General features: G+C 70.2%; 53 protein-coding genes and 4 tRNA genes (2 of these 57 running past the window's edge). 11 read left to right on the forward strand and 46 right to left on the reverse strand.

Translation table 11 applies throughout. The features are described 5' to 3' along the window. Together KV100_RS06660 and rpoB are read right to left on the reverse strand one after the other, a co-directional pair. Positions 1 to 1,067: the start of a DNA-directed RNA polymerase subunit beta' gene (locus KV100_RS06660; protein ID WP_220342075.1), read on the reverse strand. The gene continues 2,812 nt to the left of window position 1, outside the view; 1,067 of the gene's 3,879 nt are visible here — the first part of the coding sequence; the start codon lies at positions 1,065 to 1,067; the stop codon falls past the left edge of the window. Positions 1,068 to 1,152: 85 nt separating this feature from the next. Next, positions 1,153 to 4,623 (reverse strand): DNA-directed RNA polymerase subunit beta, encoded by a 3,471-nt coding sequence (gene rpoB / locus KV100_RS06665; RefSeq protein ID WP_255559059.1) that lies wholly within the window; start codon positions 4,621 to 4,623, stop codon positions 1,153 to 1,155. Positions 4,624 to 4,955: 332 nt separating this feature from the next. Here rpoB and KV100_RS06670 point away from each other — a divergent pair, with 332 nt between their 5' ends. Beyond that, positions 4,956 to 5,669, forward strand: coding sequence for a class E sortase (locus KV100_RS06670; RefSeq protein ID WP_220342077.1), 714 nt, complete (start codon positions 4,956 to 4,958; stop codon positions 5,667 to 5,669). 47 nt (positions 5,670 to 5,716) lie between these two features. Here KV100_RS06670 and KV100_RS06675 read toward each other — a convergent pair whose 3' ends face one another. The 20 genes from KV100_RS06675 to KV100_RS06770 form a co-directional block, all read right to left on the reverse strand. Then, positions 5,717 to 6,394 (reverse strand): hypothetical protein, encoded by a 678-nt coding sequence (locus KV100_RS06675; RefSeq protein WP_220342078.1) that lies wholly within the window; start codon positions 6,392 to 6,394, stop codon positions 5,717 to 5,719. After that, entirely contained in the window at positions 6,391 to 6,975 is a 585-nt protein-coding gene (locus KV100_RS06680) for a hypothetical protein (RefSeq protein WP_220342079.1), read from the reverse strand. Before KV100_RS06680 ends, KV100_RS06675 begins: the two co-directional genes overlap by 4 nt. Continuing rightward, positions 6,942 to 8,210, reverse strand: coding sequence for an MCE family protein (locus KV100_RS06685; protein ID WP_220342080.1), 1,269 nt, complete (start codon positions 8,208 to 8,210; stop codon positions 6,942 to 6,944). The genes KV100_RS06680 and KV100_RS06685 overlap by 34 nt, the downstream gene beginning before the upstream one ends. Then, entirely contained in the window at positions 8,207 to 9,313 is a 1,107-nt protein-coding gene (locus KV100_RS06690) for an MCE family protein (protein WP_220342081.1), read from the reverse strand. The genes KV100_RS06685 and KV100_RS06690 overlap by 4 nt, the downstream gene beginning before the upstream one ends. Next, the gene (locus KV100_RS06695) at positions 9,313 to 10,551 is read right to left on the reverse strand and encodes an MCE family protein (protein WP_220342082.1); all 1,239 of its coding nucleotides are present in this window, start codon (positions 10,549 to 10,551) and stop codon (positions 9,313 to 9,315) included. The genes KV100_RS06690 and KV100_RS06695 overlap by 1 nt, the downstream gene beginning before the upstream one ends. Beyond that, complete coding sequence (locus tag KV100_RS06700) at positions 10,548 to 11,531, reverse strand: MCE family protein (RefSeq protein WP_220342083.1); 984 nt, start codon at positions 11,529 to 11,531, stop codon at positions 10,548 to 10,550. The genes KV100_RS06695 and KV100_RS06700 overlap by 4 nt, the downstream gene beginning before the upstream one ends. Beyond that, the gene (locus KV100_RS06705) at positions 11,519 to 12,631 is read right to left on the reverse strand and encodes an MCE family protein (RefSeq protein ID WP_220342084.1); all 1,113 of its coding nucleotides are present in this window, start codon (positions 12,629 to 12,631) and stop codon (positions 11,519 to 11,521) included. Before KV100_RS06705 ends, KV100_RS06700 begins: the two co-directional genes overlap by 13 nt. Further along, complete coding sequence (locus tag KV100_RS06710) at positions 12,628 to 13,944, reverse strand: MCE family protein (protein WP_220342085.1); 1,317 nt, start codon at positions 13,942 to 13,944, stop codon at positions 12,628 to 12,630. The genes KV100_RS06705 and KV100_RS06710 overlap by 4 nt, the downstream gene beginning before the upstream one ends. Further along, positions 13,944 to 14,771, reverse strand: coding sequence for an ABC transporter permease (locus tag KV100_RS06715; protein WP_220342086.1), 828 nt, complete (start codon positions 14,769 to 14,771; stop codon positions 13,944 to 13,946). The genes KV100_RS06710 and KV100_RS06715 overlap by 1 nt, the downstream gene beginning before the upstream one ends. Position 14,772: 1 nt before the next feature. Then, positions 14,773 to 15,552 (reverse strand): ABC transporter permease, encoded by a 780-nt coding sequence (locus KV100_RS06720; RefSeq protein WP_308291365.1) that lies wholly within the window; start codon positions 15,550 to 15,552, stop codon positions 14,773 to 14,775. Next, positions 15,549 to 16,538: an ABC transporter ATP-binding protein gene (locus tag KV100_RS06725; protein ID WP_220342087.1), complete on the reverse strand. Its 990-nt coding sequence runs from the start codon at positions 16,536 to 16,538 to the stop codon at positions 15,549 to 15,551. The genes KV100_RS06720 and KV100_RS06725 overlap by 4 nt, the downstream gene beginning before the upstream one ends. A 66-nt stretch (positions 16,539 to 16,604) precedes the next feature. Beyond that, positions 16,605 to 17,633, reverse strand: coding sequence for a DUF6801 domain-containing protein (locus KV100_RS06730; protein WP_220342088.1), 1,029 nt, complete (start codon positions 17,631 to 17,633; stop codon positions 16,605 to 16,607). 300 nt (positions 17,634 to 17,933) lie between these two features. Further along, the gene (gene rplL, locus KV100_RS06735; protein ID WP_220342089.1) at positions 17,934 to 18,323 is read right to left on the reverse strand and encodes a 50S ribosomal protein L7/L12; all 390 of its coding nucleotides are present in this window, start codon (positions 18,321 to 18,323) and stop codon (positions 17,934 to 17,936) included. A 55-nt stretch (positions 18,324 to 18,378) separates the two neighbouring features. Then, complete coding sequence (gene rplJ, locus KV100_RS06740) at positions 18,379 to 18,963, reverse strand: 50S ribosomal protein L10 (protein ID WP_220342090.1); 585 nt, start codon at positions 18,961 to 18,963, stop codon at positions 18,379 to 18,381. 272 nt (positions 18,964 to 19,235) lie between these two features. Beyond that, entirely contained in the window at positions 19,236 to 20,042 is an 807-nt protein-coding gene (locus tag KV100_RS06745; protein WP_220342091.1) for a DUF6612 family protein, read from the reverse strand. Between the two features lie 135 nt (positions 20,043 to 20,177). After that, positions 20,178 to 20,891 carry a 50S ribosomal protein L1 gene (gene rplA / locus KV100_RS06750; RefSeq protein WP_220342092.1) on the reverse strand — a complete coding sequence of 238 codons (714 nt, stop codon included), beginning with the start codon at positions 20,889 to 20,891 and terminating at the stop codon, positions 20,178 to 20,180. A gap of 79 nt (positions 20,892 to 20,970) precedes the next feature. Next, entirely contained in the window at positions 20,971 to 21,399 is a 429-nt protein-coding gene (gene rplK, locus KV100_RS06755) for a 50S ribosomal protein L11 (protein ID WP_220342093.1), read from the reverse strand. An 89-nt stretch (positions 21,400 to 21,488) separates the two neighbouring features. After that, complete coding sequence (nusG, locus tag KV100_RS20085) at positions 21,489 to 22,283, reverse strand: transcription termination/antitermination protein NusG (protein WP_374106975.1); 795 nt, start codon at positions 22,281 to 22,283, stop codon at positions 21,489 to 21,491. Positions 22,284 to 22,683: 400 nt separating this feature from the next. Next, positions 22,684 to 22,911 (reverse strand): preprotein translocase subunit SecE, encoded by a 228-nt coding sequence (secE, locus tag KV100_RS06765; RefSeq protein WP_220342094.1) that lies wholly within the window; start codon positions 22,909 to 22,911, stop codon positions 22,684 to 22,686. A 68-nt stretch (positions 22,912 to 22,979) separates the two neighbouring features. Next, positions 22,980 to 23,052, reverse strand: a tRNA-Trp gene (locus KV100_RS06770). Between the two features lie 180 nt (positions 23,053 to 23,232). On the opposite strand from KV100_RS06770, the gene KV100_RS06775 reads away from it, so the two are divergent. Further along, positions 23,233 to 24,261 carry an adenosine deaminase gene (locus KV100_RS06775; protein ID WP_308291367.1) on the forward strand — a complete coding sequence of 343 codons (1,029 nt, stop codon included), beginning with the start codon at positions 23,233 to 23,235 and terminating at the stop codon, positions 24,259 to 24,261. Positions 24,262 to 24,292: 31 nt separating this feature from the next. Here the strand turns inward: KV100_RS06775 and KV100_RS06780 are convergent, their stop codons facing one another. The 4 genes from KV100_RS06780 to KV100_RS06795 form a co-directional block, all read right to left on the reverse strand. Continuing rightward, the gene (locus KV100_RS06780) at positions 24,293 to 25,324 is read right to left on the reverse strand and encodes a UDP-N-acetylmuramate dehydrogenase (protein ID WP_220342096.1); all 1,032 of its coding nucleotides are present in this window, start codon (positions 25,322 to 25,324) and stop codon (positions 24,293 to 24,295) included. 88 nt (positions 25,325 to 25,412) lie between these two features. After that, entirely contained in the window at positions 25,413 to 25,583 is a 171-nt protein-coding gene (gene rpmG / locus KV100_RS06785) for a 50S ribosomal protein L33 (RefSeq protein ID WP_139088538.1), read from the reverse strand. A 45-nt stretch (positions 25,584 to 25,628) separates the two neighbouring features. Continuing rightward, positions 25,629 to 25,702: transfer RNA gene (locus KV100_RS06790), tRNA-Met, on the reverse strand. A 54-nt stretch (positions 25,703 to 25,756) separates the two neighbouring features. Beyond that, positions 25,757 to 25,829, reverse strand: a tRNA-Thr gene (locus KV100_RS06795). A gap of 134 nt (positions 25,830 to 25,963) precedes the next feature. On the opposite strand from KV100_RS06795, the gene KV100_RS06800 reads away from it, so the two are divergent. After that, positions 25,964 to 27,145, forward strand: coding sequence for a serine hydrolase (locus KV100_RS06800; RefSeq protein WP_220342097.1), 1,182 nt, complete (start codon positions 25,964 to 25,966; stop codon positions 27,143 to 27,145). Positions 27,146 to 27,155: 10 nt separating this feature from the next. Here KV100_RS06800 and KV100_RS06805 read toward each other — a convergent pair whose 3' ends face one another. Then, positions 27,156 to 27,905 (reverse strand): SDR family NAD(P)-dependent oxidoreductase, encoded by a 750-nt coding sequence (locus KV100_RS06805; protein WP_220342098.1) that lies wholly within the window; start codon positions 27,903 to 27,905, stop codon positions 27,156 to 27,158. 103 nt (positions 27,906 to 28,008) lie between these two features. Here KV100_RS06805 and KV100_RS06810 point away from each other — a divergent pair, with 103 nt between their 5' ends. Further along, positions 28,009 to 28,854 (forward strand): LysR family transcriptional regulator, encoded by an 846-nt coding sequence (locus KV100_RS06810; protein ID WP_220342099.1) that lies wholly within the window; start codon positions 28,009 to 28,011, stop codon positions 28,852 to 28,854. An 86-nt stretch (positions 28,855 to 28,940) separates the two neighbouring features. Here KV100_RS06810 and KV100_RS06815 read toward each other — a convergent pair. Next, a tRNA-Tyr gene (locus tag KV100_RS06815) sits at positions 28,941 to 29,022 on the reverse strand. 97 nt (positions 29,023 to 29,119) lie between these two features. Here KV100_RS06815 and KV100_RS06820 point away from each other — a divergent pair. Then, positions 29,120 to 29,614, forward strand: a complete 495-nt coding sequence (locus KV100_RS06820) for a YajQ family cyclic di-GMP-binding protein (RefSeq protein WP_220342100.1) — start codon at positions 29,120 to 29,122, stop codon at positions 29,612 to 29,614. On the opposite strand, the gene KV100_RS06825 is transcribed toward KV100_RS06820, so the two are convergent. From KV100_RS06825 to KV100_RS06880, 12 genes are all read right to left on the reverse strand, one after another. Beyond that, positions 29,601 to 30,749, reverse strand: a complete 1,149-nt coding sequence (locus KV100_RS06825; protein WP_308291368.1) for a DUF6596 domain-containing protein — start codon at positions 30,747 to 30,749, stop codon at positions 29,601 to 29,603. The two genes, KV100_RS06820 and KV100_RS06825, sit on opposite strands and share 14 nt — an antisense overlap. Positions 30,750 to 30,778: 29 nt before the next feature. Continuing rightward, a complete protein-coding gene (locus tag KV100_RS06830) occupies positions 30,779 to 31,189 on the reverse strand; it encodes a YciI family protein (protein WP_220342101.1) in 411 nt (136 codons plus the stop codon). Positions 31,190 to 31,289: 100 nt separating this feature from the next. After that, positions 31,290 to 32,723 carry an NADH-quinone oxidoreductase subunit N gene (locus KV100_RS06835; RefSeq protein ID WP_220342102.1) on the reverse strand — a complete coding sequence of 478 codons (1,434 nt, stop codon included), beginning with the start codon at positions 32,721 to 32,723 and terminating at the stop codon, positions 31,290 to 31,292. Continuing rightward, positions 32,720 to 34,234: a NuoM family protein gene (locus KV100_RS06840; RefSeq protein WP_220342103.1), complete on the reverse strand. Its 1,515-nt coding sequence runs from the start codon at positions 34,232 to 34,234 to the stop codon at positions 32,720 to 32,722. The genes KV100_RS06835 and KV100_RS06840 overlap by 4 nt, the downstream gene beginning before the upstream one ends. Then, positions 34,231 to 36,009 (reverse strand): proton-conducting transporter membrane subunit, encoded by a 1,779-nt coding sequence (locus tag KV100_RS06845; RefSeq protein WP_220342104.1) that lies wholly within the window; start codon positions 36,007 to 36,009, stop codon positions 34,231 to 34,233. Before KV100_RS06845 ends, KV100_RS06840 begins: the two co-directional genes overlap by 4 nt. Next, positions 36,006 to 36,338, reverse strand: a complete 333-nt coding sequence (gene nuoK, locus KV100_RS06850) for an NADH-quinone oxidoreductase subunit NuoK (RefSeq protein WP_220342105.1) — start codon at positions 36,336 to 36,338, stop codon at positions 36,006 to 36,008. The genes KV100_RS06845 and nuoK overlap by 4 nt, the downstream gene beginning before the upstream one ends. Continuing rightward, positions 36,338 to 36,841, reverse strand: coding sequence for an NADH-quinone oxidoreductase subunit J (locus KV100_RS06855; protein WP_220342106.1), 504 nt, complete (start codon positions 36,839 to 36,841; stop codon positions 36,338 to 36,340). Before KV100_RS06855 ends, nuoK begins: the two co-directional genes overlap by 1 nt. Further along, positions 36,838 to 37,419 (reverse strand): NADH-quinone oxidoreductase subunit I, encoded by a 582-nt coding sequence (locus KV100_RS20340; RefSeq protein ID WP_220342107.1) that lies wholly within the window; start codon positions 37,417 to 37,419, stop codon positions 36,838 to 36,840. Before KV100_RS20340 ends, KV100_RS06855 begins: the two co-directional genes overlap by 4 nt. Further along, positions 37,416 to 38,369: an NADH-quinone oxidoreductase subunit NuoH gene (gene nuoH, locus KV100_RS06865; protein ID WP_220342108.1), complete on the reverse strand. Its 954-nt coding sequence runs from the start codon at positions 38,367 to 38,369 to the stop codon at positions 37,416 to 37,418. Before nuoH ends, KV100_RS20340 begins: the two co-directional genes overlap by 4 nt. Further along, on the reverse strand, positions 38,362 to 39,123 hold the full coding sequence (locus KV100_RS06870) for an NADH-quinone oxidoreductase subunit C (protein ID WP_220342109.1): 762 nt from the start codon (positions 39,121 to 39,123) through the stop codon (positions 38,362 to 38,364). The genes nuoH and KV100_RS06870 overlap by 8 nt, the downstream gene beginning before the upstream one ends. Positions 39,124 to 39,129: 6 nt before the next feature. Beyond that, on the reverse strand, positions 39,130 to 39,765 hold the full coding sequence (locus KV100_RS06875; protein WP_374197338.1) for an NADH-quinone oxidoreductase subunit B: 636 nt from the start codon (positions 39,763 to 39,765) through the stop codon (positions 39,130 to 39,132). Next, complete coding sequence (locus KV100_RS06880) at positions 39,756 to 40,130, reverse strand: NADH-quinone oxidoreductase subunit A (RefSeq protein WP_220342110.1); 375 nt, start codon at positions 40,128 to 40,130, stop codon at positions 39,756 to 39,758. Before KV100_RS06880 ends, KV100_RS06875 begins: the two co-directional genes overlap by 10 nt. Before the next feature lie 123 nt (positions 40,131 to 40,253). Between KV100_RS06880 and KV100_RS06885 the strand changes: the two genes are divergently transcribed. Both KV100_RS06885 and KV100_RS06890 read left to right on the forward strand, forming a co-directional pair. Next, positions 40,254 to 42,251: a S8 family serine peptidase gene (locus KV100_RS06885; protein ID WP_220342111.1), complete on the forward strand. Its 1,998-nt coding sequence runs from the start codon at positions 40,254 to 40,256 to the stop codon at positions 42,249 to 42,251. A gap of 66 nt (positions 42,252 to 42,317) precedes the next feature. After that, positions 42,318 to 42,821: a hypothetical protein gene (locus KV100_RS06890; RefSeq protein WP_220342112.1), complete on the forward strand. Its 504-nt coding sequence runs from the start codon at positions 42,318 to 42,320 to the stop codon at positions 42,819 to 42,821. Positions 42,822 to 42,847: 26 nt separating this feature from the next. On the opposite strand, the gene KV100_RS06895 is transcribed toward KV100_RS06890, so the two are convergent. Continuing rightward, complete coding sequence (locus KV100_RS06895; RefSeq protein ID WP_220342113.1) at positions 42,848 to 43,468, reverse strand: HAD family phosphatase; 621 nt, start codon at positions 43,466 to 43,468, stop codon at positions 42,848 to 42,850. A 142-nt stretch (positions 43,469 to 43,610) separates the two neighbouring features. Between KV100_RS06895 and KV100_RS06900 the strand changes: the two genes are divergently transcribed. The 4 genes from KV100_RS06900 (at position 43,611) to rarD (ending at position 49,305) form a co-directional block, all read left to right on the forward strand. Then, positions 43,611 to 45,194 carry a M20/M25/M40 family metallo-hydrolase gene (locus KV100_RS06900; RefSeq protein ID WP_220342114.1) on the forward strand — a complete coding sequence of 528 codons (1,584 nt, stop codon included), beginning with the start codon at positions 43,611 to 43,613 and terminating at the stop codon, positions 45,192 to 45,194. A gap of 221 nt (positions 45,195 to 45,415) precedes the next feature. After that, positions 45,416 to 47,299, forward strand: a complete 1,884-nt coding sequence (locus tag KV100_RS06905) for a 2-oxoacid:acceptor oxidoreductase subunit alpha (protein ID WP_255559057.1) — start codon at positions 45,416 to 45,418, stop codon at positions 47,297 to 47,299. Then, positions 47,296 to 48,375 (forward strand): 2-oxoacid:ferredoxin oxidoreductase subunit beta, encoded by a 1,080-nt coding sequence (locus KV100_RS06910; protein ID WP_220342115.1) that lies wholly within the window; start codon positions 47,296 to 47,298, stop codon positions 48,373 to 48,375. Before KV100_RS06905 ends, KV100_RS06910 begins: the two co-directional genes overlap by 4 nt. Positions 48,376 to 48,384: 9 nt before the next feature. Beyond that, positions 48,385 to 49,305 (forward strand): EamA family transporter RarD, encoded by a 921-nt coding sequence (rarD, locus tag KV100_RS06915; RefSeq protein WP_220342116.1) that lies wholly within the window; start codon positions 48,385 to 48,387, stop codon positions 49,303 to 49,305. 22 nt (positions 49,306 to 49,327) lie between these two features. Here rarD and KV100_RS06920 read toward each other — a convergent pair whose 3' ends face one another. The 5 genes from KV100_RS06920 to nuoL all read right to left on the reverse strand — a co-directional run. Next, positions 49,328 to 52,039, reverse strand: a complete 2,712-nt coding sequence (locus KV100_RS06920; RefSeq protein WP_220342117.1) for a SpoIIE family protein phosphatase — start codon at positions 52,037 to 52,039, stop codon at positions 49,328 to 49,330. Between the two features lie 62 nt (positions 52,040 to 52,101). Next, on the reverse strand, positions 52,102 to 53,100 hold the full coding sequence (locus KV100_RS06925; RefSeq protein ID WP_308291369.1) for a polyprenyl synthetase family protein: 999 nt from the start codon (positions 53,098 to 53,100) through the stop codon (positions 52,102 to 52,104). 29 nt (positions 53,101 to 53,129) lie between these two features. Next, a complete protein-coding gene (gene nuoN / locus KV100_RS06930) occupies positions 53,130 to 54,734 on the reverse strand; it encodes an NADH-quinone oxidoreductase subunit NuoN (RefSeq protein ID WP_220342540.1) in 1,605 nt (534 codons plus the stop codon). 11 nt (positions 54,735 to 54,745) lie between these two features. After that, complete coding sequence (locus tag KV100_RS06935; RefSeq protein ID WP_220342118.1) at positions 54,746 to 56,284, reverse strand: NADH-quinone oxidoreductase subunit M; 1,539 nt, start codon at positions 56,282 to 56,284, stop codon at positions 54,746 to 54,748. A gap of 5 nt (positions 56,285 to 56,289) precedes the next feature. After that, positions 56,290 to 56,973, reverse strand: the end of a protein-coding gene (gene nuoL / locus KV100_RS06940) for an NADH-quinone oxidoreductase subunit L (protein WP_220342119.1). The gene runs 1,272 nt beyond the window's last position; the window shows 684 of its 1,956 coding nt (coding positions 1,273-1,956); the start codon falls outside the window, past its right edge — the gene reads right to left on this strand; it ends in the stop codon at positions 56,290 to 56,292.

Raw genomic sequence — 56,973 nt, forward strand, 5'->3', positions numbered from 1 at the left:
CGCTTGAGCCGGTTGTTGCGGTTGATGACGCGACGGTAGAGGTCGTTCAGGTCGCTGGTGGCGAAGCGGCCACCGTCGAGCTGGACCATCGGCCGCAGCTCCGGCGGGATCACCGGGACCGCGTCGAGGACCATGCCGGCGGGCCGGTTGTCTCCCGACATGAAGGCCGAGACGACCTTGAGGCGCTTGAGGGCTCGCGTCTTGCGCTGGCCCTTGCCGGTCGCGATGGTCTCCTTGAGGCTCACAGCCTCCGCCGCGAGGTCGAAGTCCTGGAGGCGCTTCTGGATCGCCTGCGCGCCCATGTAGCCCTCGAAGTACTTGCCGAAGCGGTAGGTCATCTCGCGGTAGAGCAGCTCGTCGCCCTCGAGGTCCTGGACCTTGAGGCTCTTGAAGCGGCTCCAGACCTCGTCCAGACGGTCGATCTCGCGCTGGGCGCGGTCACGGATCTGCTTGACCTCGCGCTCGGCGGCGTCCTTGACCTTGCGCTTGGCGTCGGCCTTGGCGCCCTCGGCCTCCAGCGCACCGAGGTCCTCCTCGAACTTCGCCATGCGCTGCTCGATGTTGTTGTCGCGACGCGACTCGAGGTTCTTGCGCTCGACGTCGATCTTGGCCTCGAGCGAGGGCAGGTCGCGGTGACGCGCGTCCTCGTCGACGTGCGTGATCATGTACGCGGCGAAGTAGATGACCTTCTCGAGGTCCTTCGGCGCGAGGTCGAGGAGGTAGCCCAGCCGGCTGGGAACTCCCTTGAAGTACCAGATGTGGGTGACGGGAGCGGCGAGCTCGATGTGTCCCATGCGCTCACGACGCACCTTGGAGCGGGTCACCTCGACGCCGCAGCGCTCGCAGATGATGCCCTTGAAGCGGACACGCTTGTACTTGCCGCAATAGCACTCCCAGTCCCGCGTGGGACCGAAGATCTTCTCGCAGAAGAGACCGTCGCGCTCGGGCTTGAGCGTGCGGTAGTTGATCGTCTCGGGCTTCTTCACCTCACCGTGGGACCACCCACGGATCTCGTCGGCGGTGGCAAGGCCGATCTTGAGCTGATCGAAGAAGTTCACGTCGAGCACGTTGTCTTCTTTCCTTCGTGATGAAAAATCTGTGGACGAGGCCGGAGGCGGGGCGCGGACTCAGAGAGTGCCGCGCCCCGGCGACTCAGACCTCCTCGACGCTGGCGGGCTCGCGGCGCGAGAGGTCGATCCCGAGCTCTTCAGCAGCCCGGAACACGTCCTCCTCAGCGTCACGCATCTCCACCGCGGTGCCGTCGGACGAGAGGACCTCGACGTTCAGGCACAACGACTGCATCTCCTTGACGAGAACCTTGAACGACTCCGGGATGCCTGGCTCGGGGACGTTCTCGCCCTTGACGATCGCCTCGTAGACCTTCACACGTCCGAGGATGTCGTCCGACTTGATGGTCAGGAGCTCCTGCAGGGCGTAGGCCGCGCCGTACGCCTCGAGGGCCCACACCTCCATCTCGCCGAACCGCTGTCCACCGAACTGCGCCTTACCGCCGAGCGGCTGCTGCGTGATCATCGAGTACGGACCCGTCGACCGTGCGTGGATCTTGTCGTCGACGAGGTGGTGCAGCTTCAGGATGTACATGTAGCCGACCGAGATCGGTGCCGGGAACGGCTCACCCGTACGTCCGTCGAACAGCATCGCCTTGCCGTCACGGCCGACCATCCGCTCGCCGTCACGGTTCGGGAGGGTCGAGGCCAGGAGTCCCTGGATCTCGTCCTCGCGCGCACCGTCGAACACCGGGGTGGCGACGTTGGAGTCCATCGGCGAACGGTCTGCGCCGATGGAGCGCAGGCGCTCGGCCCACTCGCCCTTGCTCTCACCGATGTCCCAGCCGGTCTTCGCGACCCACCCGAGGTGGGTCTCGAGAACCTGACCGACGTTCATCCGGCCTGGCACGCCGAGCGGGTTGAGGATGATGTCGACGGCGGTGCCGTCGGGCAAGAACGGCATGTCCTCGACCGGGAGGATCTTGGAGATGACGCCCTTGTTGCCGTGGCGGCCGGCGAGCTTGTCACCATCGGAGATCTTGCGCTTCTGCGCCACGTAGACGCGGACCAGCTGGTTCACGCCCGGGGGCAGCTCGTCGCCCTCCTCACGGTCGAAGACGCGGACGCCGATGACCGTGCCGGACTCGCCGTGCGGCACCTTGAGGGAGGTGTCGCGGACCTCGCGCGCCTTCTCGCCGAAGATCGCACGGAGCAGACGCTCCTCCGGGGTGAGCTCGGTCTCGCCCTTGGGCGTGACCTTGCCGACGAGGATGTCGCCGTTGGAGACCTCCGCGCCGATCCGGATGATGCCGCGCTCGTCGAGGTCGGCGAGCATCTCGTCGCTGACGTTCGGGATGTCGCGGGTGATCTCCTCCGGGCCCAGCTTGGTGTCACGCGCGTCGACCTCGTGCTCCTCGATGTGGATCGAGGTCAGCACGTCGTCCTGGACGACACGCTGCGAGAGGATGATCGCGTCCTCGTAGTTGTGGCCCTGCCACGGCATGAACGCCACGAGGAGGTTGGAGCCGAGCGCCATCTCGCCCTCGTCGGTGCAGGGACCGTCGGCGATCGGCGAGCCCTTCTCGAGGCGGTCGCCCTCCTTGACCAGCGGACGCTGGTTGATGCAGGTGCCCTGGTTGGAGCGGGTGAACTTCGACAGCCGGTAGGTCTTGTAGATGCCGTCGTCCTGCATGACCTCGACGAAGTCCGCGCTGACCTCGGTCACGACGCCCGGGGCCTTGGCCACCGTCACGTCACCGGCGTCGACGGCGGCACGGAACTCCATGCCGGTGCCGACGAGCGGCGCGTCGTTGCGGATCAGCGGGACCGACTGGCGCTGCATGTTGGAGCCCATGAGCGCGCGGTTGGCGTCGTCGTGCTCGAGGAACGGGATGAGCGCCGTCGCGACCGACACCATCTGGCGCGGCGAGACGTCCATGTAGTCGACCTCGTCGGCCGGGACGAGCTCGGCCTCGCCACCACGCTGGCGGACGAGCACGCGATCCTCGGCGAAGGTGCCGTCCTCGTTCAGGCGCGAGTTGGCCTGGGCGATGACGTAGCGGTCCTCGTCGCTCGCGGTGAGGTACTCGATCTCCTCGGTGACGCGGATGCCGTCGACCTTGCGGTACGGGGTCTCGACGAACCCGAACGAGTTGATGCGACCGTACGACGCCAGCGAACCGATCAGACCGATGTTGGGACCCTCGGGGGTCTCGATCGGGCACATGCGGCCGTAGTGCGACGGGTGGACGTCACGGACCTCGTAGCCGGCGCGCTCACGAGACAGACCACCCGGGCCGAGGGCCGAGAGACGACGCTTGTGCGTCAGGCCCGCGAGCGGGTTGTTCTGGTCCATGAACTGGCTCAGCTGCGACGTGCCGAAGAACTCCTTCAGCGCCGCCACGACGGGGCGGATGTTGATCAGGGTCTGGGGCGTGATGGCCTCGACGTCCTGAGTCGTCATCCGCTCGCGGACGACCCGCTCCATGCGGGCGAGACCCGTACGGAGCTGGTTCTGGATGAGCTCGCCGACGCTGCGCAGGCGGCGGTTGCCGAAGTGGTCGATGTCGTCGGCCTCGACGAAGGTCGGGCCGGCCGGCATCTCGAGCTCGGTCTCGCCGGCGTGCAGCGCGACGATGTACTTGATCACCGAGACGATGTCCTCGATGGTCAGCGTCTGCTGGTCGAAGGCCTCGTCGGTGCCGAGCTTCTTGTTGATCTTGTAGCGACCGACCTTGGCGAGGTCGTAGCGCTTGGGGTTGAAGTAGTAGTTGTCCAGCAGCTGCTGGGCGGCCTCGGTCGTCGGCGGCTCGCCCGGACGCAGCTTGCGGTAGATGTCGAGCAGCGCGTCGCTCTGGCCGGACGTGTTGTCCTTCTCCAGGGTGGCGCGGATCGAGTCGTACTGGCCGAACTGCTCGAGGATCTCGGCCTCGGACATGCCGAGGGCCTTGAGCAGGACCGTCACGCTCTGCTTGCGCTTGCGGTCGAGGCGGACGCCGACCTGGTCGCGCTTGTCGATCTCGAACTCGAGCCAGGCGCCGCGCGACGGGATCACCTTGGCGGTGTAGATGTCCTTGTCGGACGTCTTGTCGGGCGTGCGCTCGAAGTAGACGCCCGGCGAGCGGACGAGCTGGGACACGACGACCCGCTCGGTGCCGTTGATGATGAAGGTGCCCTTGTCCGTCATCAGGGGGAAGTCACCCATGAAGACGGTCTGGCTCTTGATCTCGCCGGTCTCGTTGTTCATGAACTCGGCGGTGACGAAGAGAGGCGCGGCGTACGTGACGTCACGGTCCTTGCAGTCCTCGACCGAGTTCTTGGGCGGCTCGAAGCGGTGGTCGCGGAACGACAGCGACATCGTCTCGGAGAAGTCCTCGATCGGAGAGATCTCCTCGAAGATCTCCTCCAGACCGGACTTCCGGGAGACGTCGTTGCGACCGGCGGCAAGCTGCTCCTCGACCGAGGCCTTCCAGCCCTCGTCCCCGATCAGCCAGGAGAAGCTGGACGTCTGGAGCGACAGCAGCTCCGGCACCTCGAGGGGCTCAGAGATCTTGGCGAAGGAGACACGACGGGGGTTGGTTTTGGCGGAGGTGGCGGCAGTGCGCGAGGAAGCCAAGAGGGGTCCTTCCAAAGGCTCGCAGTTCCCGGTTGCGGCACCGTCCGGACCCATGCCGAACGGCCCCCGTCAAGGGGCTGTGGGCAGGAGGTAGGAGGCGCAAAGAAACAGTCTAGACGCCACAGTGGGCAGATTTCAACCCAGGGTGTCAAGCCTTTGCCGTCGATGATGAACGCATCCGGCGCTCAGGTCAAGCAGCGCGAGCATTTCGGTGTGGACGCGTCGCGCTCCGGCAACGCTCCCGCGGCGCCCTCGACCGATCGCTCGACCAGTGTGTCACCCTGGATGTGATCTGTGTTACCACGGGTCCGAGACGCCAGGAGGAGCCCGCCGTGCCCGCCGACCTCGCACCGCCGCGCCGCGAGCGCCCGGAGCTGAAGCCGACCCCCCACCTGCGCCCCGCCCGGCTGCTCGCGGGGTTCTTGACGCTCGTCCTCGTGGTCGGCGGCGGATGGTTCGCCTGGAAGTACGTCGGGACCAACATCGTCGCCAAGCAGCGCCAGGGCGAGATGGCCGTCGCGCTCGCCGACGACTGGTCGGGCAACCGCCGGGGCGACGCGACGACGGACGCCGTCCGGATCGGCGAGGCGATGGCCGTGATGCGGATCCCGCGGTTCGGCTCCGACTTCGAGGTCCCCGTGGTCGAGGGAGTCGACGACTCCGCCCTGACCTCCGGGGTCGGCCACTTCCCCGACACGCAGCGTCCGGGGCAGCTGGGCAACTTCGCCGTCGCCGGCCACCGCATCACGAACGGGCAGCCCTTCAAGGACTTCCCCGACCTCCGGGCGGGTGACAAGGTCGTCGTCGAGACCCGGACGCACGTCTACACCTACGTCCTGGAGGGGTCCGGCACCGACACGATCGTGGACTTCAGCGACATCTGGGTGGTGCAGCCCGTGCCCGAGAAGGCCCGGCGCACCAAGAGCCAGCGGTCCCGCGCGAAGCCGACCCGAGCGATCCTCACGCTGACCACGTGCTCGGAGATCTTCCACACCGACAACCGGTCGGTCGCCTTCGGCCGGTTGGTCGACTCCCGCCACGTCTGAGTCCCGACGCACCGAGGTCACCGCACCGAGGTCGCCTGGGCAAGGGCCTACGTCGTCGTCATCTCCGCGACCAGCCAGTCGCCGTCGACCTTCTGCATCCTCACCACGACCGACAGCGCGGCGGGCGATCCGGGCTTCCCGTCGAGCGTGCGGGACTGGTCGACGAACGCGAGCACGCGGACGCGCGAGTCCGAGCACTCCTGACCGCACTCGAGCGGGGCGATCGCACGCACCGTCGCCGTCACGTCGATCTTGCGCTGCTTGGCCGCCGAGGCGACCTGCGGTGCCAGCTGCTCGTACTCCTTGGCGAAGTCCGAGGTCATCCGCTCGGTGGCGGCCTCGAGGTCCTCGGTCACCGTCGCGTGCCGATAGCTGAGCGTCGACTCGAGCGCGGACGACGCCGCCGAGGTGGCCTTCTCGGCGGCGTCCACCCGTGCCTCGGCGTCGCCCTCGGTCTGGCGGACCGCCAGCGTCGCCACGACCGCGAAGGCCACCGCCGCGACGGCGAGCACGGCCAGGGTGGCGAGGACGATCCGGGCACGTCGTGACAGCGGGGCCCATGGGGTCCGCGGCGCGCGTGGACGGGCCTCGGGAGCCGCCTCGACGGCGTCGCTACCACCCTCCTCGACGGACGGCTCGGGGCCCTCCACCGGCTCGTCGTGCTCGTCACCGGGCGTGGCGGGACGTCGCCGCTCCCCCGCGATCCGAGGCCGTCGGTTGCTCATGACCCGCTCCCCTGCGTCGGCGTCGGTGTCGGTGCGGCACCCGGGGCCGGCGTCGCGGCCGTCTCCACCGTCACGTTGGTGAAGCTGTCGACCAACCAGCGGTCTCCCTCACGGACCAGCGCGACACGCCAGCGGAGCCGAGGCTGACCCACCTGGACGTCCTTGGGCTCGGTCTCCACCGTGATCGCGGCGAGCACCTCGGCGCTGTCGTCGTCGATGCTCTCGATCGCCACCTGCTCGACGTTGCCCTTCGACACGATCCCCGTGTCGGCGAACTGTCCGAGCAGGTCCTTGGTCGACGCCTCGAACTGCACGGCGAGATCGTCGGTCAGCAGCGGCTTCACGCGAGCGACGTACGGGTCGAGGTCCTTGACGTCGTAGGAGTTGACGCTGGTCGCGAACTTCTCCGTCGCCGCCCGGACGTCCTGGCGGGCGGCCGCGTCGGCGTACGCCGGGATCTGCGGACCCCGCACGAGCGCGACGACGCCGACCACCACCCCGGCGACGACCACCGCCGCGAGCGCCACAGCGAGCAGGCGGGTGCGGGTCAGCGTGCGACCGCCGGTCCGAGCAGCATCCACTTCCAGGACTCCTTCCCGAGGTCCGGGGCGTCAGGGATCGTCGTCGTGCCGCCGACGTCCACCTGACCCGTCGCCACATCGTACGTACCGAGAACCTCGCTCTCGTCACGTGTCACCCCCGCGGGGCTCGTGCCCCCCTTGGCGGCGGCCGCGGACCGCGGCTGCGGCTCGGCGCACGCGAACGCACGCTGCCACGCCGCCGGGGTGCGGTCGAACGGCGTCCGCTGGCGCGACCGGGGCAGGTAGCCGGTCTCGCACGGGGCGTTCTCCGGCTGCAGCGAGAGGCTCATGCGCGCGGCGTACTGGCCGGTGCGCGAGTCCTTGGCGATGATCGAGAAGGCGCTCTCGACGCCGTACGGGGCGATGACGAGGACCCCACGGATCCCGTCGAGGCGTCCGCGCACCACGGTGTTGAGCCGGATCGCGTCACTGAGCAGCGACGCGATGTCGTCGGCGTTCTCGCTGAGGACGGTCCGGAGCGTGGCCGCGGTCGGGGCGCCCGTGTCGAGAACGGTGCGCAGGTCCTGGTCCGAGGTCCGCATGGCGGTCGAGAGGTCGCGCAGGTTCGTGGCGAACGCGCGGATGTCGTCCTGGCCGTCGACCTGGGTCTGGAGCACCGTGGTCGACTCGCGGATCAGGTCGGCGGTCATCGCGTACTTCTGGTCGGCCTTGGTGATGAACGAGCTCGTCGCGTCGATGGTGGTGCGGATGTCCTTGCCCGACCCCTCGAAGGCCGCCCCCAGCTCGGTGATGACGGTGCTGAGGTCGTCGGCGTCGACGGACGACAGCAGCCCGCTCACGTCGGTGATCAAGGTGCGGGTGTCGACCGGGACGCGGGTGCGCTCACGGGCGACCACGTCGTCCTCGCCGAGGAACGGCCCGGCGGCCCCCTCGGGCTGGAAGTCGAGGTACTGCTCGCCGACGGCGGACTTGTTGGCGACGACGACCGCGGTGTCAGCGGGGATCCGAGGCGCGTCCTCGTCGATCCGCACCTCCACGTCGACACCGTCAGCGGTCAGCCACATCTCCTTGACCCGGCCGACGCTCACGCCGCGGTACGTCACGTCGGCACCGGTGAAGATGCCGCCCGACTCGGCCATCTGGACGGTGACGGAATAGCCGCTGCCGCCGATCAGCCGGTCGAGCCGGGCATAGGTCGCCCCGACGTAGGCGATGCCCACGAGCGTGATCACGAGGAAGAGCACGAGCTGCACGCGTACGCGACGGGTGATCACGGCGCCACCACCGTCCGCGCCATCACGCCTGCGACGTCGTCACTGCGCAGGGCCGCCTTGAGCGACGCCCGCTCGGCCTCGGTCATGAGGCCGATGGTCTTGGTGAAGTCGGTGGTGAAGTCGAGGGACACGTTGGTGTAGTCGCCCATCTGGTACGCCGCCGCCTGCTCGGGGTTGTCTCCCAGCAGGCTGTCGGGGAACGGGAACGTCGGCAGCACCTCGAGCGAGCTGATCAGCGCGTCCCCTGCGGAGGCGAGGTTGTCCAGCACCGGGTTGAGCGCCTTCAGGTCTGCGACGACGGACTGCTTGGACTTGACGATGACCTCGGTGCCGACGCCGCTCAGCGTGTTGAGCGCTCCCAGCATGCGCACCAGGTTGGCCCGCTGCGCGTTCACGGTCTGGAGCGCTGCCGGCAGGTCGTCGAGGGCGTCGTCGATCGCGGACTGCTGAGTCCTGGTCGCCTTCGCGAGCGCGTCGATCTGCTCGATGGCGACGACGATCTCCTTCTTGGAGGCCTCGGCCGTGCCGACGAACTCGTCGAGGCGACGCAGGAGCGTGCGCATGTTGGCCTCTCTCCCGGTCGTGGCCGCGTTGAGCTCGCGGGCGATGACCTGGATCTTGTCCACCGCCCCGCCGTTGAGGACGAGCGAGAGTGCGCCGAGGACCTGCTCGACCTCGGGGGTGTGGCCCGAGCGCACCAGCGGGATGCGGTCACCCTCGGACAACCGGCCCTGCGCGCCCGAGGGAGGCGGGGCGAGCGACACGAACTTCTCGCCCAGGATGCTGGTCTGGCGGATCGCGGCGAGGGCATTGTCGGGGAGCTCGACGTCGCCGTTGACCTTCATCGTGACGACGGCCTGCCACCCGTCGAGCGCCACGTCGGTCACCCGGCCGACGGAGACGTCGTTGACCTTCACCGCGCTCTGCGGCACGAGGTCGAGGACGTCCTCGAACTCCACGACGACGGTGTACGGGTCGTCACCCAGGTCGGCGCCACCGGGGAGGGGAAGGTCTCCGACGCTGCCGCGTCCGCATCCTGCCGTCAGCACCAGAGCAGCCGCGAGCACCACCGCCGCCCTCGCGCGTCCGAACGTCTCACGCATCACGCCACCCCCATCAGAGCCACGAGACCGGCGTCGTCCGAGGCGTCCGCCCCACCGGCGTCGCCGGGTGCCGGCGGCTCGGCGGCCGGGGACGCGGCTCCGTCGGAGCTCGTACGCCTCGCCTGGTCGGCGAGCCACCACACCAGCTGATCAGAGAGGGCGTAGCACGTCGTCCTGTACTTCGGGTTCTGGTTGGAGGCCAGACCGCAGTAAGCCCCGACGTACACCGCTTCGGTGAGCGTGCGGTACCTGCCGTCGTCCTTGCGCAGGATGGTGGCGCGGGTGTCGAGGGTGCCCGTGGTCGGGTTGTAGGCCGTCGCCAGGTTGGACAGCGCCCTGGGCCCGCGGTCCAGGAGTGCGGCAAGGTTCTTGCGCTGGTCGGCGAGCGACTCGGTGACGTCGGCGAGCCCGTCGACGTTCTTGCGGAGGCTCGCACGGTTCTCGGCCACGTACGACTGGACCGTGCCAAGGGCCGCCGCCAGCTCTCGCAGGGCCGCCTGGAGGTCGTCGCGCTCCCCCGCCAGCACCGTCGACACGTCGGCGAGACTCGAGTTGAACGACCGCACCGAGGCGTCGTTCTGCTCGAGCGCCGAGACGAAGCGCTCGATCTTCTCCATCGACGAGAAGAGCTCGTCCTTGGACCCGTCGGCCGTCGTCGTCACCTTGGCGAGTGCGGCGATGCTGCGGCGGATCTCTTCGCCCCGGCCGTCGAGGTTGTCAGCCGACGTCTCCAGGAGCGTGCTCAGGGCTCCGTCGGCGTTCGCTCCCTGCGGACCGAGCGCCTTCGCCACCCGGTCGAGCGCCTCGTAGCTCTCGTCGAGCTCGGTCGGAGTGGCCGAGCGCTCCTGGTCGAGGTGAGCGCCGTCGGCGAGCTTGGGGCCGCCGGCGTACGCCGGCGTGAGCTGGACGAAGCGGTCCCCGACCACCGAGGGCGACACGATCACCGCGGTGACGTCGGCGGGCACCGCGTAGTCGGCGTCCCACGAGATCTTGACCCGGACGGTCGACCCGCGCGGCGTGATGGACTCGACCGTCCCGACGTCGACCCCGAGGATGCGCACGGTCGACCCCTCGTAGAGGGAGACGGTCCGGTCGAAGTCGACGGTCGCCGTCTGCTTCTCCGACCGTGGCAGCAGGATCACGACCAGGGCCGCGACGAGTGCGAGGACGAGCACCGCCGCGACGCCCTCGACGACGCGACGGGAGACCCGGGGGGCGCGCGTGACGTCGGCGCTCACAGTCCGTCCTCCAGTCCGAGGATGCTCAGCAGGTTGTAGAGGAACCCGTCGAGCCACGGTCCGTTGCCTCCGTTGCTCGCCACCATGGAGTAGAACGCCGGCAGCTGCTCGAGGGCCGACTCGATGTTCTTCTCGTTGGCCTTCAGGACCTTCACCACGCCGGCGAGACGGTCGAGCGCCGGCTTGAGGTCGGCCTTCGTGTCCGCGACGAGCTTCTGGATCTCGTCGGACATGCGGGTGACGCCGACCAGGACGTCGTGGATGGCCTGCCGGCGCTGGGTGAGCGCCTCGAACAGCACTCCCCCGTCCTCGAACAGCGACACGACCTCGGAGTTGCGGTCGGCGAGCACACCGGAGATGCCGTCGATGTTCTTGAGCAACGTCTTGATCTCGGCGTCCCGAGCGGCGAGGTTCTCCGACAGCGCGGTGACACCCCGGACCGCCTTCTGGAACTCCTCCGGCGTCTTCGACGTGACCTCTCCGAGGGTGCGCATCGCGTACGCCAGCTGGTCGGTGTCGATCTGCTGGGTCGTCTCGCTGAGGTCGGAGAACGCCTGGACGATGTCGTACGGAGGGGTCGTCCGCGAGGCGGGGATGACGCTCCCCGGCTCGAGGGTGCCGCCCCCTGCGGGCTCGAGGCTGACGTACATCGTCCCGAGCAGCGTCTTGATCCGGACCGATGCGCCTGTCGCCTTCCCGAGGCGGTCGCGCTCGTCCTTGATCCGGAACGACACGCGCACCTTGTCGCCCTCCAGCTCGAGGTCGTCGACCTCCCCGACCAGCACACCAGCCATCCGGACGTCGTCACCCTTCTTCAGGCCGCCGACCTCGGTGAACTCGGCGGCGTACGTCGGCCCGCTGCCGACCAGCGGCAGCTTGCTCGCCTGGCTGGCCACCACCAGGAACAGGGCGATCACGAGCACGCTCACCGCACCGACGACGGCGGCGTTGCGCTCGCGGAACGGCTTCATCGCACGCATCGGCTCACCCCTGGTCCCGTCACGGTCACGCGCCTGGTGGTCTTGAACGGGCGGGCGTTCTCCCACCCCGGCACCCCGCTCAACGACGGCAGCTTGCCGTCGATGCCGACGTCGCAGACGTAGAAGTTGAAGAACGAGCCGTACTGGCCGGTCCTGCCGATCCGGTCGATCTTGATCGGAAGGATCTGGAGGGCGCTGTCGAGGGCCTGGCGTGCACGCTTGGTGCCGATCTGTGCGGTGAGGTCCCGCAGGTGCGAGATGTCGGCGGTGAGGTCGGGCCTCACCGCGGTGAGGAGCCCGGCCGTCTCGTTGGTCAGCGACGCGATGTCGTCGAGCGAGCCGGTGAGGACCCCCCGGTCGTCCTTCAGCCCGGTGATGAGCTGCTGCAGGGTCGAGATCGTGCTGGACAGCTCGGCGTCGCGGGCGTTGAACGACTTGAGCACCGTCGTCAGGTTGGTGATCACCGACCCGATCAGGTCGTCACGGTCGGCGAGGGTCTGGGTCAGCGACGCGGTGTGACCGAGCAACGACTCGACGGTGCCGCTCTCGCCCTGGAAGACCTGGATGAGCTCGTACGCCAGCTGGTTCGTGTCGTCGGGCGACAGCGCCTGGAAGAGCGGCTTGAAGCCGGCGAAGAGGACGGTGAGGTCGAGCGCGGGCTGCGTCCTCGACATCGGGATCGTGTCACCCGGCTCGAGGCGCCGGCTCGTCCCCTCGGCGCCCTCGGTGAGCGAGAGGTAGCGCTGGCCGATCATGTTGCGGTAGCGCAGCGTCGCCAGGGTGCTCTCTGTCAGGGTCACGTCGGAGTCGACGCTGAAGGTGACCTCGGCAGTCGCGTCGGAGTCGACCCGCACACCGACGACGTTGCCCACGCGCACCCCGGCGATCCGGACGTCGTCGCCCTCGACGAGGCTCGTGACGTCGGCGAAGACCGCCTTGTACTCCTTGGTGTCGAGGAACGAGACGTTGCCGATCACGACGGCGAGGATCCCGGTGAGCGTCCCGGTGACCACGAGGAACAGCAGCAGGCGGACGAGCGCTCCGCTGGTCTTGCGGTCGAGCCGGGGGTCGAGCGTACGGCGGCGTCGGCGGCGACTCATCCGAACGTCACCTCCGCCCCACGCAGCACCGGTCCGACCAGCGCCTGCGCGACGTCGGGCACGTCCTCGGCCGCCACACCCAGCGCCGGCGCGAGCACGGCATCGATCTGCTCCTCCTCGGCCTGCGAGCCGGCGGGGCTCACCCTGGCCGGTGCCACCAGCGGGGCGGCCTTGCCGAGCGGGCCGTCGATGCCCAGCTGGCGGAGCAGGGCGTTGCTCATGCCCGGAGCGGGCCGCGAGCCGTCGTACGGGGTCGAGGGCAGGGTCGAGCACGTCGGGTCGAGCGCACTCCCGCCCCCGCTGACCGGCGGGAGGTCGGCGGCGTCACGGCGGTCGTACGCCCGCGGCGAGCGCGCCGCGAACTCGACCGTGACGTGGGCCCGGTTGTCTCGGAACGCCGAGTCGATGCGCGGCTTGAGCCGGTCGACCCCCTTCAGCACGCAGCCGATGGTCGGGGCATAGTCGGCCAGCAGCTCGAGCGTCGGACGGGACTGACGCGCGAGCGTGATGAGGTCGTCGCCGGTCCGGTCGAGGAAGGCGTCGGCGGTGGTCGCGAACGCTGCCGTCTCGACGAAGAGCGCCTGCAGCTGCGCCTTGCGGCCGGTCAGCGTGTTGCCGGTGACGACCGCGTTGCGCAGCGTCTGCCCGACCTCGGGCATCACGTCGGCGTAGGTCTGCGCCGTCTCGCCGAGGAGCGTGATGTCCTCGACGATCCGCGGGGCGAGCGGGGTGATCTTCTGGAGGTAGGCCTCGAGGGTCTCGAGGGATGCGCCGATCGCCTCCCCCTGGCCGTCCAACGCCTCGGCCACCGCGTTGAGCGTGTAGGAGAGGTCGGCCGGGTTGAGCGCGGTGAGGATCGGGTCCAGGTCCACCAGGAGAGTCTCGACCTCGGCCGGCAGGTCGGCCTGCGCGATGACGTCGCCGGACTCGATCGGGGTACCGGCCGAGGCCGCCACCGGTTGCAGGTCGACGAACTTCTCGCCGAACAGCGTCTTCGGCACGATGAGCGCCTCTACGTCGGAGGGGATGAGGGGCTGGTAGTCGGGGTCGATCATCAGGTGGATCGTGGCGCGTCCGGTGTCGGAGGTGATGTCGGAGACCCGGCCCACGATGACTCCGCGGAGCTTGACGTCGGCGTTGCGGTTGAGCTGCAGGCCGACGCTCTCGCTGCGGATGGTCACCGGGACGTCGCCGGAGAACTGCTTGGTGAACACCGCGTACGTCGCGTAAACCGCAAGGATCAGCAGCGCGAGCATGACGACACCCAGCGCGCGGAGGGCGCCCGGACGGTCGAGAGCAGGGGTGCGCGCCATCAGCCGGCCAGCCTCACGGTCGTCGTCGTCCCCCAGATGGCCATCGACATCATCAGGTCCACGACGTTGATCATGACGATGGACGTGCGCACCGCCCGGCCCACGGCGACGCCGACGCCGACGGGGCCGCCCGACGCGTAGTAGCCGTAGTAGCAGTGGATCAGGATGACGACGACGGCGAACACGATCACCTTCACGAACGACCACAGCACGTCCTCCGGAGGGAGGAAGAGCGTGAAGTAGTGGTCGTACGTCCCCGTGCTCTGGCCGTAGATCACCGTCACGGTCAGCCGGGTCGCGAAGTACGACGCCAGCAGGCCGACGACGTAGAGCGGGACGATCGCGACCAGACCGGCGATCACCCGCGTCGTCACGAGGTACGGCAGGGACGGCACGGCCATCACCTCGAGGGCGTCGACCTCCTCGGAGATGCGCATCGCGCCGAGCTGGGCGGTGAACCCACAGCCGACGGTGGCCGCGAGCGCGATGCCCGCGACCAGCGGAGCGATCTCGCGGGTGTTGAAGTAGGCGGAGAAGAAGCCGGAGAACGCGCTGGTGCCGAGCTGGTCGAGGGCGGTGAACCCCTGGAGGCCGACCTCCGTGCCGGTGAAGAACGACATCGCGCTGATGACACCCACGGTGCCGCCGATGACGGCGAGCGCCCCGCGGCCGAACGTGACCTCCGAGAGGATGCGGAGGATCTCCCGCGGATAGTGCACGACCGTCCGCGGGACCCAGGCGATCACCCGCAGATAGAAGGCGAGGTGCCGCCCGAGCGCGTCCAGCCCTCCGAGGGGTCGCTGGTAGATCGCTCTCACGTCGGCCATGTCACAACGCCTTGGCCGGGACGAGCTGGAAGTAGAGCGCGCTCATCACGAAGTTCGCCATGAAGAGGAGCAGGAAGGTCACGACGACGGACTCCATCACGGCCTGCCCGACGCCTTGGGGGCCTCCGCCGGCGTTCATGCCCTTGTAGGCGGCGACGATCGCCGCGATGAAGCCGAACACGAGCGCCTTCGCCAAGCCCTGCCACAGGTCGGCGGTCTGGGCGAGCGCCGTGAAGGACGCGAGGTAGGCACCGGGCGTGCCGCCCTGGAGGACGACGTTGAAGACGTAGCCGCCGACCACGCCGACCACGCTGACCAGGCCGTTGAGGAAGACGGCGATCAGCATGCACGCGAGGACGCGCGGCACGACGAGCCGCTGGATCGGGTCGATGCCGAGCACCATCATCGCGTCGAGCTCTTCGCGGATCTTGCGCGCGCCGAGGTCCGCAGCGATCGCGGAGCCGCCGGCACCTGCGACCAGCAGCGCGGTCGCGATGGGTCCCGCCTCCCGGACCACGGCGAGGACGGCGGCGGAGCCGGTGAACGACTGGGCGCCGAACTGCTGGATGAGGCTGCCGGCCTGGAGCGCGATCACCGCACCGAACGGGATGGCGACCAGCGCCGTCGGGATGATCGTCACCGAGGCGATGAACCACGCCTGCTGGATGAACTCGCGCACCTGGAACGGCCGGCGGAAGACGCTGACCACGACGTCCGCCCCGAACGCGAAGAGCTTGCCTGCAGTCGCCAGCGGCGCCGTGATGACGGTTGCGGCACTCACACCGCACCGCCGGACCGGACCGGCTGCTGCACGCCGACCGCTCCGAGGGACGTCGCGTCGTCGAGGAAGGAGCCCGGCGGCGGCGTGACGCCGTGGGTGGCGCACCACGCGCCCGGCGGCGCCTGGGTCGGCCGCGGCCGGCCGTCGGACGGCAGCATCTGGAGCGGGATCGGGGGCAGCGGCGGAAGGGTGCTGTGGTCCTCCAGCGCCAGCTCGTCGGCGTCCTTCTCCTCGCTCATGCCGATGGGGCCGATGGTCTGGGCGTTGAGGAACTGACGCACCGCCGGCTCCTCGCTGGAGAGCAGCATCTCGCGCGGCCCGAACATCGCCAGGTGCCGGTGGAACAGCAAGCCGATGTTGTCCGGCACGGTGCGCGCCGTGTTGATGTCGTGGGTGACGATCAGGAACGTCGCCTCGATCTGGGCGTTGAGATCGACGATCAGCTGGTTGATGAAGGCCGTACGGACCGGGTCGAGACCGGAGTCGGGCTCGTCGAAGAGCACGATCTCCGGCTCGAGCACGAGGGCACGGGCGAGTCCGGCGCGCTTGCGCATGCCGCCCGAGATCTCGCCGGGGAGCTTGTCCTCGGCACCGACCAGGCCCACCATCGTCATCTTCTCCATGACGATCTCCCGGATCTCGCTCTCCGACTTGCGCGTGTGCTCGCGCAGCGGGAAGGCGACGTTGTCGAACAACGTCATGGACCCGAACATCGCGCCGTCCTGGAAGAGGACGCCGAACAGCTTGCGGATGTCGTAGAGGTCCCGCTCGGTGCACGTCGCGATGTCGGTGCCCTCGATGAAGATGTGGCCCTCGTCGGGCTTGAGGAGGCCGATGAGGGCCTTCAAGAAGACGGACTTGCCGGTGCCTGACGGTCCGAGCATGACGCTGATCTGCCCAGCGGGCAGGGTCAGCGAGACATCACGCCAGATCGTCTGCTTGCCGAAGGACTTCGTCAGGCCTTCGACGCGTACCTCGACTCCCATCGGAGCTCCTTCGGGGGGACGGGCTCCTCGACCGGCGAGGGGCCACAAAGGATCAGCAGGGGGACGTCAGGCCTTGGCGCGACGACGAGTGCGGACGGCGAGGGCGAGGCGACCTGCCGCGGCGATGCCGAGGAGGGCGATCAGGCCGACGCCGACCGGCGAACCCGTCGCGGGGAGCGCCGTGGTCGTGTACGGGGCGACGCCGGGATCGCCGTCGCCGCTCCCGGATCCGCCGGAGCCACCAGATCCGCCGGAGTCGTTGCCGGGGGCGTTCGCGGGCGGGTTGATCACCGGCGGGTCCTGGCCGGCGCCACCACCGCCGCCCGCGCCACCGCCGCCCGCGCCACCGTCGTCGCCGCCACCGTTGCCGCCGCCACCGGGCGTCCCACCGGTTCTCGGCAGCGGGCAGTCGGTCTGCTCGCAGCCCTCGCCGACGGGGATGGTGCCGATCACTCGGGCAGCCGCGGTGTCCTCGTTGCGGGTGCACGTCAGCTCGGTCTCGCTGATCGCGCCGATGACGGGCGGGTTGAGCTTGGCATTGAGCGTGAAGACCTTGGGCATCTGGACGTAGATCAGACCGTTCGAGCCCTCCGGGAAGTCAGGGACGGTGATCTGGTCGACGGTGCCCTTGGCCGGGATCAGCAGCTGGCCCGACGCCGGCACGGGAACCATCGGCGAGCTGAGGCCGCGAACCTGGGGCTCCAGCGTGTCGACGAGCTTGCCGCCGGCGGCGACACCCTGGAGCAGGACTGTGGACGTCGCCGCACCGCCGACCGTGGTCACCTCCATCTTCTCGCGGATACGGGTCACCAGCGCGGGAGGAAGGATGAGGTCGAGCTCAGCGGCCGTGGCGGGGATCGTGTCGCCCGACTGGACCGCGTCCGGGAGCGTGGTGCGCGCATTCACCAGGAACCGCTGCGGGCCGCCGAGAGAGGTGTTGATGATCTCGTTGTCGGACTCGCAGGTGTAGGCGACCTGGTTGACCGAGGCCGGCTGGGCGGCCGCGACGGGGGCCAGGGCGAGCATCGCCCCTCCCACCAGCGCTGCGGCGGCCATGAGCGCGGTCCCTCGACGTGCGGCGGCGCTGACGCGCATCCGGATCTCCTCCCAGAAGCGACCGTGTGGTCTCCGGGAGCAGCGGTGCTACTCCCGGGTAATAACCGTGACTGTAACCAGAAGTTGCATTGTGACACAACCCACAGAACCCGAACTGAGACCCTCCAGGTCGTGACCCAGGTCACGTCATGGGACCGACGTTACTCCCTGCCGAGCCCGGGATGTCGCACCTGCCCCAGGACGCGCGAACGGGCGCCCACCCCACAGGGGGTGGACGCCCGTTCGACGAGCCTGGAGGACGTGCCTCCGTGCGCTGAGCGCAGCCTCAGAGAGCTGAGGTCACTTCAGCGTGACAGTGGCGCCGGCGCCCTCGAGGGACTCCTTGGCCTTGTCGGCGGCCTCCTTGTTGACACCCTCGAGGATCGCCTTCGGCGCACCCTCGACGAGGTCCTTGGCCTCCTTGAGACCGAGGCTCGTGAGCGCGCGGACCTCCTTGATGACCTGGATCTTCTTGTCGCCGGCCGACTCGAGGACGACGTCGAACTCGTCCTTCTCCTCGACAGCGGCAGCCTCGCCGGCGCCGCCGGCGGCAGGAGCCGCGGCGACCGCGACCGGAGCGGCAGCGGTGACGTCGAAGGTGTCCTCGAACTGCTTCACGAACTCGCTGAGCTCAAGAAGGGTCATCTCCTTGAAGGCGTCGAGCAGGTCCTCGGTGCTGAGCTTCGCCATGGTTGGCGTCCTTCCTGTTGGGGACCCCGAGGGGGGTCGGATACGTGATCGGGCCCTAGCCCTCGGAGCCCTCGGCCGCGGCCGGGGCTTCTTCGGTCTCGGCCGGAGCCGAGGGTGCGGGAGTCTCCTGCTCGACCTTGGTCTGCAGGGCTCCCACAGCACGCGCCGCCTGGGCGAGCGGTGCCTGGAACAGTGCGGCGGCCTTCGAGAGGTTCGCCTTCATGCCGCCCGCGAGTCGACCGAGGAGAACCTCGCGCGACTCGAGATCGGCAAGCTTCGTGATCTCGGCAGAGTCGAGCGCCTTCCCCTCGAGGAAGCCGCCCTTGATGACGAGCTTGTCGTTCGCCTTGGCGAAGTCACGCAGACCCTTGGCGACCTCGACCGGATCACCCTTGATGAAGGCGATGGCGGTCGGGCCGTTGAGCAGGTGGTCGACACCGTCGACACCGGCGTCGCGGGCCGCGATCTTGGTCAGCGTGTTCTTGGACACGGCGTAGTTGACGTTCTCACCGAGCGAGCGCCGCAGGTCCTGCAGCTGCTTCACGGTGAGACCGCGGTACTCGGTCAGCACAGCGCCGTTGGAGCTGCGGAACTCGTCCGCCAGCTCGGCAACCGCTGCGGCCTTGTCCGGTCGCGCCATGGTTCTCCTTCGTGTCGTACCCGCCGTGCGGCAGGTACCTGGTTCGTACGAAGGCCACCGGCGCAGCGAGCCCGGAAACGACGAACGCCCCGGCGCAGGGCACGGGGCGTGGCGCACGGTAGTGCGTCTCACTCGGTGAAACCTGCGCGGGCCGCCCGCGTGAGCGGGACCTTCGATCCGTGACACTCCCCTGCGGGCGAGTCGCGGACGACCGGCGGTCTTCGGCAACGTCCAGACTACGTGACCGAACCGCGCAGCACCAAATCGCCGGGTCAGCCGCCGAGCATCGACGACGCGTCTGTGACCTGGTCGGCCGGCGGTGCGGTGACCTCGACCTTCTTGCCCCAGTCGCTGAAGGTGATCTCGCTCTTGATCTGAGCGACGTCGAAGACGACCTTGCGCGGGAGGTCGTCCGGGCCGACCCAGTACTGGTAGGTGATCTCGTCGGGCAGCCTGGCGGCCGCCGAACCCTGGAGCTCGGTGATCTTGGAGGTGTCGAGCACCGCGTCGTAGCGCTTGGTCTCGACGCCGTCGATCATCTCGGTCTCGCCGGTGTCCTTGAGATCCTTCATGGCGCCCTTGAGCTTCTGGAGGCTCGCCGTCGGGTCCATCGACTCGCGCATCTGGTCGAAGGACCCGCCGACGGCGCCGGAGACGTCGTCGATGCCGATCTTCATCCACTTGCCGTCGGCCATCCCCTCGGCCTTGGTGTAGAGGGTGCCGTCGACCATGATGATCTTCATCGACTCCCCCGACATGTCCATCGACATGTCCATCGCGCTCTTGCGGGGGTCGCTCGCCGTCTTGACGTCCGCCTCGGCCTTCATCGTCTGACGGCCCCTGCTCATCGTCATCGTCAGCCGCGTCGTCTGGGCCTTCAGCTGGGCACCGGTGATCTCTTCGGCGAAGTTGCTCGTCGTGAGGACGGTGGCGCCGTCTCCCGCGCCGCCACCCGTCGACGACTCAGCGGCACCGGAGCCGCCGCCACCGTCGGCGGCCACGTCGGCGCTGCTTCCGCAGCCGGCGGTCAGGGCGAGAGCGAGGGCCGCGAGTGCGGTCGTCAGGGTTCGCGTGCGCATGCGTCCACGGTACCCCGCGGGACGATCATCCCGTCTTTCCTCTCCACCGGCCCTGGGAGGACGGGGAATGCAGCAGACGCCGCCTCCCTCAGGGAAGCGGCGCCTGCGGCGTCGTGCGTACGGCCTAGGAGGCCGTCACTCCTCGTCGGAGACGATGTTGCGGGTGCGGTTCGGGTCGATCGGGACGCCCGGGCCCATCGTCGTCGAGACGGTGACCTTCTTGAGGTAGCGCCCCTTCGAGCTGGCCGGCTTGAGCCGCAGGACCTCGTCGAGCGCGGCGGCGTAGTTCTCGGCCAGCGCGGTGGTGCTGAACGAGGCCTTGCCGATCACGAAGTGGAGGTTGGAGTGGCGGTCGATGCGGAACTCGATCTTGCCGCCCTTGATGTCCGAGACGGCCTTGGCGACGTTGGGCGTCACGGTGCCGGTCTTGGGGTTGGGCATCAGGTTGCGGGGGCCGAGCACACGACCCAGGCGACCGACCTTGCCCATCATGTCCGGCGTCGCGACGACGGCGTCGAAGTCGAGCCAGCCGCCCTGGATCTTCTCGACGAGGTCGTCGGAGCCCACGTAGTCGGCACCCGCCTCGCGAGCCGCGTCGGCGTTGGCGCCGGTCGCGAACACGAGGACGCGAGCGGTCTTGCCGGTGCCGTTGGGCAGGTTGACCGTGCCGCGGACCATCTGGTCGGCCTTGCGGGGATCGACGCCGAGGCGCATCGACACGTCGACGGTCGAGTCGAAGTTCTTCGACCCTGACTGCTTCACGAGCTCCATCGCCTCGAGCGGGGCGTACAGCGCGTCCTTGTCGATCTTCTTGGCGGCGTTCTCGTACGCCTTGCTGTGCTGAGACATTCTGGTTCTTCTCTCTCTACCAGTCGTGGTCGTCGGGCCCAGCTGGCCCTGCCACAGTTCGGTCGGTCGGGACGACGAGTCAGTCGACGGTGACGCCCATGGAGCGAGCGGTGCCGGCGATGATCTCCATCGCGGCGTCGATGTCGTTCGCGTTGAGGTCGGGCAGCTTGGTCTGGGCGATCTCGCGGACCTGGTCCTTGGAGATCGAGCCGACCTTGTCCGTGTGCGGGACGGACGAGCCCTTCTGCAGGCCCGCGGCCTTCTTGATCATCTCCGCAGCCGGCGGCGTCTTGGTGACGAAGGTGAACGACCGGTCCTCGTAGATCGTGATCTCGACCGGGACGATGTTGCCGCGCATGGACTCCGTCGCGGCGTTGTACGCCTTGCAGAACTCCATGATGTTGACGCCGTGCGGACCGAGCGCGGTACCGACCGGCGGGGCCGGCGTGGCGGCGCCGGCCTGGAGCTGCACCTTGACGAGGGCAGCGATCTTCTTCTTCGGAGGCATATCTCTTTTCCTTCTCGTGGTAACGGTGGGCCTGCCTCGGCCCTCCCACTGGTGGTGCTCGGGAGCACCCGTTCGAGCGTACCGGGCGCTCAGACCCGTTCGATCTGGGCGAAGCTGAGCTCGACCGGGGTCTCCCGACCGAAGATCTCGACGAGCGCCCGAACTCGCTGGGCGTCGACGTTCATCTCCGTGATCGTGGCGTGCAGGGTCGCGAACGGACCGTCCACGACCATGACCGAGTCGCCGACCGCGAAGTCGGTGAACTCGACCTTCGGCGCCTGCGCCTGCGCCGACGACGAGGCCGCTGCCGGCTGCTCGACCGCGGCCTGCGCCTCGATGGCGGGAGCGAGCATGCTCTCCACCTCGGCGAGGGTCAGCGGCACAGGCTGGTGGGCGTTGCCCACGAAGCCGGTGACGGACGGCGTGTTGCGGACCGTCGACCAGGACTCGTCGGTGAGGTCCATGCGGACCAGGACGTAGCCGGGGAGGACGGTGCGCTTGACCAGCTTGCGCTGGCCGTTCTTGATCTCGGCGACCTCTTCGGTCGGCACGACGATCTCGAAGATGTAGTCCTCCATGTGCATGGAGGTCGTGCGGTTCTCGAGGTTCGACTTCACCCTGTTCTCCATGCCGGAGTAGGTGTGAACGACGTACCAGTCGCCGAACTGGCTGTGGAGCTTCTCGCGGAACTCCGCGAGGGGGTCTGACGCGACGGCCTCGAGCTCGGGCTCGCCGTCGGTCTCCGCCTCGATGTCGGCGGCGTCCGCGGCCGCCGCGGCAGCCGCCTCCTCGTCGAGCGTAGCGTCGGCGATCAGCGCCTCTGCCTCCGGATCGACGGTGGCGCCCCGCTCGATCGCGGCGTCGGCGGCCAGGCCCTCGGTCACGTCCTCACCCTGGGCGAGGTAGGCGCCGTCGGTCGACGTCTCGGCGATCTGGTCCTCGACCTCGGGATCGATCGACGCCTCGCCCTCGAACTCGGCCTCAGCAGCCTCGGCCGGGCCCGGAATCTCGGGCTCGCCCTCGTCCTCCGAGCGGACGGCGAAGGGCTCGAAGGTCTGAGGGATGTCGGCCTCGAGCGCGTCGACGGCCGCGTCCATACCCTCCTGGATCTCCTGATCCTCGAGGTCGTTCTCGTCGAAGCTGAGCGGCGAGCGTGCGTCCTCGCCGATGAGGTCGCGGAGCTCGTCGCCCTCGTTCTCGTCGTAAGGCTGGGTCACAGCGCCTCTTTCCTCGTATCTTCTCGGCCCACGGATTCACGGCCCAGGGGCCACATCGACCCGTAGGTCAGACGAAGACCCAGAACATCAGCTTGCCGAAGCCGTAGTCCAGGCCCGCCACGATGGCCATCATGACGAGCACGAAGAAGAGCACGACGACAAAGTAGTTGGCGACCTGAGAACGGGTCGGCCAGACGACCTTGCGGAGCTCCGCGACGACCTGTCGGTAGAAGGTCACCGGAGACGTGCGGCCGGAGCGGGTGCTCTCGGACGACGCACTCGACGTCTCACTCATGTGACCGTTTCCCTTCGATCGTGGTGCCCGTCATCGGTCCGCCGTCGGGACGGACCGGGCGATTGTTGCAGGGCAGGAGGGACTTGAACCCCCAACCTTCGGTTTTGGAGACCGATGCTCTGCCAGTTGAGCTACTGCCCTTCGATGATCGCTCCCACCGCGCAGCCTTGCACTCCTGCAGCGACCGGAGGGCATGACAACACAGTGGAAACATCCACCGGTCGTCAAGTGTACGGGGTCGCCCGGCGTCGAGTCGAACCGGCTGGCACGATGACCGCATGGCCCTCGCCGACCGGACACCAGACGGGCGGGACTGACCCCGTGCCACGCTCGATCGACCGCCTCCCCAAGGCCCACCTCCACCTCCACTTCACCGGCTCCATGCGCCACCGGACGCTGGTCGAGCTCGCCGAGCGCGACGGTGTACGCCTCCCGGCCGCGCTGGTCGAGGAGTGGCCTCCGCGGCTGCGCGCGACCGACGAGAAGGGCTGGTTCCGCTTCCAGCGCCTGTACGACACGGCACGGTCGGTGCTGCGGACCCCCGACGACGTACGCCGGCTGGTGCACGAGGTCGCCGAGGACGACGCGGCCGAGGGCTCGGTGTGGACGGAGATCCAGGTGGACCCCTCCGGCTACGCGACGCTCTTCGGCGGGATCACCGCGTTCACCGACCTCGTGCTCGCCTCGGTCGAGGAGGCCAGCGCCACGTACGGCATCGGGATGGCCGTGGTCATCGCGTCGAACCGCACCCGGCACCCGCTCGACGCACGCACGCTGGCGAGGCTGGCGGGACAGTACGCGGGACGAGGCGTCGTCGGCTTCGGCCTCTCCAACGACGAGCGTCGGGGCGACACCGCGGCGTTCGCGCCGGCGTTCGCCATCGCGCGGCGCGCAGGACTGCGCAGCATGCCCCACGGCGGCGAGCTGCGCGGCGCGGCGAGCGTGACCGCCGTGCTGGAACACCTCCACCCCGACCGGATCGGGCACGGCGTGCGGTGCGTGGAGGACCCTGCGGTGCTGGCGGCCGTGGCCGAGGCGGGCATCACGCTGGAGGTGTGCCCGTCGTCCAACGTCGCTCTCGGCGTCTACGACACCTTCGAGGAGGTGCCGGTGCGTACGCTGATGCAGGCCGGTGTGGGTGTCGCTCTCGGCGCCGACGACCCGCTGCTCTTCGGATCCCGTCTGGCCGGTCAGTACGCCGCGCTCCGGGCGGCGCAGGACTTCAGCGACGAGGAGCTGGCCGAGCTCGCCCGCATGTCGCTGCGGGGCTCGTACGCCCCCGCGGGGCTCCGCGACCAGGCCCTGGCCGCGATCGACGCCTGGCTCGCCGCTCCCCCGGACCAGCCCTGAGGGCGTTCGCGGCGTCCGGAGCCGGCGCCGCTCAGAGCTCGGCGCCGACGAGCACGGGCTCGTTCTGGAGGCGGACACCGAACGCGTCCTCGACCCCGTCGCGGATCTCGCGAGCCAGCGCCAGCAGCTCGTAGCCCGTGGCGCCCCCGCGGTTGGTGAGCGCCAGCGTGTGCTTGCCCGAGACGCGTGCCGCGGTGGTGCCGTAGCCCTTGCCGAAGCCGGCGTGCTCGATCAGCCACGCGGCGCTGGTCTTGACCTGGCCGTCGGGCTGGGCGAAGCGCGGGGCGCCCGCCGGCAACGACGCGGCTGCCTCGGCCGAGAGCACCGGGTTGGTGAAGAACGACCCGGCGCTCCACGTGTCGTGGTCGTCGGGATCGAGCACCATGCCCTTGGCGGCGCGCAGCGCGAGGACGGCCTCGCGGACGTCGCGCAGCGGCACCCGCTCGCCCACCTCGACGCCGAGGGCCCGAGCCAGCTCCGCGTACCGCACCGGTCCGGCCAACGACCCCAGACGGAGCTGGAAGGTCACGTCGAGGACGACGAAGCGGTGAGGGTCCTGCTTGAAGCGGCTCGTGCGGTAGCCGAAGCCGCAGTCGTCGGCCGCGCAGGTGACGACCCGCTGCTCGACGCGGTCGTACGTCCGGACGCGGGCGATGGTCTGCGAGACCTCCTGCCCGTACGCGCCGACGTTCTGGATCGGTGTCGCGCCGACCCTTCCGGGGATGCCGGAGAGCGTCTCGACACCGACCCACTCCTCGGCGACCGCGTGGGCCACGAAGTCGTCCCACACCTCACCGGCCGCGACGGTCAAGGTCGCTCCGCTGCAGGGGTCGACGTCGGCCTCCAGGCCCTGGGTGCGCACGAGCACGACCGTGCCGTCGAAGCCCTCGTCGGCGACCACGACGTTGCTCCCGCCGCCGAGCAGCAGGACGGGCTCGCCGGCCTCGTCGAGGTCGTGCACGGTGTCGACGAGATCGTCGACGCTGGTCACCTCGACGATGTCGCGGGCCGGCCCACCGATCCGCAGCGTCGTCAGTGGGGCGAGGACGTTCAGGTCACGCATCGAGGGGGCTCCCAACATGACACCGGGGTCCGCGCCGAGAAGGCGGGACCCCAGTGGAGTGTGTGACGTGCGACGTCGCAGGCGAAGGTCAGCGGGTCTCGCGGTGGACCGTGTGACGACGCTCGTGCGGGCAGAACTTCTTGAGGTCGAGGCGATCGGGATCGTTGCGACGGTTCTTCTTGGTGATGTAGTTGCGTCGCTTGCACTCGGTGCACGCCAAGGTGATCTTGGGACGGATGTCAGAGCTCTTGCTGGCCACGAGTCTGCCTCTTCTTCGGTGGAACTGCTTCTGTCGTCTGTTCTGTAGCGGGGGCGGGACTCGAACCCGCGACACCACGATTATGAGCCGTGTGCTCTAACCACCTGAGCTACCCCGCCATACGTCCGCCCGCACCCTGCCGGGACCGAGCGGAGGGAGCGGGTGAGACTCAGAGCCCCTTTACGGAATCGAACCGTAGACCTTCTCCTTACCATGGAGACGCTCTGCCGACTGAGCTAAAGGGGCGATCGGCGAACCGGATGAAAAGATACACGGCCGCGCGCCGGAACCGAAATCCGGGGGTCCCCTCCATGACCTGAGTGGTCCCGGTGCGTGAGTTCGGTCACGGCGACGTTGATGCGGCCTGGGACGATGGAGGCATGTTCCGGGCACGTACGGCCGCGCTGGTTGCCGCCTCGCTGGCACTCGCGGCGTGCACGGCGAGCGGCGGCTCCCCACGCGAGGACGAGGGTACGAGCGGCACCCGCACCACGAGCTCACCGTCGCCGGCCGCGCGCGGCACGACCGTCCCTGGCGCCGACTGGGATCGGACGGACGCGGCCGCCGCGGGCTTCGACGGGGCCGCCCTGCGGGCGCTCGACCGACGACTCGAGGCCGACGGCACGTCGTGCTTCGTGGTCACCCGCGACGGGGAGGTCGTGCACGAGGCGTACTTCGGCGACAGCACCGCCGACTCCATGGGGCCCACGTTCTCCGTGACGAAGTCCTTCACGTCGTTGCTGGTCGGGATCGCGGCGGACGAGGGGTTGCTCGACCTCGACGACCGGGCGTCGGACTACGTCTCCGAGTGGAAGGGAACGCCCGCCGCGCGCGTGACGGTCCGCGACCTCCTCGCCAACGTCTCCGGCCGCCACTGGGACTTCGTGAGCGACTACCAGCAGCTGGCGCTCGCGGCCCGCGACAAGACGGCGTATGCGATCGGGCTCACCCAGGACGCGCGGCCCGGAAGGGTCTGGCGCTACAACAACGCGGCGATCCAGACCCTGGACGAGGTCCTGACGAAGGCGACGGGGACGAAGCCCGCCGCGTACGCGAGAGAGAAGCTGCTCGACCCGCTCACGATGTCGAGGACCTTCTGGGGCGAGGACCCCTCGGGCAACACCACCATGTTCTCGGGCGTGAACGCCTCCTGCCTGGACCTCGCCCGCCTCGGGCTCCTGACGATGCGCGACGGCCGGTGGGGCGCGACCCAGGTGGTCTCGGAGGACTACGTGGGGCAGGCGACGGGCAGGTCCTCCTCGCCGCTCAACGCGGCGTACGGGCTGCTGTGGTGGGTCAACCGCAAGGGACCCGTGCTCGGTGCGCTGACGGCCACCGATCCCGGCGCGGACCGCCAGGGAGGGGCGGCGACCCGCAAGGGCGGGCGCCTGGCTCCGGGAGCACCCGCCGACGCCTTCTGGGCGCTCGGGCTCGGCAAGCAGGTCGTGGCCGTCGTCCCGTCCGAGCGGATCGTCGCCGTACGGATGGGAGCCGCACCGCAGGACCCGGACGCGCTGACGCCCGGCGCGTTCACCTCCGACGTGCTCGCCGCCCTGCGCTGAGGCGTCCGCCTCACCAGGGCTGGATGCCGTCCTCGTCACGGAAGGTGCCGGTCGGGCCACTGTCGGGCAGCGTCGCCAGCGCGAGGAAGACCGCCGCACCCTGCTCGGGCGTACGGGTCCCCTGGTGGCCGTTGAGGTCGGTCGCGACGAAGCCCGGGCACCCCGCGTTGACCAGGATCCCGGTGCCGGCGAGCTCCTTGGCGTACTGGACCGTCACGGCGTTGAGGTAGGACTTGGTCGGCGAGTAGACCGCCGAGACCGGGCCGACCGCGGCGGCTTGCGCGGTCTGCAGAGTGAGGGAGCCGACCGTGCTCGACACGTTGACGATGCGTGGCGACGTCGCCCGACGCAGCATCGGCAGCACCGCGTTGGTGACCCGGATGACGCCGACCACGTTGGTGTCGACCACCGACAGCACCTGCTCGGCGCTGACCTTGCTGGGATCCTGCGGCATGCCCCCGGTGATGGCGGCGTTGTTGACGAGTACGTCGAGCCCACCTCGCGCTTGAAGCTGCGCAGCCGCGGCCGCGACGCTGACATCGTCGGTCACGTCGAGGGGGACGCCGAACACGTCGAGCCCGTCAGCCCGAAGCTTGTCCACGGCGTCGGCGCGCCGGACCGCGTCCCGTGCGCCGACGCCGACGCGGAACCCGAGGCGGGCCAGACCCGCGGCGATCTCGTAGCCGATCCCCTTGTTGGCGCCGGTGACCAGCGCTGTTCTCTTGTTCTCGTTGCTGTTCTCGTTGCTGTTCTCTGGCATGCCTCGATCGTGTGCTCGCGACGTCGTCGATATCCAAGACCGATCCGGTCGGGGCCGATACTGCCGCGGTATGACGCCTGGTGAGCCGCGTAATCTCGACGAGGTGGAAACCCGTGAGCTTCGCTACTTCATCGCCGTCGCCGAGGAGTCGCACGTCGGTCGGGCGGCCACCCGCCTCGGGATGGCGCAGCCGCCGCTGTCGCGCGCGATCGCCCGGCTCGAGCGACGCCTGGGCGCCGACCTCTTCGTCCGTACGCCGCGCGGGGTGACCCTCACGAGCGCCGGGGAGACCCTGCTGCTCGAGGGCCGGGCCGCGCTGGCAGCCGTCGAGGCAGCGGAGCGACGCACCCGCCGAACCGTCGAGGCGAACGGCCGGGCCTCGGTGGTGCTCACCGCCAAGGCAGGCGCGTCGAGCGAGCTGATGGCCAAGCTGCTCGATGCCTACGCCGCCGAGCCCGGTGCCGTCGACGTCGACGTGGTGCTGAGCCCACCGGGGCATCAAAGCCTCATGCTGCGCGACGGGCGCGCCGATGTCGCGATCCTGCACCGACCGTTCGACGGCGTGAGCGGGTTCGACGTGGACACGCTCACGGTCGAGGAGCAGGTGCTCGTCCTGCCGGCCGGCCACCCCGCGAGCGCCCAGAACTCCGTGACCGTCGCCGAGGCCGGCTCCATCGCCGACCTCCCGCTGCCGCGCTGGCCCGATCTCCGCGGCACCTACCCCGCCGGTCCCGGCCCTGAGCTCCGCGACCTGACGCAGGTTCTGCAGCTGGTGCGGCTGGGCCGCACTGCGATCATGCTGCCCGAGTCGGCCACCGCCGGTCTCCACGACGGGCTGGCTGTCGTCCCGGTCTCGGACGCCCCTCAGGTCACGACCGTCATCGCGTGGCCGCCTCACAGCACATCATCGGGCGTGGCGGGCCTGGTGCGCGCGGCGGCGCGCCTGTGAGCTGAGCTGCCCGTCGTCCACCGATGTCGAGGCACGGGAACGACTCAGGCCCCCGCCTGAGGCGGGGGCCTGGGTGCCCGTGAGGGTGGCAGGTAGAGGATTCGAACCTCTGTAGGCAATGCCGGCTGATTTACAGTCAGCTCCCTTTGGCCGCTCGGGCAACCTGCCGGGGTTCGTTACTCTGTCCGAGCAACAGCACGACTTTAACGCAGCACTCCTGCGCGCCCGAAACCGGGTGACCGGGACCCCGACGGAGAGGATCACCATGGCCGCGGACTCGTCGTTCGACATCGTGAGCAAGCTCGACCACGCCGAGATCGACAACGCGATCAACCAGGCCGCGCGCGAGATCGCGACCCGATACGACTTCAAGAACACCGGGGCCTCGATCGAGAAGAGCGGGCCGACAGGTCTCGTCATCAAGGCGAACGCCGACGAGCGCGCCCTGGCCGTCCTCGACGTCCTCAAGGACAAGCTCGTCAAGCGCGGCGTCTCGCTCAAGACGCTGGAGGCCGGCGACCCCAAGCAGTCCGGCAAGGAGTCGGTGATCAACGGCACCTTCTCCGAGGGCATCAGCCAGGAGCAGGCCAAGAAGGTGTCCAAGCTGATCCGCGACGAGGGCCCGAAGGGCGTCAAGGTGCAGATCCAGGGCGAGGAGCTCCGCGTCACGAGCAAGAAGCGCGACGACCTCCAGGAGGTCATCGCGCTGGTCAAGGGCGCCGACCTCGACTTCGCCGTGCAGTTCGTCAACTACCGCTAGGCGGCTCGTGCCGGAGCCTGGCAGCCTGCCTGGTCAGGTGGTCGCGCTCCGGCACGTTCGTCGAGGCCGCCGCAGCCTCCGCGTAGAGCCTCGCCGCGGCCGTACGGTCTCCGGCGCGCTCGTGCAGCCAGGCCGCCACCGCCGCTCGCCGAGGAACCTCGGCGGGCACGCGGTCCAGCGCACGGAGTCCCTCGGCGGGGCCCTGGACCTCCCCGACGGCGACCGCGCGGTTCATCGCGACCACCGGTGAGGTGGTGTGCTCGAGGAGCTCGTCGTACCACTGGAGGATCTGGGGCCAGTCGGTCTCGTCGGCGGCCGCGGCGTCGCAGTGGAGCGCGGCGATCGCCGCCTGCGCCTGGTACTCGCCGACCTGCTGACGGGCGAGGGCGGTCTGGAGGATGTCGACCCCTTCGGCGATCCGCCGCGTGTCCCACCGCGAGCGGTCCTGCTCGGCGAGCGGCACGATCGAGCCGTCCACGGCCCACCGCGCGTCGCGACGCGCATGGTGCAGCAGCATCAGCGCGAGCAGGCCGGCCACCTCCGGGTCGTCGGTCGCCCGCGCCAGCATCCTCGTGAGCCGGATCGCCTCGGCAGCCAGGTCCACCGCGCCGGTGTAGCCCTCGTTGAAGATCAGGTAGAGGACCTTCAGCACGGCGCGCAGGTCACCTCTCGGCCCGACTCCCTCCTTGGCGACCGTCCGCTTGGCCCGGCTGATCCGCTGCGCCATCGTCGCCTCGGGCACGAGGTACGCCTCGGCGATCTGGCGCGTGGTGAGCCCGCCGACCGCCCGCAGGGTGAGCGCCACCGCGGAGGCCGGCGAGAGTGACGGATGGCAGCAGAGGAAGAGCAGGCGCAGCGTGTCGTCGGTCTGCTCGGTCGGCCCCGGCGGCCGGTGGCCGACCACCCGCTCCTCCCGCGCGCGCCGTGCCGACGCCGCTCGGGCCGTGTCGAGATACTTGCGCCACGCGACGGTCACCAGCCAGCCGCGCGGGTCATCGGGCCACTCCCCCGGCCAGCGGCGTACGGCCTCGATCATCGCCTCCTGCACCGCGTCCTCCCCCGACGCGAAGTCAGCGCCGCGGCGGAGGAGGACACCGAGCACCTGCGGCATCAGGTCCCGAAGAAGCCGGTCCACGACATGCCGTCCGATGAGCCGCGGCGTGCTCAGTCGGTGACCATGGGGGGCATCTCGAGGAAGGGCCGGACCTCGATCCACTCGTTGATCGGCTCCCCGCGGGGACCCGGGGCCGACGAGAGGAAGGCTGCTGCCTCGTGAGCCCGCTCGACCGAATCGACGTCGATGACCATCCAGCCGGCGATGAGGTCCTTGCTCTCGGCGAACGGTCCGTCGGTCACCGGCGGACGTCCCTCTCCGTCGTGGCGGACGAACGTGCCCTCGGGCGACAGCGCCTGACCGTCGACGTACTCGCCACGCTCACCGAGCGTGTCGGCCACGTGCTCCATGAACGCGACGTGCGCCGACACCTCGTCCGGCGTCCACTGGTCCATGGGCGCGAACTCGTGCTCCGGCTTCGGTCCGCCCCGGTAGTGCTTGAGCAGCAGGTACTTCGCCATCGTCGTCTCCTTGTTCCATTCAACCGCGGCAGCGTTCTCGCTGCCGTCACTCCAGGGACGGAGCCGGCGCGCGCTTCTCGACATGATCACCGAGACCGGGTCAGGGAAGCGGGCCGAGAAGCAGCGTCGGAGCGACGGAGGTGGCGACGAGCGCGACGACGCCGACCACCACCACGGCGTACGCGATCGCCGTCCCCCGACCTTCGCGGACGGTGGCGCCGGACGCGGCGACCTCGCTCCGCAGCACCCGGCTCGCCGGCGCGAACGCGACCACGGCCAGCCGGAGGTAGTAGACGAGCCCCAACGCGACGTTGACGGCCATGACCGCGGCCAGCCACCCGTACCCGCTCACGATCACCGGCTGGAGCACGACGTACTTGGCGACCAGCCCGATCACCGCCGGCGGGAAGCCCGCCAGCGCGAGCAGGCCCATCAGCAGGGCCACCCCGAGAAGAGGATCACGCCGGGCGACCCCGGTGTAGTGGGCGTACGAGGTGCCGCCGAGCCGGCGTACGCCGACCGCCGCGACGGCGAAGACGGTGAGGTTGGCGACGGCGTAGACCGCGAGGTAGCGAAGCGGGGCCGTGAGCACGAGGTCCGAGCCGACGGCGACCGCGACCAGCGGGGCGAGGACGAACCCGCCCTGCGCGACGGACGACCACGCCAGCATCCCGACGATGTCGCGCTGCGCGAGCGCGCCGAGGTTGCCGACCGTCATCGACAGCGCCGCCACGACGGCGATGAAGACGTCCCACCGCGGTTGGAGAGCCACGAACGGATAGGCGAGCACCACGAGCAGGCCGGCGAGCGCGCCACCCTTGGACACCACCGAGAGGAACGCCGCCACCGGCACCGTCGCGCCCCGGTAGGCGTCGGGGATCCACAGGTGGAAGGGAACGGCGCCGACCTTGAACACCAGGCCGATCAGCACCAGGACCACGACGGCGGTGACGACCCGCAGCGGTGCGCGCTCGGCCTGGAGACCGACCAGCACGCCCTCGTAGGTGAGCGTGCCGGTGAGCCCGTAGAGCAGCGACAGCCCCATGAGCGTCACCGCGGTCGCGGTGGCCGACGCGAGGAAGAACGTCCAGGCCGAGGAGACCGCCTCACGCCGGTCGCGCTGCATGGCGACCAGCGCGATCGACGGGAGAGAGAGGAGCTCCAGCGCCACGACGAGCGTGACGAAGTCGCTCGCCGACGCCAGGGTCAGCGCCCCCGCCGTCGCACAGAGCATGAGGAAGACCGACTCGCCCGCCGGCATCGTGGCGTCGTCCTCCAGGACCTGCGCGAGGACCACGACCGCAAGGGCGGACAGCAGGATCACCCACGAGAACCCGGCGACGATCGGCCCCGTCGACCCGGTCGACGCCAACCACGAGCCGGCCGCGGCCAGCGACGCCACGGCGATCGTCCCGGCGCGTCGCCATCGGCCGCCCGGCCAGAACGCATCGACGACCAGCGCCACGATCGCCCCGGCGGCGACCAGCAGCGGCACTCCCGCCGACGACCAGTCGATGAGCTGTGAGCCGGTCATCGGGCGCCTCCCAGGATGGCCGGGATGCTCGGCTCGACGACACCCATCACGATCCCGGGCGCGAGCCCGAGCAGCAGCACCGCCACCACCAGGACCGCCGCGATCCCCCGCTCGGACCCGTCGAGGTCGAGGTCGTGCTCGTGCGGCGTCGGCACGCCCTGGAGCGTACGGCGGACTATCCGTAGGAAGTAGGCGGAGGTGAGCAGGACGCCGAGCAGCGCGCCGACGAGGAGGACGGCCGCCAGTGCCGGCCCCAGCCCGGCATCACCGGCACCGGCGGAGGCCTCGTACGCCCCGCGCAGCGCCATCATCTCGCCCCAGAACCCGGCGAGACCGGGGAGACCGAGGCTGGCGAAGCAGGCGAAGCCCAGGACCACCGCGAGCGCCGGCATCCGGGCGTACAGGCCGCGCCCGAGCACCGCGATCTCCGCCGTCCCGAAGCGCCGCTTGAGGGATCCGGCGTTGAAGAACAGCAGCCCGGTCACGAGCCCGTGCGCCACGCTCGCGAACACCGCGGCGGCGACGCCGATCTCGGTCAGCGTCGCGATGCCGAGGACCACGAAGCCCATGTGCCCGACGCTGGAATAGGCGATCAGCCGCTTGAGGTCGGTCTGGCGCAGGCAGGCGAGGGCGGCGACGACGATGCCGACGACCCCGAGAGCGCCCAGCCACGGCGCCAGGTCGCGCGCGGGTCCGGGCAGGACGGAGACGAGGACACGCAGCAGCCCGTACGTCCCGAGCTTGAGGAAGACGGCCGCCAGCAGGACCGAGCCCACGGTCGGCGCCTTGGCGTGGGCGTCGGGCAGCCACAGGTGCAGCGGCCAGATCGGCGTCTTGACCGCGAGCCCCAGCGCGATCGTGCAGGCGGCGAACAGCGCCCACCCGCCGTCGAGGACGTCGCCCCGCTCGGCCAGCTCCGGGATCTGCAGGGTGCCGGTCAGCGCCCAGACGGTCACGAAGCCGACGAGCATGAACGCGGAGCCGACGACCGTGTAGAGGAGGAACCGCGTCGCCGCGGTCCGGCGCCCGACCGGGTCGTGCGGGTCGCCCCAGCGGGCGATGACGAACCACATCGGGATCAGCGCGAGCTCGAAGAACACGAAGAACAGCAGGAGGTCGAGCGCCGCGAAGACGCCGACGGCCGCCGTCAGCACCACCATCACCAGGCCGACCAGACCGGGTGTCGCGTTGTCCCCCGCCGGCGGGTGGTCGACCAGCGCCCAGCACACCAGCGCCGAGATCAACGCCGTCATCAGCAGGAGAGGGAACGAGATGCCGTCCATCCCGAGGTGCAGGTGGATCCCCAGCGCACGGACCCAGACGAGGTCGATCTCGGCGGCGTAGCCGTCGCCGTCGTGGCCGATCCAGGTCACGAGGAGCAGCACCGCGACGACCAGCGACGTGGCGGTGCCGACGCGGGCGGCGACCAGGTCGGTGACCAGGCTCCGCGCGACGACCAGCAGGAGGGCCGCGACCGCGGGGACGGCGAGGGCGACCACCAGGCCGTTCATCGGACCACCACCAGCAGGGTCGCGAGGAGCACGCCGACGGCGAGCACGGTGACGTAGATCTGCGCGTTGCCCGTCTGGCTCCGGGTCAAGACGCGGGAGAGCTGCACGCTCAGCCAGGCCACGGCCCGCGGGTAGAAGCCGATGACGTCACGGTCGGTGGCCACGACCAGGTCGCCCGCCTCTCGAGCGGCGACCCCCGCACCGTCGTAGCCGACGTCCCACCCGAGCTCTCGCGTGAACGCCGGCCTGGCCGGTCCGAGCAGGTCGGCAGGGTCGCGCCCCGCGGCGAGCGCCTGGTACGCGAGCCACCCTGCCCCCGCGACGACCAGCGTGGTCACGAGACCCATGAGCAGGTCGAACGGCATCGCGAGACTCAGCAGCAGCGTCGCCGCCGCGAGGAGCACCAGAGGCCCGACCATGAGGGGCGGCGCCTCCCGGAGTGCTTGCGCGCGGGCCGCCCCAGCGCCGGTGGCCCCAGCGCCGGTGACCGTCGCGCCGTCGCCTCCCATGAACGTCATCCACCAGGCGCGGAAGGCGTACACGACCGTCACCGCCGCCGTCACCAGCCCGACCGCCAGCACCACGGCCGCGACCCCCGCCGACACCGGAGACTCGTGGCCCACGGCGTGCCAGGCCGACTCGAGCACGGCGTCCTTGCTGAAGAACCCGACCGTCGGCACGACGCCGGCGAGCGCGGCGAAGCCGATCGTCCCCGTGGCGAACGTCCACGGCATGGCTCCGCGCAGTCCGCCCATGTCGCGCAGCGCCGTCGAGCCGATCACGTGGGCCACCGAGCCCGCGACGAGGAAGAGCAGCGCCTTGAACGCGCCGTGGGACAGCAGGTGGTCGATGCCGGCGTCGTAGCCGCCGACGGCGAGGGCGGCGAACATGTAGGCCAGCTGGCTCACCGTCGACCACGCGAGCACCCGCTTGAGGTCGCCCGAGGTCAGCGCCAGCAGCGCGGCGAGGAGCATCGTGACGCAGGCGACCACCGCGAGGACCGTCATCGTCACCGCCGACTCCGCCATCACCGGGTACAGCCGGGCGACGAGGAAGACACCGGCCGCGACCATGGTCGCGGCATGGATGAGCGCGCTGATCGGCGTCGGGCCCGGCATCGCGTCGGCCAACCACGTGTGCAGCGGGAACTGGGCCGACTTGCCGACCACGGCGACGACGATCAGGAGTCCGATCGCGGTCAGGCCCGCAGGGGCGTCCGACGACGCCATCGCTGCGAGGACCTCGCTGATCTCGTACGTGCCGAAGGTGTGCCCGATCGCGAAGATGCCGACCAGCAGACCGAGGTCGCCGACGCGTGTGAGCAGGAACGCCTTCACCGCACCGGCCCGGGCGGGCGCGAGCTCCCAGTGGTGGCTGATCAGCAGGTACGAGCAGAGGCCCATCACCTCCCACCCGACGAGGAGCAGCCACAGGTTGTCGGCGACCACCACGGTCGCCATGGCAACGAGGAACAGCTGGATGATCGTCGTGTACGAGCGGTAGCGGGGGTCTCCGGCGAGATAGGCCACCGAGTAGACCTGCACCATCAGGCCGACCCCGGCCGCGAGCAGCAGCATCACGGCGCTCAGGTGGTCGACGTAGAACGTCACCGAAACTCCGAGCAGGTCACCGCCGTCGACCAGGGTCGTCCGCTCGCCGGCCGGCGAGCCGTACGGTCCGGTGCGGTCACCCAGACGCGGGAATGCCACGATCGCGGCGCAGAGCGCGAGAACCGCAGTGATCGCGACCGCTGACGACGAGTAGCGACGGGTCACAGCTCGTCACCGCCCTCGGCGAGCATGCTGGCCGGTGGCTCCTGAGCGTCGACGTCGGCGTTGCCGACCGCCCGGAAGAGCGCGAGGACGATCGCCAGCCCAAGACCGATCTCGGCGGCGGCCAGCGCGATCACGAACAGGGTCAGCGACTGTCCCGTGTGCAGCGTGTCGGCCCACCAGGTGTCGAACGCCACGAGGTTGAGGCTGACCGCGTTGAGCATCAGCTCCACCCCGAGCAGGACCATGACGGCGTGCCGCCGGGCGAGGACGGCATAGATCCCGAGACCGAAGAGACCGCAGGAGACGGTCAGGGGCAGCATCAGCGACATCAGCGCGCCCCCTTGCGCGTCAGCACGATCGCGCCGACGAGCGCGGCGAGGAGCACCACCGACAGCACCTCGAACGGAAGCACCCAGGTCCGGAAGAGGGCGTCGCCGAGCCGCTCGGCCGTGCCGATCCGGATCTCGTCCTCGTCGATCACCTCACCGCCGAAGCCCGCCCACACGACGGCCCCGAGCCCGACCGTGACCGCGCCCGCGACCACGGCGGCGAGCGGCTGGTTGCGGGTCGCCGTCGCCGAGCCCGGACCTGAGGGCGCCCGCGTGAGCATCAGGGCGAACAGCAGCAGCACGACCACCGAGCCGATGTAGATCAGCACCTGCACCCAGGCGACCAGCTCGGCCGCCAGGAGGATGTAGAGGCCGGCGACTGCCCCGAGGGTCACCACGAGCCACAGCGCCGCGTGCACGATCTGGTCGCTGGTGACCACGAGGAACGCCGACACGAGGGTCACCACGCCCAGGGCGGCGAACACCACCGTCACCGCGGTCATGCGCCAGGCTCGGCTTCGCGCTCTGCCACCTTGTCCGCCTCGAGCCTCGCGGCCTCACGGTGGGCCGCCTTCTCCGCCACACCGATCTCCTTGGGCTGCTCCGCCGCAGGGTCGAGCGGCTGCGGCGGCGGTACGGTCCACATCCACTCGCGCAGTCGCTCCTTGTCGTGCGTCAGGTCACGGATGTCGAGCTCGGCGTACTCGAACTCGGGCGACCAGTGCAGCGCGTCGAAGGGGCAGACCTCGACGCAGATGCCGCAGTACATGCAGAGCGAGTAGTCGATGTCGAACCGGTCGAGCACGTTGAACGAGCGCTCACGCCCGCCCTCGTTGACCGGAGGCGCCGTCTCCTTGTGCGAGTCGATGTAGATGCACCACGCCGGGCACTCGCGGGCGCAGAGCATGCACGAGGTGCAGTTCTCCTCCTGCAGCGCGATCACCCCTCGGCTGCGGGGCGGCAGGGCCGGGAGCACGTCGGGGTACTGCTGGGTGACCGCCCGTCGGGTCAGGTTGTGCCACGTCACCCTCAGGCCCCGCACGAGGCCGCTCCCCGTCACCGCACGTCGCACGCCGCTCATGCCAGGACCACCACCGTCGTCAGAGCGAGCTGCCCGAGGGCGAGCGGGACCAGGATCTTCCACGCCAGCGCATTGAGCTGGTCCTCACGCATCCGCGGCCACGCGACCCGGAACCACACCACGAGGAATGCCACCACCATCGTCTTGAGAAGGACCCACAACCAGCCGAGCTCGTCCGAGGACGGTCCTCGCCACCCGCCGAGGAACAGGGTCGCCGTGAGCGCGGAGAGCACGACGATCCCGGCGTACTCGGCGAGCAGGAACATCGCGAACCGCATGCCTCCGTACTCGGTGTAGGGCCCGAGGACGAGCTCCGCGTCGGCGATCGGCATGTCGAACGGCGGCCGCTGGAGCTCGGCGAGCCCCGCGACGACGAAGACCACCAGAGCCGGCAGCTGCCACAGCAGCCAGGACCACTCCCAGGCCTGGGCGATGCCGACGAGCGACAGGGAGCCGGCCATCATCGCCGCCGACACCGCCGCGAGCACCATCGGGAGCTCATAGCTCATCAGCTGGGAGGCGGTCCGGAGCCCACCGAGCAGGGAGTACTTGTTGGCGCTCGCCCAGCCGCCCATGAGGGTGCCGAGCACGCCGATGCTCATCACCGCGAGGGCGAAGAAGAGGCCCAGGTCGAGGTCGGCCCCCACCGCGCTCGGCCCGAGCGGGATCACGAACAGCACCACCAGGTACGGGACGAGCGCGACACCGGGTGCCAGCGCGAACACCGGTCGGTCTGCGGCGCTCGGGGTCACCTCCTCCTTCTGGACGAACTTCACACCGTCGGCGACCAGCTGGGCCCATCCGTGGAAGCCACCGGCGTACATCGGTCCGACCCGCGACTGCATGTGCGCCATCGTCTTGTGCTCGAGCTGCCCGACCGCCAGCGGGAGCACGAGGAACGCAGCGAGCACGACCACGCACCGCAGCGCCACGTCGAGGACCTCAGCCATCGGTGCCACCGTCCTCGGCCGCCGGCGGAGGTGTCGCTCGGCGGGAGCGGCGTGGGCGGGAAGCACCGGCCGCCGGGCCTGCGGTCGCGTGAGCGAGGGGATCGGGCGTGGGGGTGCCCGGCGGCCTCGGCCCCCACTGCTCGGGGTCCGGCACACCGGGAGGACGGGTCCGGCGACGCCCTGGCGACGACTCGGCCGCCGACACGTCGTGGTCGGACTCGCCGGGCTCCTTGGCGCCCGGCCACGGCTTGACCACCCGGGAGGCGAGCACGAACTCCTTGCGCAACGGGTGGCCCTCGAAGGCGTCAGGCAGCAGGAGCGTCTCGAGGGCGACACCGTCACGGAAGTCGATGCCGAACATCTCGTGGGTCTCGCGCTCGTGCCAGGCGGCACCGGCGTACGCGCCGACCAGCGAGTCGAGGACCGGGTCCGCGCGCGGCACGGTGGTCTGGACCAGGACGTCCCGCACCGCCGTGCGGCCGACACCGGGCGACAGCGCCACCAGGTGGCACACCACCCGCAGGCCGCCGGCGAGCTCGGGCTCGTCCGCGTACGGGCTCGGGCCACCCGCCTCGTCGACCGCGCTGAGCCAGTCGAAGTAGTGGCACCCCGCGCGGTCTCGCAGCGCGAGCACGATCGATCGCCACCACCCCGAGGGGACGGTCAGCGCGAGCCCCCCGAGCTCCTCGGTGGCGGTGACGCGGTCACCGCCGATCACCCGGCCGAGGTCGAGCACGTCGGAGGTCCAGGTCATCGGCGACTAGCCGTCCTGCTCAGGCGTGACCGGCGGCCGCAGCAGCGACGAGAGCGAGCGGCGCAGTCCTGTCCGGCCGTAGCGCTGCGCGAGGTCTTCGCCGGCGATCTTGTCCTGAAGGGTGACGATCCCCTGGAGGAGGGCCTCCGGCCGCGGCGGACAGCCGGGGACGTACACGTCGACCGGGATGATCTGGTCGACGCCCTTGGTGACGCAGTACGAGTCCCAGTAGGGGCCGCCGGAGTTGGCGCACGACCCGAAGGAGATGACGTACTTGGGGTCGGGCATCTGCGCGTAGAGCCGCTCGATCGCCGGCGCCATCTTGTCGGTCACCGTGCCCGACACGACCATGAGGTCGGCCTGCCGGGGACCGGGGGCGAAGGGGATGACCCCGAGGCGGATGAAGTCGTGACGGGCCATCGACGCCGCGATGAACTCGATCGCGCAGCACGCCAGCCCGAAGTTGAAGACCCACAGCGAGTAGCGACGCCCCCAGTTGAGCAGATAGCGCACGGGCCGAGGCGCCAGCGCGGATCCGACGCCGAGGTCGACCTCGCCCAGCCTCTCCATGGACGGGCTCTGCAGCGTCGGGCTCTGCAACGTAGGGACGCCGAGGTCGACCGCACCCTTGGTCACGTCCACGACAGCACCCCCGTGCGCCATGCATAGACGAGGCCGACGGCGATGAAGCCGAGGAACACCGCCATCTCCACCGCGGCCGCCCACCCGATGGACGCGAACACGACCGCCCATGGGAAGAGGAACACCGCGTCGACGGCGAAGATGACGTAGAGGAACGCGTAGACGTAGTAGCGCACGTTGCTCTGCGCCCACCCGGTGCCGACGGGGTCCACGCCGGACTCGTACGTCAGCAGCTTGGCCGGATCGGGCAGCGCGGGACGGAACAGCCGGTTGGCCCCGAGCATGCCTGCGGCCAGAGCCACGCCGACCCCGATGATCGCGGCGACCGACGCGTACGTCACCAGGTAGTCGGGGTAGTCGGACATGCGCCTGAGTCTAGGGGGTCGCCGCCGGCCTGCGTGCGGAGCGCGACGGCTCACCGGGTGTGTCCGTGACCGACCTCCGGACCGCGGGAGAGAGCGAGCCGCCCACCCGTCACACTGGGGCGCATGTCACCCCTCCTCCGGCCGCTCGGCCTGGTCGCGTGCGCGAGCCTCGTCCTCGGCACCGTCGCTCCGGCGGTCGCCGCACCCCCGGATCTCGGCGCGCGGGACGCCGCATCCGAGACCGCGCCTCCGGCGGTGCGCGATGCTGCAGGCCCGCGCGCGGCGGGCCTGATCATCACCTACGCCGACGGCGCACGTCCGTCGGCGACGGTCTCCCGCGCGGCCGTCGAGGCAGAGGGCCCGGACACGTCCGGGACCACCACGCCGGTCGCCGAGGGGGTGGACTCCCTGGCATTCTCCGAGCCGGTGAGTCTCACCGCGGCGCAGGAGGCGGCCACCGACCTCGAGGACCTCCCCGGTGTCGCGTCTGTCGAGCCCGACGTCCTGGTGACCACGGCCGCTCCGCCAGCTCTCAACGACACCGACTGGAACAAGCAGTGGAGCATCCATGAGGCGTACGGGTCGCAGGCCTACACCGCATGGCCGGTCACGACCGGCCGGGTCGTCGTGGGGGTGGTCGACACCGGCCAGAGCAAGCACCCCGATCTCAACGGCAAGATGGTCTCGGGGATGGACTTCATCTCCTCGAAGCAGATCGCCCGCGACGGGCACGGCCGGGACTCCAACCCTCGCGACGAGGGCGACTGGGTCACGGGGACCGAGGGGTGTGGCGCCGCCTCCCCGAGCTCGTGGCACGGCACGCACGTGGCCGGCATCATCGGCGCCCGTGCCAACAACCGCACAGGAGTCGCGGGCAACGCACCGGGAGTCCGCATCCAGCACCTGCGCATCCTCGGGCGCTGCGGGGGCGCCACCTCCGACATTGCCGCCGCGATCACGTGGGGCTCGGGCGGCACGGTTCCCACGCTGCCGCGCAACCGGACTCCCGCGAAGGTGCTCAACCTGTCGCTGTCCGGACGTTCCGACTTCTGCCCGACCGCCCTCCGCAAGGCGATCGCCGGAGCACGGGGCCGCGGGACCGTCGTCGTCGTGGCGGCCGGCAACGACTCCATGAACGCGCGGCTCTTCACGCCGGCGAACTGCCCCGGCGTCGTCACGGTGGGCGCGACGAACCGGCTCGGTCAGGCGGCCGGCGGGTTCGTCAAGACCGGGTGGGTCCCCTACCCCAACTACGGCCCCTCCCTCGACCTCTCCGCCCCCGGCGGCGACCTCGTCAAGGGCGACTCCATCCTCTCCACGGTCAACACCGGCGCCAAGGGGCCCGCCCGCCCGGGATGGGCTGAGCAGTCGGGCACGAGCATGGCGGCACCTGCAGTGTCCGCCGCCGCCGCACTGATCGCGTCGCACGGCTCCTATCCCGCCTCGACGATCGAGGGCGCGCTGCGGTGGGCGGTCAAGCCCTTCCCGCAGCTCTCCAACGGTCGAGCCAACTGCGCGCCGTCCAGGTGCGGGCGCGGCATCCTGGACGTCTCCCGTCTCTCGTTGGCGACGGCGGCGCCGGTGGCGAGCGGCAGGGCGGCTCTCGGCCAGACCCTCACGACGACACGCGGCACCTGGACCAGCGCCCCGACCGCCTACAGCTACCGCTGGGTGCGCAACGGCCGCGCCATCCCCGGCGCCTACGGCACGTCGTACCGGATCACGCCGGCCGACGGCGGGGCGCTGATCCAGTCGCAGGTCGCGGGCCGCAAGGGCGCCGGCTCCCCAGCCCTCTGGCGCAGCTCCAACGGCTTTCGCGTCCCGAAGATCGCGACCGCCGTACGCCTGAAGGCCACGCCGAAGAAGACGCGGTACGGCCGTACCGGCTCGAGGCTCGTGGCCCGGGTCTCGGTCGCCGCGGGCTCCGTCCGAGGCAAGGTCGTCTTCCGAGACGGCACCAAGAAGATCAAGGCCGTGAAGGTGAAGAACGGCAAGGCGGTGCTCAAGCTCTCGCCGAAGAAGCTCAAGCGCGGCAAGCACGCGATCACCGCCACGTACGTCGCGGCACACCCGGCCTTCAAGCGGGCGAAGTCCCGGCCGGTCACGCTGCGGGTCCGCTAGCAGGCACCGGCCGGCAGAGAGGGCGGGGACACGACCAGTGTCCCCGCCCTCTCCTACGCTCGGGCCATGAGTGAGCAGAGCACGACGCCGGACCCCATCATGCAGCGCATCGCGGTGGCGATGTCGCTCGGTCAGCGCGACGACCGAGACGGAGCGCGGGCCGCGCTGCGGGAGGTGTGGGACGAGCTGGGAGAGGACGGTGACTCGTTCCACCGGTGCGTCGTCGCGCACTTCCTCGCCGACGTCACCGCCGACGCGGAGGAGGAGCTGGTCTGGGACCTGCGTGCGCTCGCCGCAGCGCGCGAGACGAGCGACGAGCGGGCGAAGGCCCATCACGCGTCGCTGACGATCGCCGGGTTCTTCCCCTCCTTGCACCTCAACCTCGCCGACGTGCTGCGCCGGCTCGGCCGCTTCGACGAGGCGGCCGAGCACGCGGAGTCGGCCTCGGCCCGGATCGACGTGCTCCCCGAGGACGACTACGGGACCGGCCTGCACGAGGCGCTCGTCGAGGTCACGGCGATGATCACCGCCCGCGACACCACGGCCCGGGACTCGGCGCCGGGCGCGTGAGGAGGGCGCCGTCGGACGGCACGGGCTCAGGCGCGGGCGAGCGGCAAGCCTCGGTCGACCAGCTCGCCACGGAGGTCCTCGGGAGTGGTGAACGGGATGGCGTCCATCCCAGCGACCCCGGCGGCGAGGATGTTGCGCGGCGAGTCGTCGGTGAAGACGACCCCGTCGAGAGGGCGCCCGAGCCGCTCGGCCAGGACCTCGAAGATCCGAGGGTCCGGCTTCGCGCAGCCCTCCTCGCCGGACACGACGATGTCGTCGAACGCCTCGAGCACCTCGAAGCGCGCTCGTGCATGGCCGAAGAGCTCCGCCGACCAGTTCGTCAGAGCGACCAGCGGCACCCCGGCGTCGCGGAGCTCCTGCACGATCGCGACGGACCCCTCGATCTCGCCGACGAGGGAAGCCTCGAAGTTCACGCGATAGGCGGTGATCTCGTCGGCGTAGTGCGGGAACGCTCCGCGCGCGACCCGCTCGGCCTCGTCCCACGGACGGCCCTCGTCCTGGAGGTGGTTCCACGCCAGGAAGTCGAACTCGGGATCACCGAGGAAGGCCATCGCGCGCTCGTCCCCCACGCTCGCGGCCACCGCGGGGACCGGGTCCCAGCGGACGAGGACATTGCCGATGTCGAAGACCACAGGATCAGCTGCCATGCGTCCACGCTAACGAGCCGTGCCCCACAACGAGGGTGGCGGCCGGGCGCCGATGCCCCCTAGGGTCGGGGCGTTCGGCACATCTCGGGCAGAGCGGGGCCGGGCACTCAACGAGGAGGCTCGTCCAGTGTCACGAAAGTCAATGAGGACCATCGCCGCCGCGGTCGCGATCGCGGCGCTCGGCCTCGCCGGCACAGCTCCGGCGAACGCCGTCCCCAACAACAACTCGGTCAAGAAGCTCACCAAGGCCGTCACTGTCGAAGGCGTCCTCGACCACCTCGAGGCCTTGCAGGACATCGCCGACGAGTACGGAGACCGGGCCTCTGGTCGCCCGGGCTACGACGCCTCGGTGGACTACGTCGTCTCCCAGCTCGAAGGCGCCGGCTACGACCCTGTCGTCCAGGAGTTCACCTTCGACTACAGCGAGGAGAACTCGGAGCTGGCCAGGGTGAGCCCGGACCCGCGGACGTTCGTCGACGAGAGGGATTTCCTCCGCAACAGCTTCGACACCGGCACGCCCGAAGGCACCGCGACCGGCCCGCTGGTCCCTGTCGGCGTCGTGGTGCCGTCGGCGGACCTCCCGCCGAACAGCAACACGAGTGGTTGCGAGGCGAGCGACTTCGCCGACTTCCCCGAGGGCGGCATCGCCCTGGTGCAGCGCGGCACGTGCGGGTTCACCGTGAAGGTCCTCAACGCCCAGGCGGCCGGCGCGGCCGGCGTCGTGGTGATGAACGAGGGCCAGCCGGGCCGTACCGGCCTGGTCGGCATGATCGGTGACGCGACCGGCCTGACGATCCCCGCAGTCTTCGCGACGTCGGCCGCCGGCGAGGATCTCGCGGCGACGCCTGGCGCCACCGTGACCGTCACCGTCGACTACCTGTCCGAGGAGCGGACGACCTACAACGTCGTCGCCGAGACCAAGCAGGGCGACGACGACAACACGGTGATGGTGGGCGCCCACCTCGACGGCGTCCAGGCGGGTGCCGGGATCAACGACAACGGCACCGGCAGCGCTGCGCTGCTCGAGACCGCGATCCAGATGCAGAAGGTCAAGCCCAGCAACACCGTGCGCTTCGCCTGGTGGGGAGCTGAGGAGTCCGGTCTGCTGGGGTCCGAGCACTACGTCGAGGCCCTCACCGCCGCCGAGGCCGACGACATCGCGCTCTACCTGAACTTCGACATGATCGGCTCCCCGAACTACATGTTCGGCATCTACGACGGCGACAACTCCGGTGGCACCGCTGCCCCCGGCTTCATCCCGGAGGGCTCGGCGCAGATCGAGGACGTGTTCGAGAAGTTCTACGCAGACCGCGGCATCCCCTCGCAGGACACGGAGTTCTCCGGGCGGTCCGACTACGGCCCGTTCATCGCGGTCGGCATCCCGGCGGGCGGCCTGTTCACCGGGGCGGAGGGGGTGAAGACCCCGGCGGAGGCCGAGCTGTACGGCGGCGTCGCCGGCGCGTCGTACGACCCGTGCTACCACGCCGCCTGCGACAACCTTCGGGGCGACGGCCGGGACGAGGCGCTGTACGACCAGCTCGAGGAGGACTACACGCTGGTCGGCAACGTCAACGAGTACGCGCTCGACGTGAACGCCGACGCGCTCGCCGCGGCGACGATCACGTTCGCGTTCGACACCTCGACGGTCAACGGGGTCCGCAAGCCCGGGAAGTCGCACGGCGCAGGCAAGAGCAAGGACGCGTTCAAGAACCGCTTCGCGCGGTAGGCGACGCACTGCACTGCACTGCCCGGGGCCCACGGTCCCGGGCAGTGCTGCGTCCAGACTGGCTCCGTCGCGCGCGTGGCACAGTGGACGGGCCCCCGGTAGACATGCCCGGGATCTGACCTGGAACGGTGTTCCAGATTCCCTCCCCTTACTCTGGCAGGTGTGGCTAACCTGCTCACCGGGGGCACCACCTCAGAGACGACGCACAGAAGGGCCGGGCCTTGGCGAGCGAGAGCAAGCGGGTCGAAAAGCTGGACCGGGTGGTCATCCGGTTCGCAGGAGACTCCGGCGACGGGATGCAGCTGACGGGTGACCGGTTCACCCAGGAGACCGCGGCCTTCGGCAACGATCTCTCCACCCTCCCGAACTTCCCCGCGGAGATCCGCGCACCTCAGGGCACGCTGCCGGGCGTCAGCTCGTTCCAGGTCCACTTCGCCGACCACGACATCCTCACCCCCGGCGACCGGCCGGACGTCCTGGTCGCGATGAACCCCGCGGCGCTCGCGGCCAACATCGACGCGCTGCGCCCCGGCGGCATCGTCATCGTCGACAGCCACGACTTCACCAAGCGCAACCTGGCCAAGGCCGGCTACGAGGTCTCGCCGCTCGACGACGACAGCCTCGCCGACTACCAGGTGCACGCGCTGGACCTCACCGGCATGACCGTCGGCGCCGTCGCCGGCTTCGGGCTCGGACGCAAGGACGCAGCGCGCTCCAAGAACATGTTCGCGCTCGGCCTGGTCTCCTGGATGTACGGCCGCCCGACCGACTCGACGCTGGCGTACCTCGAGACCAAGTTCGCGGCCAAGCCCGCGATCCGCGACGCCAACGTCGCCGCCTTCAAGGCCGGCTGGTACTTCGGTGAGACGACCGAGGCGTTCGCGGTCTCGTACGAGATCGCCCCGGCGCGGATGGACAGCGGCCGCTACCGCAACATCACGGGCAACACCGCACTGGCGTACGGCATCGTCGCCGCGGGTCAGCGCTCCGGACTGCCCGTCTTCCTCGGCGCCTACCCCATCACGCCCGCGTCCGACATCCTGCACGAGCTGAGCAAGCACAAGGGCTTCGGCGTCACGACGTTCCAGGCCGAGGACGAGATCGCCGGGATCGGCGCCGCGCTCGGCGCCTCCTTCGGCGGCGCGCTCGGCGTCACGACCACGTCCGGCCCCGGCATCTCGCTCAAGTCCGAGACCATCGGCCTCGCGGTGATGCTCGAGCTCCCGCTGGTCATCGTCGACGTCCAGCGGGGCGGACCGTCGACCGGTCTGCCGACCAAGACCGAGCAGTCCGACCTGCTGCAGGCGATGTTCGGCCGCAACGGCGAGGCGCCGCTCCCGGTCATCGCGCCGCAGTCGGCAGCCGACTGCTTCGACGCCGCGCTCGAGGCCGCACGGATCGCCGTGACCTATCGCACGCCGGTGATGCTGCTGTCCGACGGCTACCTGGCCAACGGCTCCGAGCCGTGGATGATCCCCGACGTCGACACCCTCCCCCGGATCGAGCCGGCCTTCGCCACCGTGCCGCCCGAGGGCGAGGAGTTCCTGCCCTACGCCCGCGATCCCGAGACCCACGCCCCGTCGTGGGCGCCTCCGGGTGTCGCGGGTCTCGAGCACCGTGTCGGCGGCATCGAGAAGGCCGACGGCACCGGCAACATCTCCTACGACCCCGCCAACCACGACCGCATGGTGCGCAACCGTGCGGCCAAGGTGGCGCGCGTCGCCGACTCGATCCCGGACCTCGTCGTCGACGACCCGTCGGGCGAGGCGCGGGTCCTCGTCCTCGGCTGGGGCTCGACGTACGGGCCCATCGGCGCCGGCGTCCGCTCGGCGCGCGCTCAGGGCATCGACGTCGCCCACACCCACCTCCGCCACGTCAACCCGTTCCCGCGCAACCTCGGCGAGATCCTGCGCTCCTACGACCACGTGATCGTGCCCGAGATGAACCTCGGCCAACTCGCGCTGCTCCTGCGCGCCGAGTTCCTGGTCGACGTCAGGGGCTACGACAAGGTGACCGGCATGCCGTTCGGCTCCGACGAGCTGGCGGAGGTCATCGCGCAGGCCGTCAAGAGCATCGACACCCACCGCCTGGAGAACCACCGATGAGCATCGACCTCCCCGCCCCGATCCTCGCCCGCGACGGACTCGCCGGGATGCCGGCTGCCGAGGCGCGGCAGACCGGCAAGGAGTTCACCTCCGACCAGGAGGTGCGCTGGTGCCCCGGCTGCGGCGACTACGCCGTGCTCAAGGCCGTCCAGGGCTTCCTCCCCGACCTCGGACTGAAGCGCGAGAACATCGTCTTCGTCTCCGGCATCGGCTGCTCGTCGCGCTTCCCGTACTACCTCGACACCTACGGCCTCCACTCGATCCACGGCCGGGCGCCCGCGATCGCCACCGGGCTGGCGACCGCCCGCTCCGACCTCTCGGTGTGGGTCGTCACCGGCGACGGCGACGCGCTGTCGATCGGAGGCAACCACCTCATCCACGCGCTGCGCCGCAACGTCAACATGACGATCCTGCTGTTCAACAACCGGATCTACGGCCTCACGAAGGGCCAGTACTCCCCGACGTCGGAGATCGGCAAGGTCACCAAGTCCACGCCGATGGGCTCCCTCGACAACCCGTTCAACCCGATCTCCCTGGCGCTCGGCGCGGAGGCGACGTTCGTGGCGCGGACGATCGACACCGACCGCAACCACCTGACGGGCGTGCTCCGCGAGGCCGCTGCGCACCGCGGTACGTCGCTGGTCGAGATCTACCAGAACTGCCCGATCTTCAACGACGGGGCGTTCGACACGATCAAGGACCCCGAGACGCGTGACCACGCGGTCATCCCCCTGGTCCACGGCCAGCCGGTCGTCTACGGTCCGAACGGTGAGCACGGGCTCGTCCGCGATCCCGCCACCGGCGTCATCTCGGCGGTCGAGGTCACCGACGCCAACCGTGACCAGCTGCTCGTCCACGACGCCCACGCCGACGACCCGACCCTCGCGTTCGCGATTAGCCGGCTCACCGACGGCGGCCACCTCGACCGGGCACCGGTCGGGATCTTCCGGCAGGTCGAGCGCGCAACCTACGACGACCGCGCCCGTCAGCAGCTGCAGACCGCGGTCGAGTCGTCGGGACCGGGTGACCTGCAGCAGCTGCTGACCGGCAACGACACCTGGACGATCGGAACGTAACCTGCCGGAGTGACGACGACGCAGCGCTCCGAGACCGCGGAAGGCCTCGCGTACGGAGTCGGTGCGTACCTCTTGTGGGGGGTCGTCCCGCTCTACTGGCCGCTGCTGGAGCCGGCGTCGGCGCTGGAGGTGCTGGCGCACCGCGTCGTGTGGTCGCTGGTCACCGTCGGCGTTCTCCTCCTCGTCACGCGGCGCTGGTCGCAAGCGCTGGCGGTGACGCGCGACCCGCGCCGCATGGCGTACGTCGTCGCCGGCGCCGTCGTCGTCGCGATCAACTGGGGGACGTTCATCTACGCGGTGAACTCCGACCACGTGGTGGAGGCGTCCCTCGGCTACTTCATCAACCCGCTGGTGACCATCGCCCTCGGTGTGGTCTTCCTCCGGGAGCGGCTGCGTCCGGTGCAGTGGTGCGCGCTCGCCCTCGCCCTCGCCGCCGTCGTCGAGCTCACCTGGGAGTACGGCCGGCTCCCCGTGATCGCCCTGACCCTCGCTCTGAGCTTCGGGGTGTACGGACTGATGAAGAAGCAGGCCGCGATCGGCGCGGTCGAGGGGCTCGCGCTGGAGACCTTCGCGCTGGCACCGGTCGCGGCGGCGTACCTCGGCTATCTCGCTGTGACGGGCGCTCTGGCCTTCGGCAGCCACGGTCTCGGGCACGCCCTCCTGCTCGCCTCGACCGGCCTGGTGACCGCCGTCCCGCTGCTGCTGTTCGGCGGCGCCGCCACGCGCCTCACCCTGACCTCGCTCGGCCTGCTGCAGTACCTCGCGCCGATCCTCCAGTTCGCCGTCGGAGTCTTCGTGTTCCACGAGGCCATGACGACGGGCCGGTGGGTCGGCTTCACACTGGTGTGGGCCGCGCTGATCCTGATCACCGTCGAGGCCACGCGCCACCACCGCCGTACGCTGCGCGAGTCCGCGTCGAACCTGGTCTAGCCCGGCGTCGACGTGCCGCCGCTCAGCGGACCAGGTCGCTCGCTCGCGGCGTCGCCACCCGGGCACGGACGACGGAGCCCTCGGCGGTGCTCGTCGCCTCCACGCCGCGGCTCAGCGTCCGCACGATGTAGAGGCCGCGGCCGCGCTCGCGGCCGGCGGGCGGAGGCGTTCTGCCGTGCTCGTTCAGACGAGGGTCGCCCTGCCCGTCATCGGTCGTCTCGATCACGAGATCGCCGTCGACCATCTCCACCGACAGCACGGCACGGGTGCGCGCCGCCGTGATCGCGTTGGCGAGGAGCTCGTCGGCGACGAGGAGCGCATCCTCGCTGATCACGCCGTGTCCTCCCATCCACTCGCGCATCTCCCGGCGGACGCGGCCGATCATCGACACGCCCTGCGGGCCGAGCTCCCAGCGGGCGCGACGCGGGAGCGCCGGCCTGGTCGCCCGGCGGACGACGAGGGCGAGGGCATCGTCGTGCCTCTCCGCCCCCTCGAGCGACCGGTCGACGAGCGCGTCGGAGAGCTCCTGCGCCGGAAGCCCGGCCACCTCGGAGGCGATGCGCTCGAGCTGCGCCATCCCGGCGATGATGTCGCGCCGCGCCTCGACCAGCCCGTCGGTGTAGAGGATGAGCGACTCCCCTTCCTCCAGGGTGGTGACCGCGACGCTGGTGCTGCCGACCCCTGGCCAGCCGATCGCTCCCCCGCTGCCGGCGACCTGCCGGACCGTTCCGTCCGGGGCGACGATGAACGCGGGCGGGTGTCCACCGGAGGCGACGCGGAGCTCGCCGGTGCTCGGGTCGAGGCGGGCGACGACGACCGTGGCGACCAGCTCCGAGTCCTGCGCGTCCAGCAGCTCGTCCGCACGGAGCACCAGGTCCTCCAGAGGAGTGCCCTCCACGGCGACGTAGCGGAGCGTGTGGATCACCGTGAGTGCGTCACGGGTGGCGGTCACACCGTGGCCGAGGACGTCGACGACGGCGACGTGGAGCTCGCCGGTCGGCAGCCGGCGCCAGTCGAAGAGGTCACCCCCGGTCGGCGCCGTGGGGTCGGAGGCGACATAGGCGACGGCGATGTCGACCCCGTCCATCCCGGGAGGCTCCGGGGCCACGGCCTGCTGCAGGTGGTCGACCACCAGACGCTGCGCTGCCTGCATCTCGACGAGATGGCTGAACTGCTCGCGGAGCTCGTGGAACTCCGTCGCCGGCGTGATGTCGCGGGCGACCACGACGAGACGCGGCGCGCCGGGGCTGTCCTCGGCCGGGGTGAAGGAGCACGCGAGCTGCTGCACGCGGCCGTCGGTCGCCGTGACCACCATCTCTCTCGGGAACTCGCTCAGACTGCGCCAGTTCACGAGGTCGACCGGCCGGCCGGCGGACGTCCGGGCCTGGAGGCGCTGGAGTGCGTCACGCCGTCCGACCGCCTCCGCGGCCGAGAGACCGGTGATCCGCTCGCACGCTGGGTTCCACGTGGCGATGACGCCGGCGGCGTCGAGGGTGAAGATGCCGTCGGAGGTGCTCTGGAGGATCTGCGCGACCGAGCGTTCGCTCTGGACGACCTTGGCGATCGCCCAGCCTCGCGTGAGCGTGTGTGCGGTCTGCCGGGCCAGCGTCACCATCATCGAGACCTGGTCGCGCTCGACCGCCCTTGTCGGGCGGAGCACGTCGAACAGCGCGATCACCCCGATGTCACGCGGGCCGATCTGCATGGGCGTGGACAGGCATGACCGCCGACCGGCCTCCCGGAGCAGCCGCGCCAGCGTCGAGTTGTCGCCGGCCGACACCTGCGTCAGCTCCCCCCGTCTGGCCAGGCGCCGCTCCAGAGGGCCGACCGGCACGTCGCTCTCGTACGACCCGTCGGCCCGTGACCGGAACGCGGCGGGTCTGCCGTCGTCATCGACCACCACGAGCGACACGGCGCGTGCGCCCATGCGCTCACGGACCTCGGCGAGGAAGGGCCGCAGGGCCGTCATGGGATCGACAGGCTCGGAGAGGATGCGGATCGTCTCGCTCAGGGTCTCGACGCGGGCCCGGTCGGCGTACGCCCCGGAGTAGAGCCTCGCCGCCGCGAAGATGAGAACCAGCGGAACCGGGATGAGCAGGACCCCGATGGGGCTTCCCGCGAGGGCGAACACGAACAGCAGACCGAACAACGTGTTGACGACGAGGTGCACGACCACCGCGACGGCGAGGAAGCCCGGCTTGCGGACGACGTAGGGCCAGCTGACCGGGTCGGTGATCGCCGCCTCGACCAGGACCCACAGGGTGTTCACCACGGTGACCACGGCGACGGCGAGGACGATCACGCCGACGACCCGCGGGGTGAGGTCGGCCTGGAGGCCGACGACGTCCGCGACCACGGTGCCCACGGCAGCACCGAGGGTCCATCGAGCCATCAGCGCGAAGGTGCGCAGGCGGGGGTATGCGCCGTTGAGCAGCCCCGGGACGTGGGCGACGGCCACCGCGGCCGCGACCACGGTGACGTCGTACCCGTAGATCAGGGGGGTGATCGTCGAGGTCATCAGCGAGAGCCGCGCCGGGTTCGCCGGACCCCTGATCTCGAGCTGGAACTGCGCCGCGGCCGCGACGGCGACCACCAGGACGGGCAGACAGGCCCACGGGAGGTTCCGGACGGAGTCGTGCTCCAGTGTCCACCAGGCGTAGGCCAGCCCGCCGACGCACAGCCACGAGAGCACCACGAACGCCCACAGGCGTGCGTACGACCTCTGCTTGCTCACATCCGACCTCCGGGCGACCGCCTGGTGCCAGTATGCGCCGTCAGGGTGCCTCAGTCCGGGGGTCAGCCCAGCCGGGTGACGACGCGGTCGCAGACACCGAGCAGTGCGGTGCGCGCTTCGCTGTCGTCGAGCTGCAGGAGGAGGCCGCGTGCGGTGTCGGCCTCGCGGCGGACCAAGAGCCGTGCGTCGTCGAGAGCGGGGTTGGTCCGGAGCAGCCCCAGCGCCTCCTCGACCTCGGCGTCGTCGGTGAGCGGACGACTCAGGAGGTCGAGCAGCCGCGCGTCCTCGGCGCGTGCCGCCTGCTGCACGAGCAGGGTCGTCAGGGTCGGAACACCCTCGCGAAGGTCGGTGCCCGGCGTCTTGCCCGACTCGTCGGTCTCGCTCGCGATGTCGATCACGTCGTCGGCGAGCTGGAAGGCCGAGCCGATCCGCTCGCCGAACTCCGTCAGCGTCGACACGACGCCCGGGTCCGCACCGCTCATCATCGCGCCGAAGCGCGCGGCGGTGGCGATCAGCGAGCCGGTCTTGTCGGCGACCACGTCGAGGTAGTGCTGGAGCGGGTCCTCGTCGTTGCGCGGCCCGATCGTCTCGTGGATCTGGCCGTGAACCAGGCGCTGGAACGTCTCGGCCTGGATGCGCACGGCGTCGGTCCCGAGCCCGGCGACTACACGGGAGGCGACGGCGAAGAGGTAGTCGCCGGTGAGGATCGCGATCGAGTTGTCCCATCGGGCGTTGGCCGAGACCGCTCCGCGACGCAGCGACGCCTCGTCCATCACGTCGTCGTGGTAGAGCGTCGCCAGGTGGGTCAGCTCGATGACGACAGCCGACGGCACGACCTCGTCCGACTCGGGATCGTCGCCGAACTCGGCGGCGAGCAGGACGACGAGCGGCCGGAACCGCTTGCCGCCCGCAGCGAGCAGGTGGCTCGCCGTCTCCCCGATGAAGCCGTCGTCGTCGTGGACGGCAGCGCTCAGCTGCTTCTCGACCTCGTCCATCCGGACGCGGACGCGTTCTTCGAGCTCGGAGTCGGACTCGGCGATGCCCCAGGCGTGTGCCGCCACGGCTGCTGCTCCCTCGATCGTGCGATAGGTCAACGGACGAACGCCCCGGCCTGCTGCACGAGATCGAGCAGCGAATCGGGAAGTACCCCCAGCACGATTGTGACAGCCACCGCGATCCCTACGACCGACCAGGTCAGCGGGCTGGGCACGGCGACCGACGGGCCGTCCCCCTGCGGGGCCGCGAAGAAGAGCAGGACGACCACCCGGACGTAGAAGAACAGCGCGATGGCGGAGGCGACGACACCGACGACCACGAGCGGCCAGGCGCCACCCTCCCAGGCCGCCGCGAAGACGGTCCACTTGCCGATGAAGCCTCCCGTCAGGGGGATCCCGGCGAAGGACAGCAAGAAGATCGTGAAGGCCACGGCCACCACCGGAGACTCCTTGCCGAGCCCCGCCCAGCGGCTGAGGTGGGTGGTCTCGCCACCGGCGTCGCGGACCAGCGTCACGACGGCGAACGCCCCGATCACGGCCGCTCCGTACGCGATCAGGTAGAAGAGCACCGCCGACACGCTCGTCACACCGTCACCGCTCACCATGCCCGCCATCGCGACGAGCAGGAAACCCGCGTGGGCGATCGAGGAGTAGGCCAGCATCCGCTTGACGTCGGTCTGGGCGATGGAGACGACGGCACCGAACAGCATCGTGACGATCGCGATCGCCCACACGGTCGGAGCCCAGTCCCACCGGGCCCCGCCGAACGCCACGAAGAAGATCCGCAGCATCGCGATGAACGCCGCCGCCTTCGTGCCCGCCGCCATGAAGGCGGTGACCGGCGTCGGCGCGCCCTGATAGACGTCGGGCGTCCACGCGTGGAACGGCACGGCCGCGACCTTGAACAGCAGGCCGACCAGGATCAGCGCCATCCCGGCGAGGAGGATCGTCTGGCCCTCGATCCGGTTGGAGACGGCGGTCGAGATCTCGGCCAGGTCGAACGAGCCGGCGTAGCCGTAGACGAGCGCGATGCCGTACAGGAAGAACGCCGAGGAGAACGCCCCCAGGAGGAAGTACTTCATCGCCGCCTCCTGGCTGAGCAGCCGGCGACGACGCGCCAGCCCGCACATCAGGTAGAGCGGGAGGCTCAGGACCTCCAGAGCGACGAACATGCCGAGGAGGTCGTTGGCCGAGGCGAAGAACATCATCCCGGCGAGCGCGAACATGGCGAGCGGGAAGACCTCGCTGTGCTCGATGCGCAACCGCGTCGCGCGGCGTTCGTCGACACTGCCCGGCGGGGTCGCAGCCTGGCTCGTGAAGACGCTCAGGCCGCCCTCCAGGCGGCGCTCGGCGAACAGCAGCACGCCGAGCAGACCGAAGAACAGGAGCATCGCCCAGGTGACGACGGCAGGCCCGTCGACGCTCAGCGCCCCCATCGCCGTCGGACCGCCCCGTGCCGTCACGTCACCCTCGACCGGAGCAAGGTCGGTCCCGACCCAGACGGTCGCGCCGAACGCGGCGACGACGCCGACGGCGGCGAGGCCCACCTGGCTGACGAAGCGGTAGGCACGCGGGACGAACGCCTCCACGAGGACACCCGCCACGGCCACGCCCAGCACGATGAGCAACGGCGAGATCGTGCCGTAGTCGATGTCGGGTGCGTCGATCGGCGACCGGGCACCCGGGAGGGCGGCCAGCATGCTCACGGCACTCACTTGGAGCTCCCCTCGGCGGTCGGGAAGGACGGGGTCTGCGGCTCGGGGTCACCGATCTGCACGTGGTCCAGCGTGTCGGAGACAGCCGGGTTGATCACGTCGAGGATCGGCTGCGGGAACAGGCCGAAGCCGATGAGCAGCACGACGACCGGCGCGATCGCGACGATCTCGCGCGGCACCATGTCGGTCACCCCGCGGTTGTCGTCGCGCAGCGGCCCGGTCATCGTCCGCTGGTACATCAGCAGGATGTAGAGCGCCGCGAGCACGATGCCCAGCGTCGCGAACACCGCGGCCGTCGGCGAGCGGGTGAACGTGCCCGCCAGCACGAGGAACTCCCCGACGAACGTCGCCAGGCCCGGCAGCGAGAGCGAGGCGAGACCGGCGATGAGGAACAGCCCGGCGGTGATCGGGGCGATCTTCTGCACCCCGCCGAAGTCGGAGATCCGTGCCGAGCCTCGCCGTTGGATGAGGAACCCGGCGATCAGGAACAGCGCCGCCGTGGAGAGCCCGTGGTTGAACATGTAGAACGTCGCGCCCGACGCCGACTGGGTCGTCAGCGCGAAGATGCCGAGCACGATGAATCCGAAGTGCGACACCGACGTGAACGCGATCAGCCTCATCAGGTGGTCCTGCCCGATCGCGAGCAAGGCTCCGTACAGGATGCTGACGACCGCCAGCGTGATCACGACAGGACTCGCCCACTCCGAGGCCTCGGGGAAGAGGCCGAGGCAGAAGCGGATCATGCCGAACGTGCCGAGCTTGTCGAGCACGCTCACCAGCAGCACCGAGGTGCCCGGGGTGGCCGCCGAGGCGGCGTCGGGCAGCCACGTGTGCAGCGGCACCATGGGCGCCTTCACCGCGAAGGCGATGAAGAAGCCCATGAAGAGCCACCTGCCCTCGACGGTGCCGATCGACAGGTCCTTCATGTCCGCCAGCAGGAACGACGGGTCGCCCTGGCTGTTGGAGAGGGCCCACATCCCGATCACCGAGGCGAGCATGAGCAGCCCGCCGGCGAGGGAGAACATCAGGAACTTCAGGGCGGCGTACGACCGCCGGGCGCCGCCGTAGCCACCGATCAGGAAGTAGGCAGGGACGAGCGCGGCCTCGAACAAGACGTAGAAGAGGAACACGTCGGTCGCGGCGAAGACACCGATGACCAGCCCTTCGAGCGCGAGCATGAGGGCGAAGAACGTCCCGACGCTCCACCGAGCCCCGTCGGCGTCGTTCCAGCCCGCGATGATGACGATCGGCACGAGGATCGTGGTCATCAGGATCAGCGTCAGGCCGATCCCGTCCACGCCGACCGCGTAGTGGACGCCCAGCGCGGCGATCCACTCGTGCTGCTCGGCCAGCTGGTAGCCGGCGCCGTCGAGGTCGTACTGCGACAGGACGCCGAGGGAGACGGCCAGGGAGACCAGGGAGACGACGAGCGCCGCCCACTTCGCCAGCTCGGGACGGCTGCGCGGGAGCGCCGCCACCACCGCCGCGCCGACGAGAGGGACGACCATCAGGATCGTCAGCCAGGGGAAGGACATGTCACTCACGCGAGGTTCACCGCCAGGAGGGCCAGGACGAGGACGAGGGCGCCGCCGAAGATCTCCGCGGCGTAGGTCCGGACGAAGCCGGTCTGGAGCCGGCGCAGACCACGCGCGCCGTCACCGACGAGCTCGGCGGTGCCGTTGACGGCACCGTCGATCCCGCTCCCGTCCACGTAGACGAGGGACCGGGTGAGGTACTGGCCGGGCCGCATGAAGAGCGCCTCGTTGACGGCGTCCCCGTAGAGGTCGGCACGGCCGGCGCGGGTGAAGACCGAGACCTTCTGCGGCGCCGTGTCGGGGATCGTGCGCCGGCCGAAGAGCACGTATGCCAGCGCGATGCCGGCCGCGACGACCAGCACGATGATCGCGGTGATCACGATCGGCGGGACCGGGAGCTCGTGGTGCTCCTCCCCCGTCACCGGAGCCAGCCAGTCGACGATCCAGCTCGAGAAGAGCAGCGCGCCGCCGCCGACCGAGAGGGCGGCGAGGACGATCAGCGGGACGGTCATGATCTTCGGCGACTCGTGCGGGTGCACCCCCTCGCGCCAGCGCTTCTCACCGAAGAACGTCATGATCATGACGCGCGTCATGTAGAACGCGGTCACGCCGGCGCCGACCAGGGCCGCCAGGCCTGCCCAGAAGTTGGTGGCGAACGCCGCCTCGATGACCTTGTCCTTGGAGAAGAA

The organism is Mumia sp. zg.B21, from assembly GCF_019550855.1.
Lineage (GTDB): Bacteria > Actinomycetota > Actinomycetes > Propionibacteriales > Nocardioidaceae > Mumia.

Coding starts and splice junctions, on each gene's coding strand:
- KV100_RS06675 (WP_220342078.1), bottom strand. CDS start 6,394: ATGAGCAACCGACGGCCTCGGATCGCGGGGGAGCGGCGACGTCCCGCC.
- KV100_RS06690 (WP_220342081.1), bottom strand. CDS start 9,313: ATGCGTGAGACGTTCGGACGCGCGAGGGCGGCGGTGGTGCTCGCGGCT.
- KV100_RS06700 (WP_220342083.1), bottom strand. CDS start 11,531: ATGCGTGCGATGAAGCCGTTCCGCGAGCGCAACGCCGCCGTCGTCGGT.
- KV100_RS06705 (WP_220342084.1), bottom strand. CDS start 12,631: ATGAGTCGCCGCCGACGCCGCCGTACGCTCGACCCCCGGCTCGACCGC.
- KV100_RS06710 (WP_220342085.1), bottom strand. CDS start 13,944: ATGGCGCGCACCCCTGCTCTCGACCGTCCGGGCGCCCTCCGCGCGCTG.
- KV100_RS06715 (WP_220342086.1), bottom strand. CDS start 14,771: ATGGCCGACGTGAGAGCGATCTACCAGCGACCCCTCGGAGGGCTGGAC.
- KV100_RS06725 (WP_220342087.1), bottom strand. CDS start 16,538: ATGGGAGTCGAGGTACGCGTCGAAGGCCTGACGAAGTCCTTCGGCAAG.
- KV100_RS06730 (WP_220342088.1), bottom strand. CDS start 17,633: ATGCGCGTCAGCGCCGCCGCACGTCGAGGGACCGCGCTCATGGCCGCC.
- rplL (WP_220342089.1), bottom strand. CDS start 18,323: ATGGCGAAGCTCAGCACCGAGGACCTGCTCGACGCCTTCAAGGAGATG.
- rplJ (WP_220342090.1), bottom strand. CDS start 18,963: ATGGCGCGACCGGACAAGGCCGCAGCGGTTGCCGAGCTGGCGGACGAG.
- KV100_RS06745 (WP_220342091.1), bottom strand. CDS start 20,042: ATGCGCACGCGAACCCTGACGACCGCACTCGCGGCCCTCGCTCTCGCC.
- rplA (WP_220342092.1), bottom strand. CDS start 20,891: ATGTCTCAGCACAGCAAGGCGTACGAGAACGCCGCCAAGAAGATCGAC.
- rplK (WP_220342093.1), bottom strand. CDS start 21,399: ATGCCTCCGAAGAAGAAGATCGCTGCCCTCGTCAAGGTGCAGCTCCAG.
- secE (WP_220342094.1), bottom strand. CDS start 22,911: ATGAGTGAGACGTCGAGTGCGTCGTCCGAGAGCACCCGCTCCGGCCGC.
- KV100_RS06780 (WP_220342096.1), bottom strand. CDS start 25,324: ATGCGTGACCTGAACGTCCTCGCCCCACTGACGACGCTGCGGATCGGT.
- KV100_RS06800 (WP_220342097.1), top strand. CDS start 25,964: ATGTTCCGGGCACGTACGGCCGCGCTGGTTGCCGCCTCGCTGGCACTC.
- KV100_RS06805 (WP_220342098.1), bottom strand. CDS start 27,905: ATGCCAGAGAACAGCAACGAGAACAGCAACGAGAACAAGAGAACAGCG.
- KV100_RS06820 (WP_220342100.1), top strand. CDS start 29,120: ATGGCCGCGGACTCGTCGTTCGACATCGTGAGCAAGCTCGACCACGCC.
- KV100_RS06830 (WP_220342101.1), bottom strand. CDS start 31,189: ATGGCGAAGTACCTGCTGCTCAAGCACTACCGGGGCGGACCGAAGCCG.
- KV100_RS06835 (WP_220342102.1), bottom strand. CDS start 32,723: ATGACCGGCTCACAGCTCATCGACTGGTCGTCGGCGGGAGTGCCGCTG.
- KV100_RS06840 (WP_220342103.1), bottom strand. CDS start 34,234: ATGAACGGCCTGGTGGTCGCCCTCGCCGTCCCCGCGGTCGCGGCCCTC.
- nuoK (WP_220342105.1), bottom strand. CDS start 36,338: ATGTCGCTGATGCTGCCCCTGACCGTCTCCTGCGGTCTCTTCGGTCTC.
- KV100_RS06855 (WP_220342106.1), bottom strand. CDS start 36,841: ATGACCGCGGTGACGGTGGTGTTCGCCGCCCTGGGCGTGGTGACCCTC.
- KV100_RS20340 (WP_220342107.1), bottom strand. CDS start 37,419: ATGAGCGGCGTGCGACGTGCGGTGACGGGGAGCGGCCTCGTGCGGGGC.
- nuoH (WP_220342108.1), bottom strand. CDS start 38,369: ATGGCTGAGGTCCTCGACGTGGCGCTGCGGTGCGTGGTCGTGCTCGCT.
- KV100_RS06870 (WP_220342109.1), bottom strand. CDS start 39,123: ATGACCTGGACCTCCGACGTGCTCGACCTCGGCCGGGTGATCGGCGGT.
- KV100_RS06880 (WP_220342110.1), bottom strand. CDS start 40,130: ATGTCCGACTACCCCGACTACCTGGTGACGTACGCGTCGGTCGCCGCG.
- KV100_RS06885 (WP_220342111.1), top strand. CDS start 40,254: ATGTCACCCCTCCTCCGGCCGCTCGGCCTGGTCGCGTGCGCGAGCCTC.
- KV100_RS06890 (WP_220342112.1), top strand. CDS start 42,318: ATGAGTGAGCAGAGCACGACGCCGGACCCCATCATGCAGCGCATCGCG.
- KV100_RS06895 (WP_220342113.1), bottom strand. CDS start 43,468: ATGGCAGCTGATCCTGTGGTCTTCGACATCGGCAATGTCCTCGTCCGC.
- KV100_RS06900 (WP_220342114.1), top strand. CDS start 43,611: ATGAGGACCATCGCCGCCGCGGTCGCGATCGCGGCGCTCGGCCTCGCC.
- KV100_RS06910 (WP_220342115.1), top strand. CDS start 47,296: ATGAGCATCGACCTCCCCGCCCCGATCCTCGCCCGCGACGGACTCGCC.
- nuoN (WP_220342540.1), bottom strand. CDS start 54,734: ATGCTGGCCGCCCTCCCGGGTGCCCGGTCGCCGATCGACGCACCCGAC.
- KV100_RS06935 (WP_220342118.1), bottom strand. CDS start 56,284: ATGTCCTTCCCCTGGCTGACGATCCTGATGGTCGTCCCTCTCGTCGGC.